This is a genomic window from Longimicrobiaceae bacterium, assembly GCA_036375715.1.
Classification (GTDB): Bacteria; Gemmatimonadota; Gemmatimonadetes; order Longimicrobiales; family Longimicrobiaceae; genus DASVBS01.
In genome coordinates, this window is the sequence record DASVBS010000083.1 from 1 (window position 1) to 57,671 (window position 57,671).

Consider the following 57,671-nt stretch of genomic DNA (forward strand, 5'->3'; position numbering starts at 1 on the left):
CGCTTCGTGAGCCGGGGCGGCAAGGGGTGGATCACGGTGGCGCTGGGGGCCTGGGTGCTGGTGGGGCTGCTGGGGGAGAGCGGCGGCTGGGTGGAGGTGGTGCGCAGGGGCACCGAGCAGGTCGCGGTGCGAGAGGCGGTCCACACCGGGAGCGCCGGGACCTCCGGCAGGGGCGCGAACGCGGGCTCCGGGACTGCTGGAAGCGCCCGGACCACCGGGACCCCGGCCCTGTCCCCTACCGCAGTGGCCGGCACCGACACGGCCCCCTCCACTCCGCCCGCGCTCGCCGCACTGGATTCGTCGCATGCCGGGACAGAGAGCAACACGGACAGCGGATCCCTGGCCAGCACCCAGCCGGAACCCACCGAGCAGGGTGCCGCCGGGCAGGGTTCCGCGGAAGACACAGTCACGGCGCGGGATTCGGCGGCCTCCGAGGCTCCCCCTTCCCCCCCGACGCCGCCGGATGCGCCCTGGATGGCGATCACCCAGGCGCACATCGACGCGCTGGACTTCAGCGATCTACCTCCGGATGAGGGCGTGGTGGCGCCGATCGCCAGCCGCGACGACCTGCTCCCCTACCCGGAGCTGGCAGAGGAGCTGGAGTGCCTTCGCACCGAGCTGCTGCGTTGGGAGCCTGCGGCGGTGCGGGATCCGGTGCAGCGCGCCCGGAACCTCCTGATGGTGGCGGCCGTACCGGACGCGACGCAGATGGAGTGGCTCGAGCCGTGGGTGCCGCTCGAGATCTTCGACTATCTGCGGGCGGACATCCACGAGCCCCACCTGAGCAAGATCCTCTACTGGATCATCACCCACCCGAACGAGGGCGACGATTCGGCCGCCGACCAGCTACGTCCCCTCTGCATCGACGTGCAGGGTCGCGCCGCCGACACGCAGCTCCTGCGCGAGCGGGTCGCCCTCTACGCGATGAAGCTTCTGGGCAGGCTGCAGGGCAAGATCAGAGTCGAGGGGGAGTGAAGCGTCAGGCGACGATTGCGCGCGGCACCGCTTCCTCCTCCTCGAGGCTCCGCCGGCGGGGCAGGCGTAGGCCGCGCGGCGGCCCGATCAGCAGAGGCCGGCGCGAGAGGTGAACCAGCTTGCCGTAAACATCGCCGGTAATCACCTGTCCGGGCACCGGGACGCCGTGGCTCCCCGCCGCGATCAGCTCGGCATCGACCAGCTCGGCCACGTGGAGGATCTCGTCGGCCGGGTCGCCGACGCGCATGTGCGCCTCGACCGCGACCGTTCCCGGAAGCTCGAGCTCGGTGGCCAGCTCGGTGAGCTGGCGCTCCACCGCCAGGTGGTCCGCCCGCGCGGGGGTGTCGCGCCGGGGAGTGACGTGGACCAGGTGTAGCTGCGCTCCAGGCTCGAGGTCCTCCATCGCCTCACGCGCGATCTCCAGGCTGTGGCGGGATAGGTCGACCGCCACCACCACGTTTCGCGGCAGCTCCTCATAACCCGTCGGAACCACCAGAACGGGTACGTTCAGGCGGCGAATGAGGTCGAGGAGCATCTCCCGGACGAGCCAGTGCTGCGCCGTATCGGCGTCGTCGAGACCCACCAGCACACGGCCGGCCTCGCAGTCCAGCGCGTAGCTGGCGATCGTCCGCGCCACACCCCCCACCTGGACGGTGAGCGGCCAATCTTCCACCGCGCCGCCTACCTCCTGGAGCTGCCCGCGAACCCGCTCCCGCAGCGTGCGAACAGCCGCCTCCGCGGGCGGCGGGCGCAGCGAACGCTGTGGATCGTCGCCCCGGACGATCCGCAGCGCGGCGGGATCGTGAACGGCAAGCACCTCCACCCGTGCCCCTTCCCGCTCGGCCAGCGCACGGGCCATTCGGAACACGCTGACGCCCGCGGGCCCCCCGTCGGCTGCCACCAGGATGGTCGGAGTCATTCCCTGTCTTCCGTTACTGGTTTCACGCAGTGTCCCGCTTCGGGTCACCGCATCGTCCGGTCACGTCCCGTCGACCCTCGTCGACAGGATATCGCCAAGTATCGGCCGGACCGGTTGCTCAGGAGAGAAAGTGGTGTCGCCGCCGAGGCGGCGATGTAGGGTGACCCTGGTAGCTCGTGTCATCGAACACCCGCTTCCGTGGTCGGCCAGAGCACCGCGTCCGGCCGCACCACGGGAGCATTCCGCGTACCAGTTGAAAGACGAGCGAGACGGTGGGCGCGTTACTCGTGCGGGGCCGCTTCAGCGCGACGTCTCGGGCTGCTGGGCCACGTCGTCCGTTGCCAGCAGCTCGTCGAGCCCGCGCACCAGTTCGGCCTGCTCCTGCCGATTCTCGGCGAGCGCCACGCTGGCCGCCAGTGACTTCACGGCCTCGTCGCCGCCGATCGCCGCGACCCGGCGAACGGTGAAGGGAAGCATGTCCGGCAGCTCCGCATTCAGCGCCACCTGCAGCGCCCGGTCCATGTCGACCGTGGCCAGCGGCTCCGCGGCGTACCAGACCATCAGGGGGAGGTTGTGGTCCTCGGAATCCTCGACGCGGGCGGCAAGGGCTTCCACCGTCTCCCAGCGATCCTCAGGCGCGACCCGCTGCATCGCGGAGGCGAGGTAGAGCCGCACCACTGGCGAGGAATCCTCCGTGGCCATACGCGCCATGCGCTCCAGCGCGCGAGCCGGGATCTCGTGATCCTCCGCCAGGAACTGGATCGCCCAGGCGCGCACGTACTCTTCAGGATCGGACAGCAGACCGATGAGGTCGCGATCGCTGAGTCCCTGCGTCACGTGTAGCGCCCACAGGGCACGCAGTCGATGCCGTACGTCGGTCTCCTCCCGTAGCATTCGCTTCAGCGCCGCGTGGACCTGCCGATCGGGGCCGCGCTCCTGGAGGATTCGGCGGGCGTGCCGCACGTACCAGTCGTTGCGATGAAGCTGCAACTGCACCAGCTCCAGGCTGGAGAGCGACTGCAGATCAACCGGTTCCCAGTGGTCGTTCACGTGGGAGACCTGGTAGATGCGACCCAGTGTCTTGTTGTGAACGTCGGGGTTGGGGCTGTGGCACTGGTTCTTGTCGTACCAGTCGATGAGCCACACCGACCCGCTCGGGCCGTAGCGCAGATTGATCATCTGCGACCAGGAGTCGTTGGCCACCAGGAAGTCCGGCCCGTGGCGACCCACGTATCCCGATCCCTGGCGCTCCAGGATGTCGGTGTTCGTGCGAGCGCCGTGCACGTTGTTCATGAAGATCCGGTTGCGGTACTCCTCCGGCCACGATCCGCCCAGATAGACCATCGCCCCGGCATGCGCGTGTCCGCCACCGACCGCTGCCGATCGGTTGTTCCCGGCATGCGGCCCGTAGTCACCCACCCAGTGCACGTGGTCGCCGTGCGACTTGATGTCTTCGAAGACGAAGGGGTTGAAGTGCTCGCCATCCTGCCGTTGATAGTGGGCGCCCTGGATGACGTGGAAGAAGTGGGGGATCACGCATCCGATCATGAACGCCTGCCCGTAGTCGTCGAAGTCGAGCCCCCAGGGGTTACTCCCCCCTTCGGCGAAGACCTCGAAGATTTTCTTCTGCGGGTGATAGCGCCAGACGCCCGCATTGATCTTCACCCGCTCCTCTTTGGGCGTCCCCGGCTTGCCCACCTCGGAATTGGTGAACACTCCCTGCGTGCCGTACAGCCACCCATCCGGCCCCCACCGGAGGCTGTTCAACGTCTCGTGCGTGTCCTGGTAGCCCCAACCGTCGAGCACGATCTCCGGCTCACCGGCCGGTTTGTCGGTCGCCGAGTCGATGGGGACGTACAGGAGGTACGGTGCCGCGCCCAGCCACACCCCGCCGAAGCCCACCTCGATACCGCTGACCAGGTTCAGCCCCTCCATGAAGACCTTGCGTTGGTCGAGCGTGCCGTTCCCGTCGGTGTCCTCGAAGATCAGGATACGATCCTTCCCTTGCCCTTCGGGCGCTCGCACGGGATACGTCATCGCCTCCACCACCCATAGCCGCCCCCGGTCGTCCAGGGTGAAGGCGATCGGCCGCACCACATCCGGCTCCGCGGCTCCCAGCGTCACCTTGAACCCCTCCGGGACATCCATCGCCGCAACCGCGTCCTCACCGGAGTAGCCGCCTTCGGGGATGTAGTCGAGCGGCGGCAGGATCCGGATCTCGGAGGGATCGAGCTCGTTGGGGAACTGCGGCCGGGTGGGGTGCAGCCTGAGCGCATCGAATGCGATGTAGGCTAGCTTGTTGTCCTTGATGTAAGGGATCCCCGACATCCCGTGCTCGCGATCGATCAGGCGGACGTACACGTCCTCGCCCACATGCGGGCTCAGATCCACGACCACGGGCCGCAGCGTCGATCCCCCGTAACCCGAGATCTCGAAGAGCACGCTGTCGTCTTCGGCGCGGACGATCTCGACGCGGGTGTCCTTGAGGGCGCCGCCTGCGGTGCGGAAGGAGACGAACGGCTCGGTCACGGTGAAGGGCTCGGAGACAAGGGTACCCCTTGCCAGGTAGGTGATGGTGTCTCCGCTGCTCACCCAACGGCTCCCCTCGAAGCCGGTCACCCCCTGGGCGTTGTCTGCACTCCGCACCGCGTTCCCGGCAAACGCATCGCCTTCGGCGCGCCAGCCTTCGAGCGTGCCGTCCTCGAAATCCACGTTGACGGGCTCGCCGTCATGGGTCGGCACCACGGCCGCGACCTCGGGACCCCCCTCCTCCAGCAGCTCGAACTTGCCCTCCATGCCCGCCGCGCGGTGGCCGGGAATGGTGCAGAAGTAGGTGTCGGGGCCGTCGGCGACGAAGGTGACAGACGCGCGATCGCCCACGTCCAACACCTCGCTGCTCTTGATGTCCATTCGCTCCAGGGCGATATCGTGCGTCAGCGCCTCCACTCCCACGATGGTGATGCGCACCCGCTCGCCTCGCGCGGCACGGAGCACGGGGTTGCGCACGCCGTCGATCTCCCCGCCGACGCCGCGATACCCGAGCATCGACGCCTCCAGGACGAACTCCCGGTCGACGTCCTCGGCCGCCACCTGCTGCGCGCCCGCCGTCGCGGGCGCGAAACCGATGACGAGGAAGGCCGCCCACCAGAACGTCCATCGATAAGAAAGCCGGTGGGAAGCTCGAGCGGATGACGAGGAAGCGAGCCGATGGAGGAACGAGTACATGATCTTCGGTTCCGTGGAGCTGAGCTGTAGAGCTGAAAAGAGAAGAACCGCGCGCTCCTGATGCGGGGCGCGCCCGTCGTCAGCGGGTGGGTTGTGGCTGCGCCGCTTCCCAGGCGGCGCTATCCACGTATTGGACCTCGTGCAGCAGCACGGCAGTCATCCGCTTGTTCGCGATGACAACGTCCGGCAGCTCGTCGGCGTTGACGTCTCCCACCACCACCTGCACACCCACGCCGGAGTCATCGTCGATCAGGTACGGCACGAACTCCACACCGCCATTGCCGTCGCGAACCGTCCGGAACCAGTAGATGACAGGAGGAGCGTCCGCATCCACGTCCCCGGTGGAGCCGTGCGCCCAGTGACGCTTTCCCGTCACGATGTCCAGTAGGCCGTCCCCGTCCATGTCAACGAGCTCCACTGCATGGAGCTGAGCGAAGCGGACGCCGTAGGGGTTGTCCGAGGGCTCATCGCCCATGATTTCGTGGCGGACGAAGCGGGTCCCCCCCGCGTCACCGACCTGCTCGAACCAGGCGAGGCCGTAGCCGTGGGCGTGGAGGCTGGTCACCACGTCGTTGTCCCCGTCGCCGTCCAGGTCGTAGACGTACATCTGCGCCCCGCCCTGTTCGGCAAAGTCGGCCGCGTGGCGGGTCCAGGTCTGACCCTCCTGCAGGGTGGCAGGCTGTTCCCACCAGCCATCCTTGTCCAGCACGTCCAGGCGCCCGTCTCCGTTCACATCACCGACACCCAACCCGTGCGTGAACTTCTGCCATCCGCCGTCCTCGCTGATGGGGCGGAAGGTCCAGGGGCGGGTCGGATCGCTCCAGTCCGGCTCAACGTAGCCGTACCTGCTACCGTGAATGCAGACGATCTCGGGCCGACCATCTCCGGTGAGGTCGAGCCAGGCGGGAGACTCATTGTCGACACCTTGGAAGACAAGATGCCGCTCCCAGTGCCCCTCACCCGCCTCCCCGGGATTGCGGTACCAGGACGCCTCCTCACCCGGGAAGCCGATGATGAAGATGTCGTTCCAGCCGTCGTCGTCGAAGTCGTAGACGTGGGCGAAGAAATTGTCCGAGTACCCTTCCGGATCGAAAGGCTTCGGGGGATAGTACTCGTGCCGCTCGGTGAACTCGGGACCGGCGTACCAGTACGGACCGGCCACGATATCCATCACCCCATCCCGGTTGAGATCCCCGTAGGTCGCCCCTTCCGCGTAGAAGGTCTCCGAGAGCACGATTTTGCGGAAGGAATGCAGCGCCGGTTCCGGGTTGGTAGCGGTGGCGGTGCATCCGGCGAACGCGGGCAAAGCACAGAGCAGCGCAGCGACTGGTCGCATGATCGGCTGATTCCTGGAAGGGGATGGCTGGGGACGTGGTCCGGTCCCAAGAATAGTCCCAACAATGCTCAACTCGCCACCGTCCAAGGTCAGGACACCGGGGCGAAGTCGATGATCTCCTTGATTCCAGTACGGTTCAGAGCCCGCTCCGCAAAGGCTTCCATCGGGTACCGCCCGGTGATCATACGCCGGAGCGCCTGAGGCCAGGCCGCGTCGAAGGCCGCCAGATCCTCGACCGCCGCGGTGAAGTCGTCGTGGCTCGCGTTCACCGTACCGGCGAGAACGAGATTCCCACCGACCATGCGGTTGAGCAGTGCGTCCGCTCCGACCTCGAGCCGCCCGCCGCCTCCCGTGGCCCCGGTGAGGATGAACACCCCGTTGGGACCCATCCGCTCTACCACCGCCAGCGTGAGCGCCGGCGCGCCCGCGGCCTCGTAGACCAGCTCGATTCCCCCGATCCGCTCGGCCAGGGCGTCCACGGGGACATCCCGGGCCGAGATGTAGGTCGCGCCGATCTCGCGGACCAGGGCGCCTCGGTTGCTCCCCTCCTCTTCGCGCGAATAGACGGTCACCTCACACTGCCGCAGCCGCAGGAGCATGGCGGCAAGCAGACCCACCGGTCCCGCCCCCAGGACGAGCGCCCGCCTCCCGTGCAGAATCTCGCGGTCGTCGGCATCTCGTAGCCACGGGAGCCGACGCTGAATGCTGACGTACTGGCGCAATCCCTTCTCGGCGATGGTCAGCGGCTCCACCAGGACGCCCGAGGCACGCAGTTCGACCGGAATACGATAAAGATATCGCTCATTCTCGGCGAAGCGCTCGCTCAGAAATCCATGGGCCCCGAAGATCCCGCGCTCTGTGTACCTGCCGGTCACGCAGTAGTCCTGCGCACCCGAGCGGCAAGCGGGGCAGCGGGCCTCCGGGCACGGCCTACGGACGGAAGGGATCACCAGGTCGCCGGGCGCCAGCCCCTGCACCCCCTCCCCCACCGCCTCCACCACCCCGAGGGCCTCGTGTCCGAGAATCAGGTAGTCCTCCCCAGCAGGGGCGTACCCGAAGTGGAACGCGCACAGCTCTCCGTCCGTGCCGCATACGCCCACCTCCAGCGTGGTCACCAGCACCGAGGTCGGATGGCTGAGGCGAGGTTCCGGGTGGCGCACTACCCTCACCTCGCGGCTCGCGTGAAAGGCAGCGACTGCTTTCATCGCGTCGGCACCAGCCCGTCGGGGACGAGCACGGCCTTGACCAGCTCGCCGCGCCCCATCCCCTCGAAGCAGCTGCGCCAATCTTCCAGCGGAGCTACCCGGGAGACCAGCGGTCGCGGGTCCAGTACTCCCTTACCAAGAAGCTGCACCACCCGCTCCCACACCGGGTAGGTATGGCTGAAGCTTCCGCGGAGGGTGACGGCTTTCTGCACGAGTGGATCGAGAGAGTATCCGAGTGGCTGCGGCCCCCAGCCCACCTTGGTGATCTGCCCCTGCGGGCGGACCCAGCGCAGCGCTCCTTCCAGCGCGGCGGACGAGCCGCTCGCGTCGATCACCAGGTCGGCGCCGAACCCATCACCCAGCTCACAGAGCGCCTGGTCGACATCGTCCTCTCCCACCGTGAGCGTCAGCGTCGCCCAGTGCTCCCGGGCGAGCCGCAGGCGCTCGCCGTCGCGCTCGACGCCGACCACCACGACCTCCCCCGCTCCACGCAGCCGCGCGATGTGGGCGCACAGCAGACCAATCGGTCCGGGACCGATCACCACCACCACATCACCCGGGCGCAGAGGGCTGCTTTCGACCACCGCCTCGTAGGCCACGCAGCAGGGCTCAGCCAACGCGGCAACCGCGAAATCGAGCCCCTCGGGGAGGCGATGGAGGCAGCGGGCCGGCACCCTTACGTAGGCCGCCATCGCGCCGTCCACGCCGTAACCGAAGCCCCGCCGGGATGGATCCAGATTGTACCGGCCTGAGCGACAGAATGGGGAGGTGAGGTCGATCTCAGCCGCGGTCTCGCTGACGACCCGGTCGCCGGGGGCAAAGCCTACGACTCGCTCTCCGACCCGGTCCACCACACCACAGAACTCGTGACCCAGGACCACCGGCACGTTGACCGGCCACGATTGCGTGTTGTGGTACTGGTGCACATCGCTCCCGCAGACCCCCACGGCGGCGACGCGTAGCAGCACGTCCTCGGGGCCGATCTCGGGGACGGGAATCTGCCGCAGCTCGCAGGCGCCTGGCGCGAGCTCGTAGTGCACCAGGGCGGGCATCGTCATGGACATCTGGATCAGGGCAGCTTGTGCGCAGGGCTCCGCTTCACGCGGCTGACGAATTGGGAGATGATCTCGTGCAGAGCTTCGTCGTCGGCTCCGGGCTCGAACGCGCGATCGCTCACTGCCAACGGGGCTCCGATCACGGTAAGTGGTGCTCCGAGCGCCGGCGCGTGGGCCGCCTGCTCCAGCGAGAGGCCACCGACCGCCTGCAGCGGCAGGTCCACCGCCTGGCGAATGGCCGCGAGATCGTCGAGGGGAGACAGCCCCGGCCGGGCGTGGCGCTCGTCGAAGCCCGTGTGTACGACGATTACGTCCGCTCCCAGGTCGCGCATCTGACGGGCCGCGGAGACCTTGTCCTCGCAGAGCATCACGTCGGCCATGAGCAGACCGTCGTAGTCCCGGGCAGCGCGTGCGGCTTCCCGCACGGTGTGCTCATGTGCGACCGCCATGACCACGACGAAGGTCGCCCCGGCGCGGTACATCATCTCCGCCTCCAGGTAACCGGCGTCCATCGTCTTCAGGTCCGCGATCACCGGATGATTGGGGAATCGTTCCGCCAGGGCGCGCACCGCGTGCAGGCCCTCGCCCAGAATCAGTGGTGTCCCCGCCTCCAGCCAGTCGACCCCCGCGCGCACCGCGATCTCCGCGGTGGCGATCGCAGTGGGGAGGTCGGGCAGGTCGAGGGAGATCTGGACGGTGGGGGTGCGCTCGCGCAGGCGACGCCGAAGCTGCTCGAGCCTGGTCACGATGTCAGGGTGGGAAGCCACTGCGCCATCTTCTCTCTCAGGAACGCTACGCTCCGGCGGAGATTCTCCATCCCCATCTCCACCGTCTCCCCCTCCCCGTCCTCGATACTGATCCAGCCGTCGAACCCGTGCTCGCCCAGGATGCGGAAGATCCGGTCATAATCGTTGAGGCCCTCCCCGATGACGCCGTGCCGCAGGATGCGGGCATAGCCATGGACAGGGTCGGCATCGAGCCGCTTCAGGTCCTCCACCGTGCCCCCTTTCAGGTAACGGTCGGAGGCGTGCACCGTCGCCACCCGATCGACGATGCGATCCAGCAGTTCGTAAGGATCGATTCCCGCGACGACGGCATTGGACGGATCGTACTGGGCGCACAGCCATGGACTCGGAAGCGCATCCAGAATCGCCAGGTAGCGCTCCCGACTCTGAGCGTACTCGGGGTAGTGCCAGTTGCCATCCTTGTAGTGGTTTTCCAGGCAGAGCACCACCCCCGCGTCCTCAGCATGCGGCAGCAGAGCTTCCAGACACTCAATCACCCAGCCCAGCCCCTCGTCTCCTATGCCCGGGCGTCTCTGCCCGGAAAGGACACGGCAGTACCGCCCGCCGAGGCGCGCGGCGACACCGATCATCCGCCGGGTCTCATCCACTTCCCTTCTGCGCTCCGTAGCGCTCTCCCGCACGAAATCGGGCGAATGGCAGAGCATCGGCATGCGGAGACCCACCGAACGGAGTCGTCGCGATAGGGCGGAGAGATATTCGGACTCAAAGCTGTGCAGGAAAGCGGGATAGAGCTCGACCCCATCCACCTCCAGGGTGGCCGCGAGCTCCAGCCATTCATCCAGGCTCATCCGGTGCTCGATCAGCGCCGAGAAGAAGCCCTTGGGAAACACGGAGAGAGGCATGAGGGCCCGCCCGGTTCAGGTGCCGATCTCTTCCCACCCACCACTTTCCGCGGACCGGAAGATTGCGTCGATCACCTCCATGTTCCGGATGGCATCCTCGAGCGGCACCGGCGGGTGTGTGCCGGCAATCACGGCGCTCGAGAAGGCGTCGCCCTGCAGCGTGTACTGGTCGACGGGCGGAAACTCGATGATCTCGCCTCCCGCCGCGGGAGCGCTGCTGCCGTCATCGAGCACGATGCGCACCGGCCGGTCCGGCGGAGCGTTGAAGGGAATCTCGATGTCGATACGCCCGCGCGTGCCAAAGATCTGCATCCGCTGGGCGGGCCCGAGTTGCGTCGAACAGGTGAAGGTCGCGTGGCCCGAGGGGAACTCCAGCATCACCGAGGTCAGTCGGTCGATCCCCATCTGCGGATCGCGCTCGATCATCGAGACCGCACGTGTCGGCTCCTCCCCGTAGATGAAGCGCGACAGGTTCACCGGGTAGCAGCCGATGTCCATCAGCGCGCCGCCCCCGTACTCCAGCCGATTGCGAATGTTGTCCGGGTCCAGCTTGAAATAGCTGAAGTAGGCCGAGATCAGCCGCACCTCCCCGATCTGCCCCTCCTGGACCAGGCGGCGAGCCTCGATCCACTGGGGATGGAGGCGGACCATGAAGGCCTCGCCGATCATCACGCCCGTGCGCTCGCGGATCGCGAGCAGCTCGCGCGCCTCAGCGGCATCCATCGCGATCGGCTTCTCGCAGAGGACGTGCTTCCCCGCCTCCGCCGCGCGCGCGGTCCACGGCACGTGAAGGTGGTTGGGAAGCGGGTTGTAGACGACCTGCACCTCCGGATCGGCGAGGAGCGCCTCGTAGGAGCCGTAGGCCCTGGCGATACCCAGCTCGCGCGCGACCTGCTGCGCTCGCGCCTCGTCGCGGGAGGCGATAGCGACGACTTCCGTCCAGGTACCACGCTGCAGGGCGGGGATCACCTTGGTGCGGGCAATGGCGGCAGTGCCCAGGATCCCCCATTTTACCCGCAGCGTCGGCTCCATCTCCCCGGCGATGGCTCCTGCGTCGGACAATCCTTGCGTCATGCCAGCTTCCTCCCCGGCTGCTGGTTGGCCCACGACCGACCCCTGCCGATTGAGATACGCACCGCCGTCGCCGGCTGCAAGTCGAATCGTAGGGGTTACACAAGCATCATTGGCGCGGCAGAACGCACAGTCGTATTCTTGGCGCACTTCCAACCGTCGCGCGAACGGCCGCGTACCGATCATCGATTCTCATCGACGGAGGCTTGCCGAATATGAAGAAGTGGATCTGCCTGGCCGTGACCGCCGCGGCCTTGTCGGCCTATCCGGTCCCCAACGCCGCTGCGCAGCAGGTGGAGTTGATCGCTCACCGCGGGGAATCGGCGGACGCTCCCGAGAACACCCTTGCCTCCGTCAACCTCGCCTGGGAGCGAGGCGTTCCCGCCGTCGAGATCGACATCCACCTGACCAGGGACGGCCGGCTCGTGGTGATGCACGACCCCAACGCCAAACGGACCACGGGGATCGATCTGGTCCTGAAGGAGAGCACGCTGGACCAGCTCGAGGGACTGGATGCCGGCCGCTGGAAGGGCCAGAAGTGGGCGGGCGAGCCGGTGCCGACGCTGGAGCAGGTCCTGGCCACCGTGCCCCAGGGCAGGAAGCTCTTCATCGAGGTGAAGGTGGGGGCGGAAGCGATCCCGGCGCTCGAGCGCGCGATCCAGCTCTACGCGCGTGACCGGGAGGGGCTGGTAATCATCAGCTTCCAGGCAGACGCCATCGCGGAGGCCAAGCGCCGTCTGCCGGACATCCCCGCCTACTATCTGGCCAGCTTCAAGCAGGACTCCACTACTGGAGAGTGGACTCCGACCCTGGACGAATTGATTCGCCTCGCCCGCGAAACCAAGGCGGATGGCCTGGACCTCTCCTACAAGGGGCCCGTCGACGCCGAGTTCGTGCGCCGGGTGAAGGAGGCGGGTCTGGGGATGTACGTCTGGACCGTGGACGATCCGGAGGTTGCGCGCCAGCTGGTCGAGGCCGGCGTGGACGGAATCACCACGAACCGGGCGGCCGCCCTGGCGGAGGAGTTGACAATTGCCACTGCCGGATCACAGAATTGAAATCTGCCGAAAAACCTGATAGATTGAAGGAACGAGGCGGCGCTTCACACTTCGGTGATGTCCGCATCTCGTTTACAGGGAAAGGATTACAGTGGTAGAGATCGAGCTCGCGGAAACCGATCGCCTGGACTGGGCACTGAAGCAGTTTCGTCGGAAGATGATTCGCTCCGGCCTGTTCAAGGATATGCGCCGGAAGCGTTTCTACGAGAAGCCGAGCGAGGCCCGCAAGGCTAAGGCGAAGGCCGCAGAGCGCCGCCGTCACAAGGATCGCAAGCGCGCCGCGCGCGCTCGACGTCTGGACTTCTAACACCCACTAGGGGTCCGTCAACGTCGCAGGGGAGGGACCGGGCACCAAAGCGCCCGGTCCCTCCCCTGTTCGTGCTGCAGGCAACCCAACTTCCAGTCCGCTCACCCAGCATTTTGAAACGGCAGCGGTCGCGGGCGTGAACTGGCGGGCGCATCGGGATCCCCGTCGCACCCGCCGCTCAATCGCCGCTGGCGAGCGATCTATCCCGTGGTTCGCCTCTCAGCGAACCGCAACCACTCAGCCGGCCTTGGCCGCTTCGGCCGCCTGATCCGGGATGGCGCTCGGGTCCATGTAGAAGACCTCCCAGAGGTGACCATCCAGGTCCTGGAAGGCATGCTGGTACATGAAGCCGTAGTCCTGCGGCTCCCGAGGAACCCGGGCTCCCGCCTCCCGCGCCAACCGAACGTGCTCGTCCACCTCTTCCCGACTGTCGAGGGCCACCGCAATGGTGACCTCGATCCCCTTGTGGGCGTCGATGATCTCCTTGTCGGTGAAGGTGCGGAAGTAGTCCTCCACCAAGAGCATCGCGTAGTTGTTCTCGCCGATGATCATGCAGGTGGCGTTCTCGTCGGTGAACTGGGGATTGAAGGTGTACCCCAGCTTGGTGAAGAACTCCACCGAGCGATCCAGATCCTTCACCGGCAGGTTGACGAAAAGCTGGCGTGCCATTGCAGTCTCCTCTGGCAAAAGTGGCGTGTCGGAGGACCTCCATCCCTCCGTGCTACCCTGCGTCGGGCGACGCCCAGCGATTTCGACAACGGCCCGCCCCGGGAGGAATGACGGGCGGCTCGCACCGCCCGTTCACAAGTGATCAGAGCTTGGTGGGCGCCTGGTTCACGATCTCGGGATCGCCCACGATATCCTCGGTGTGCCCGTTCAGGCGGACGCCGACCATGTACTTGTAGTCCTTGCCTCGAGTGGTGCAGCGGGCACGTACCTGGACCCGCTCATCGTGGATCTCGGGCTCGTCGAAATCCTCTTCACCCTTGTGGATCTTGAAGTCGGTGAAGACGAACGAGCAGGTCGGAGCCGGCACGAACTCCAGGACGCTGCCGTAGGCGAGATTCACGGTCGAGGGGTCGAAGGTCCAGTCGAACTGGGCGTTTCCTTTCCTCTTTCCCTTTCCATTCTCCCGGGGGCGAACGCTGACCCGAACCGGCACCCGCTCCGAGGCATAGAAGGCGGGTTGCTCCTCGCGAGTCCAGCCTTCCACTTCCGGGTCCACGCTCAGCGCGTAATTCTCGCGAGAGGTGTCCTGCTTGTAGCGGTACACCGGCGGAGCGCCGTCTTCGACATCCTCCGCGTGAGCCCAGAAAGCCACGTAAGGCCGCTTCTTCCAGCCAGGGCCGTCCGGCCGATCCTTGTCGAGCGAGTAATAGTACTGGTGACGGTTGCGCGTGCAGCGGTGGAATTCGTAGACCGGCTGCAGCTCTTCACGCACGACCCCGTTCTCCATCTGGTCGCTCCAGGCGTAGAAGGCCACCCCTTCGCAGATCCACTTCGTTTCCGGATCCTCGTTGTCTTCGCCCGGATGCGGATTCGGGCATGGCGTGGGTTCGCGCGAGAATCGATAGCGCCGCACGGTCGCTCTGCTGCCCTTCAACTCCGCCCGCAGTCGATAGATGGGTACGATCGCCATGATCTGGAGATGATGGGTGGATGTGAACAGGATCGCTCCGCGTTGCCGCGAAGCGAGGGTAGAGACGCCCGGTTATTCCGCCCGGGCATCCGTGAGAGCAATCGGAAGGCGAAGCCCTCGGGGTTCAGCGAGGGGAATCGGGGAGCAGACCGCTGCGCCTGGCGAGGGCGACGAATTCAGGCTGCCGATAGCCGCGGGCCAACAGGTCATCGACCAGTGGACGTGCCTCCTGCATGCGGCCCAGGTACATCAAGGCCCGTGCTCTCGTGGCGAGCCGGTCCACCCCTCCCTCCTCCCCTTCGTCACCTTCTACCGCCAGGATCGCCTGCGTCCACGCCTCGCGCGCTTCAGTGTCGCGCCCGAGGGCCGACAGGGCGCGGCCGAGGTCCAGGTAGGCGTGTCCCTCCACGCCCTGCGTCACCGCGTCCCGCTGCTCCAGCAGCGGGCGCAGGACGGAGAGCGTCCTCTCTACCGCTTCCACCGCCGCCTCCGGCCGGGACTGCGCATACACGCTGGCGAAAGCCGCTTCCGTCTTGGCGAGCTCCTGTCGATAGACAACGCCGGACGGCTCGCGCTCCACCAGGCGGAGCAGAATGTCGCGACTTTCCTGCATTGCCGCCAGTCCTTCCTCCTCGCGCCCGCTTGCTACGAGACCGAGGCCGCCCAGCCGGGCGCTCACTGCCAGGCCCCGTTGCCATCCGGCGTTCTCGGGGTCCCAGTTCGCCAGTTCCCGCTGGATGGACCAGGCTTCCAGCCGATGGTCGAGCGCCTCGTCCTCCTGCCCCACAGCCGCGAGCACTTCGCCGAGATAGCTGTGTGCCAGCGACAGCAGCCGCTGTGCGTGGCGGTCCTCAGCGTTCTGCTTCGCAATCTCCTCGCGAACCGCAAGCTCGGCGCGGAAGTGCTCCAGCGCCGCAGCGAGGTCGCCCCAGCGCTGTTCGGCCACAGCGAGCTTGTTATAAGCGGTCGCGAGCGCCGACCGGTACTCGACGTTCTCGGGATCCAGGCGGGCGAGGCTTTCCTTCAGCTGCAGGCTCCGATTGTACTCGTCGATGGCCCGTCGGTCGCCGAGCTTCTCCAGCGCGCTTCCGATGTTGCCGTGCGCGTAGCTCAGCTCCATCCGGTACACGCGGTTGTCGGGGTCGGAGTCGAATAGCCGCCGGACGTGCCTGCGATATTCGTCGAAGTGACCGAGTGCGGCGGTGAAGTCGCCGCGCTCGAAGCTGATGTAGCCTAGCCAGAAAAAGTCCGTCGCCAGCGCGAGTCGCCACTCGGCATTGGTCGAATCCCGGCGCACGAGATCCGTGCTCACGGCATGCGCATCCTGGAAAGTGCTGAGGGCCGCCGCGAGGTTCCCCCGTTGCAGCTGCACGTCGCCCAGGAGACGGAGTTGCTCGGCGCGGCGGAGCAGCTCGCGCTCACTGAGCTGCTCCGCCGGCACCGCGGCGAAGTATTCCCGGGCTTTGGAGGCGACGTCGTCGAGAAGGTCGAGACGCCCGATGGGAACCAGCTTCTCCCGCAGGTCCCCCAGCATGTAGCCGATCAGGTCTTCCGCCTGTCCCTGGCGGAGCTGGGCCGCCCCCCGTGCTTCCCGCAGGAGACGGTTCTGCATGAAGGTGGTACCGACGAAGCCGCCGAGCAGAAGGGTCAGGGCGGCGGACATGGAGACGACCAGTCGATGGCGGCGGACGAACTTCGTCGTGCGATAGGCGATCGACTCCCCACGAGCCAGCACCGGTAGCCCCCGACGATAGCGCCGGATGTCTTCGAGGAGCTGCTCGGCCGACTGGTACCGACGCTCGGGCTCCTCGGCGAGGGCCTTGAGGGTGATGGTGTCGAGGTCGCCGCGCAGCTGCGCACGCAGGCGCTCGGGGGTGGTGCCGCGCCGAGCGGCGATCTCGACGGCGGAGATCACCGGCTCGCGCTCGTCCCCGGTGCGGACCGGACGAACCACTGTGGAGCTGGGTCGCCCCATGCCGGTGTCGAGGCCGAAACGATCCTGCGTGCGCCGACCGTGACGATCGACCGGCCGCCTTCCCGTGAGCAGCTCGAAGAGAATGACCCCGAGCGAGTAGACGTCCGTCGCAGTGGTGACGGCGTTCCCGTCGATCTGTTCGGGAGAGGCGTACTCGGGGGTCAGCAAGCGCATCTCCGTGCGCGTGCGCGGCGCGAGCTCCGGGCGCGAGGGGTCCAGCAGCTTGGCGATGCCGAAATCCAGCAGCTTCACCACCCCGTCAGCGGTCACCAGGATGTTCGAGGGCTTCAGATCCCGGTGAATGACCAGATTGCGGTGGGCGAACTGGACCGCCGTGCAGATCGTCTCGAACAGCCGCAGGCGGGCGTCGACGGAGAGGCGTCGCGCATCGCAGTACTCCGTGACCGGCTCCCCCGCGATGTACTCCATCACGAGGTAGGGGCGGCCATCCTCAGCGGCCCCTCCGTCGTACAGCCGTCCGATGTTGGGATGCTCGAGCGCGGCGAGGATCTGGCGCTCGTAGCGGAAGCGCTGGAGCACCTCGTCGGTGTCCATCCCGCGCTTGACGAGCTTCAGCGCGACCTTCTTCTCGAACTCATCGTCCGCCCGCTCGGCGAGGTAGACGGCGCCCATCCCGCCACGGCCGAGCACACGGATCAGTCGGTACGGCCCGATCCGCCCTCCACCCGGCAGCGCCTCCATCTCCTCCCGCTCGAGCGTGACCCGCAGGTCCTCCACGAGAGGCTCCGCGAACTGCGATACGGATTCACCCAGCGCGTGCTCCGCCTCGTCGGCGCTCTGCAGGAGCGCCTGCACCTCCTGGAGCAGTTCGGGATCGTCGCGACAGCGCTCTCGCAGAAAGGCCGAGCGCTCCTCGGGCTGGCATTCGAGAGCCGCCTCGAAGAGCGCGTCGATCTGCCGCCAGCGTTCGGGGGTCAGCGATCGCATCGAGGAACTGCGAGAGGAGCAGGTCGCCCGTCAGCGGGCGGGGCGCGGGGTCGGGTCGGGGCCGCTCTCGGGCCGCATGGCGCGGAAGAGCCAGGCGCGTGCGCGTGCCCAGTCGCGCTTGACCGTCGGAACAGAGAGATCCGTAACGCTCGCGATCTCTTCGTAGGTGAGACCGCCGAAGAAGCGATACTCCACCAGCTGCGCCAGACGGCTACTGTAGGCCGACAGCTGCTCGAGCGCCTCATTCAAGGCGAGGAGATCCGCCGCCTGCTCGTCCACCGCCAGCTGCACCGACTCGATCGGCACGGCCTCCTCCGCCCCGCCGCGCTTCTGGGCGGTGCGTGAGCGAACGTGGTCGATGAGGATGAAGCGCATCGCCCGCGAGGCGAGCGCGAGGAAGTGGGCGCGATCCTGCCACTCCATCCGGCTCTGGTCTACCAGGCGGAGATACGCCTCGTGTACCAGCGCCGTCGTGTTCAGCGTCTGACCCGAACGGTAGCGAGCAAGCCGCTGGTGCGCCGCCTGACGGAGGTCCTCGTAGACGTGCGCGTACAGGTGGTCGAATGCGGCTCGACTTCCTCCGCGGACATCACGAAGGAGCTGCGTCGTGTCTGGCTGGCTGGCCATAGGGGTGGGGGATCGAGAGCCGACTAACCGCCGACGGAGATACATCACCGCCGAGCCATCTCAATTTATCCTCAACCCCTCGAAGTTCAAGTCATTCCGGGACACTGGCGTCGATGATCCTTTCCGCGGCCCGCTCCCGATAAAAAGGAAGAAGGCTCAAAGGCACCGCGCCGCCCGTCTCCGCCCTCCTACCCCAAGAAACGGTTTCCCGCTCGTCATCCTACCACATCCCCCAGATCGAACCTACCGAACATCCTCCTTGGCGGAGACGGGGGCCGCGGCGCGGCCCCGGTCGGTCAGGAGGAACCCAGAGGCCAGAACCAGCGACGGCGGCGCTGCGTCTGCCAATCGGTGAGGGCGGTTACGATCATCGTCACGCCGGTGAGAGCCAGGAAGAAGTTGCGCGCTCTGTGCTCACGAGCGAAGCCCATCACCCAGGGGAGGAGCGGCAGCGCGAACCCGAGGGCAACATCCGTGGCGCCGTGGACCCTCAGTGGGACCGCGCGCTTGAGGGCGGGTGGATAGTCCGTCAGGGCCGAGAGGGCGAGATAGCTCGCCGCTAGAGAGTAGGTAGCCAACGCCGCGCTCTTCGGGAAATCGAGCACCCGCGGCGCGGCAAGCGCAGCCGCCATGGTCGAGTAATCCAGCGCCCCGTGCACGGTCGGCGAGATGGGTCTGTTCATGATCGCTCCAGGGTAGACGTTCGGCCTCACGAATCTTTCCGTGAGGCAGAACGCATGCCCTGAAGACCCCCTGGCTTCAGACCGGAAGAGTCCCGGATCGTACTTCCAGGAGACCCCACCCCCTTCCGATGGGGCCTCGCCGGATCAGCCCGGCGCCACCGTGTCGGAGGGCGCGGCCGAATCGGCGGGAGCCGCCTCGGGAGCATTCGTGCTGTCCTCCGCGGCGGCTGGCGCACGCGCCCGACCGAGACCCCCGAAAAGGCCGCGAATCTGGCCCTGCACCCGTTCCCGCACGGCGGCGCCGATCTGCTCGGGGGCGACGGGTACTGAATCTCCCAACACCCGTTCGGCGACCTCGGCGGCGGCGCGCTTCGCCGCACTCTGCGCTTCCTCCGTCGCCCGCTGGCGCGCCACCGCGAGGGCCTGGTCTCTCGCCGCGGTGAGATCCAGCGCAATGGCCGGCTCGGTTACGTTGCCCGTGATGCGCAAGCCGATAGGCACCCGTCCCTGCTGTCCGGCCAGGGCGGCCGCCGCGCTTCTCACTTGCTCGCTTGCCGCCGACGCTAGCTCCGGGGAGAGGTTGGCCACCAGGCCAAGGTCGAGCTTGCCCCCGAAGTCGAACGAGCCGGCCAGTTCCGTATTCACTCCCGGAGAAACCTGAACCGCCCGCTCGAGCGTGACCAGCGGCCCCGCAATGAGGTACTCTCCCGCCCACTCGCGGAAGGCGAGGGTGTCGAAGCTCTGCAATCCGAGCCTTTCGCCGACTCGCGCCAGCAGCGGCCAGTTGGTCAGGGCCCCCGAGGTGAGCGCCAGCTGCCCCGACGAGCGCACCGTGGGCCGCACGGGCAGCATGTGCTCGTCGAGCTGCAGCGAAGCGTCACCATCCACCGTCAAGAGGCCAGACAGGTGCCCCTGGAACGGAGTAAACCGCGAAAAGAAGTCTCCGGCGCCGACGTTTTCCAGGTGATAAACCGCCACGAGGGTCGCGTCCTGTTCACCCCTCTCGAGGGCGAGCCCCAGCTCCACCGTTCCCCCCATGAAGCCGAAGCGGAGCCGCGGTGCGCTGATCGCCGAGGGGGAGCTCTCCAGGTTCGCCTCGAGGTTTTCGTAGACCAGGCCGTTGCGCACGAGCCGATCGGCGGTCACCGATCCCCGGGCGCGCAGACGGGGTAGCTCGGGTAGCGAGATTCCCAGCTCCTCGGCAACCTCGGCGGCGGATTTTCCGTTGATCGAGCGATCCGCCAGCCGCGCGAAGAGCAGGGGAGTGTACTCGGACTCGGATGGACCGAGCAGCGCATCCAGGTCCAGCACGCCGGCACGGGCGTCGAAATCCACCATTGCGATCGCGCTGGTGTCTCCCAGCGCCACCGGCAGCCACTCGCGAACCGTCGCCGCCAGGTTCACCCGGCTCTCGCCGAACGCGAGCGCCGCCTGTTCGATCCGCACTTCCTCGCCGGCAAATCGCACGGTGCCGCTGGAAACCTGGATCGGCTGCTGGATTGAGGGCAGCGCGGCACGCACACCGCCAATCGAGATCGTCCCCTCGAGTGTCGACTGCGCCGGATCGGAGGGGCGGAGTCGACCGCGCAGGTCGAAGGGCAGGGCACCCGAGGCCTGGATCGGCTCCTCGCTCTCCGCCATTGCGAGCAGGTCCTCGACGGGAGCCGTGCCCCGCGCCGCGAAGTCGACCACGGGCGCGGCGAGATCGTTCACCCGCAGGGCCAGCGAGAACGGCTCACCGAAGAGGCTGCCCGTCACCCCCTCCGCCGCGACCGCCTCGTTCGAGAATTCCACCTGCCCACCGGTCCTCGCCAGCAGCGCCACTCCGTCGCGAGAGACGGAGACGTCACGCAACTCCACCACCCCCTCCACCCTCGGCAGGGTGTCCGGGGTGAGGGGGCCACTGACCCGCGCGGCGATGCTCGCCCGCCCGCCGTAACCGAACTCGACCGGCGAAGGCCGGGCGCCGGAGACGCTGTCCGTTTCCGTGCCCGCTTCCGCGGTCCGATTTGCAAGCAGTTGCGCGAGGAAGCCTTCCGGCAGCGAACGGGCGAGGTCCTCGAAGCTGAATTCCTCGGCGCCAAGCTCGAGCTCGGCGCGGCGAGCGAGGGAATCCGACACAGAGAGGATACGCCCGCTGCCGCTCAGCACGAGGCGCTGCAGCTCGAGCCGCAGCTTGGCCAACTCAAGGCGATCCGCCTGCCGATCCAGCTCCGCATCGTGGTCGATGGCGAAGCGCACCCCCCGCAGGGGCGCGGCGAGACGCCCGGGCAACTCCGCGTCGACGCTGTCACTGGACAGCGAGCCGCTGAGCCCGATGCGGGCCAGAGACCCCTCGGCCACGCGTCCCTCGAGGTGGAGGGTCTGCTCGAGACCGTGGATCGACACGTCCGTGCCGTCCCGCTGGTCCGTGTAGCGGAGCCGGCCGTCGTGGATCCGGAACTCGTCGATGGAGAACTCGATGTCCGTGGTGGACGGCGCCGATTCTTTCTCGTCCCCGCTACCAAAGGGCAGGTTGAGCGCACCGGTGGAGTCCACCACCAGGTGGATGTCGGGCCGCTCGATGGCGATCTCCCGCACGATCACGTTGCCGGAGAAGAGCGGAAGGATCCGGGGACGCAGAAGGATCCGATCGACCGCCGCGACCGGCGCGCCGTCAGGGCCTACGCGGGCGCTTTGCAGCGCTACGGCCGGGCTCGGCCAGAAGTCGAGATCGAGGTCCCCGATTGCGACGGGGACGCCGAGGGCCTTCTCTGCCCGCTCCGCCGCGACGCGAGCGATCAGCTCCCTGGGCAGCAGCAGTGCTGCGGCGCCGAGTAGAGTCAGCGGGACCAGCAGCACGACCGCAATGCCGATTGCCGTCCAGCGCAACCAGCGGCCTTTCAACGGGGAGGCGGAGGCGCTCTCTCCGCCCGCTTCGGAGGAAGGTTTCAATGGGTCGGTCACGGTTCCTCTAGGTTCTGGGCGAGGACTAATACCGGGGTAGGCGCACCCCCGGTTCCTCCCTTACCCCCTAGAACGCGGAAGAGGTCGGCTTCCTGGCGGAAGCCGACCTCATCTCACAACCGACTTGACCCGCGAAGGATCAGCCGAGCCGGACGACGTTCTCGGCAGCGGGGCCCTTCTGGCCCTGAACCACGTCGAATTCGACCTGCTCGCCCTCGGTCAGCGTCTTGAAGCCGCTGCCCTGAATGGCGGTGTGATGGACGAAGCAGTCCTTCGAACCGTCCTCGGGCGTGATGAACCCGAAGCCCTTGCTGTCGTTGAACCACTTCACCGTTCCGGTGGTACGCATCCCAACTCCTTAGTGTGTGACCGACTCTCGAGGTGCGGGTGCTCCGTACCACCGATCGCCTGTACTGTTCGCGGGCAGCGACGTCCCCCGCTCCTGGACGACGAGCGATCAACAAAAAACCCGGGACGCGTGCGGCCCAGGTATCTTCAGCGCTAGGCTCTCGACCGAAGCCGAGGTTGTGCTCGTGGGTTCAAAGATAGCGACAACCTACGTGGTGTCAAGTGCGCCATGCCCGGAAATCGCGTGATGACGGTAGGCGTATGGCGGGCCACCATCTTGCGTGAGAGGGACCGACCGGGACGGATGCTTCATCCCTCCAACGAGGAAGGTCCCTATGCAGCACCACGCAGCCGAAGGAGACACGGTCCGGGTGCACTATACCGGCATGCTCCCGGACGGGACCATTCTGGAGACGTCGCACGGCGGAGAGCCCCTGGAATTCACGCTGGGGCGCGGGGAGGTGATCCCCGGCCTGGAGCACGCGGTGACCGGAATGGCTCCGGGGGAGCGCAAGTCCGTGTGGATCACCCCGGACCAAGCCTACGGGCCGCACCAGGACGACCTGCTGTTGATGGTGGACCGCAGCCGCTTCCCGGACCACATCCAGCCCGCGCCGGGGCAACGCCTGCGGATGCGGCGCGAGGGGGTCCCGCCCGTGATGGTGACAGTCGTCGAGGTGGACGACGACGAGGTGATCCTGGACGCCAACCATCCGCTTGCCGGGCGAGACCTCACCTTCGACGTGCAGCTGCTGGAGGTGATCTAGAGCGAGGCCAGGACCTGACGCATGTACGCGAAGGACTCCTTCATCCCCGGGAGCGGGTTCCGAGCATCGATCTCGTACTCGAGGTTCACCGAGTACGCGTAGTTCATCTCCACAAGCTGCCGGAAGATGTCGGGAATCGGGATCTTGCCGCGCCCCACGATCACCTGGCTGTCGCGGTCGGTGAGGTCGGCGAGATCCTTCATGTGCATGTCGAGCACGCGTGGGCCCGCATCGCGCAGCACCTGCACGACATCCGTCCCCGTGCGGACGGTGTGTCCCACATCCACACACAGCCCCATCCGGGCGTCCATCCCCTCGATATGTCGTAGAGCGTCGTAGGGCGACGGATAGTGGCGATCCTCTGGACCGTGGTTGTGAATCGCCACCAGAATGTCGTATTCCCGCGCGAATCTCTCGATGCGCGGCAGGATGGCCGGATCTGCCGTGATGACGATCAGCGGCATTCCCGCGCCTCGAGCGTAATCGAAGTACTTCCGCACCTCCTCGTCGGTGTCCTCCTCGAAGGTGATGGTGCCCCCGCCGACAATCTGGAGTCCCGCCGCCTCGAACTCCGCCCGACCGGCGGCGAGCTCTTCCAGGCTCAGATCGTACGGGAGATGGAAGGACTTGATGTTCACGTAGGGGGTGCCCAGCTCCTTGATCATCTTGATCGCTTCCGCGCGCGGAAACTCGCGCAGCGAGTAGCTCGCCACGCCCAGCTTCAATGCTTCCGCACGACGAGGTTCGAGCGCGGGGAGCGACCCCGGGTTCACGGCAAGACCGAGCGCGGCTCCCGCCGCACCGACAGCCGCCCGCTTGACGAAATCGCGACGCGAGGTTCCTTGCTGCGACATGCTCCGACTCCTGAGGATCTGGAGGGACAGCGGAGGGTTACCAGAAAGTAGCATTCTACGCTCGCGGCTAGCACCTCGACAATGCGGGTCGAGAAGCTTGCGCTGTCCCGCTCCGGGCTCGAGCTTCCACGTGCAAGGGGCCATCCTGGTAACGATATGTCTCTCACGCGCTTCCTGTCCTTGAGCCTGCTTGGCGCCGCCGTCCTGGCAAGTGCCTCGCCGGTGTTCGATGGTGCCGCGGCCGTGATGGCGCAGCCGGCGCCTTCCACCGCCGAGAGGCAGGTCTATCGAATTCCGGTGACCGGCGTGGTGGAGATGGGCCTGGCGCCGTTTGTTGAGCGCTCGCTGGATGAGGCCGAGGAGGCCGGTGTGGCGGCCGCGATCCTGGATATCGACACCCCGGGAGGCCGGGTGGACGCGGCGGAACAGATCGCGGACGCGATCAGCGACGCCAGGATCCCGGTCTACGCCTACGTGAACCGTCGCGCCCTCTCCGCCGGGGCGCTGATCGCCCTGGCGACGGACGGCATCTTCATGCGGCCCGGATCTACGCTCGGCGCGGCCACGCCCGTCACCGGTGACGGTCAGAAGGCGAGCGAGAAGGTGGTCAGCGCGATGCGGTCCGAGTTTCGGGCGCTGGCGGAGGCGGCGGGGCTCGACCCGCGGGTGGCCGAGGCCATGGTCGACGAGGACGTGGAGATCCCCGGCGTGGTGGAAGCGGGCAAGCTGCTCACGCTCAGCACTGCCGAAGCGGTGGCGGTGGGCTACGCGCGCGAGGTAGCGGACTGGGATGCCCTTCTCGACGTCCTGCAGGTGCCGGGCGCGGCGGTGGTAGAGACCTCTCCCAACTGGGCGGAGCGTGTCGTGCGCTTCCTCACGCATCCGCTGGTATCCCCGTTCCTGCTTTCACTGGGCTTCCTCGGGATTCTCATCGAGATCAAGACTCCCGCCTTCGGCCTGGCGGGGCTGGTGGGACTCGGGTCGCTCGCGCTCTTCTTCGGTAGCCACCTGATCGTGGGGCTTGCCGGCTGGGAGGTGCTGATCCTCCTTGGCGCGGGCGCGATCCTCCTGCTTGTAGAAGCGCTGGTGCTGCCAGGCTTCGGCGTGGCGGGCATCCTCGGGATTGTGGCTGTGTGCGGCGCCATCCTGCTCAGCCTGGTGGGGCAGATGCCAACCTTCACCGATCTCCTGGTGGCGCTCCAGGTGATGGGAACCGCCGTGCTGATCGTCGGCTTCGTGGGCTGGCAGCTCGTGAAGCGCTTGCCGAATGATCGTCGAGCGCATCGCCTCTTCCACCAGGACTCGCTCCGGCGCGAGCTGGGCTACGTCTCCAGCGCGAGCCGCGAGGATCTGGTCGGGACCGAGGGCGTGGCGCTTACCGACCTGCGCCCCTCCGGCACCGCGCGTTTCGGAGAGGAGACTCTGGACGTGGTATCAAGCGGGACCTTTGTACGGGCGGGCACGCCTGTCCGCATCGTGCGGGCGGAAGGCTACCGCCACGTGGTGGAACCGCTCTGATCCTCCGACCGTCGCCGAGCGCCGCCGGCCGGATTTGCCTCCGGCCGCGCTCGGCCGTTCGATCCCGTTCCCAACTCGGAAACCATGGACATGCAAGAGTTCGCCTTCGTCAGCACGCTGCTGGTCATCGGGCTGGCGGTACTCGTCGTCGTGATCATCGCCCGGTTCATCCCGATCGGCTTGTGGATCACGGCCTTCGCGTCAGGAGTCCGGCTCTCCTTCCTCAACCTCTTCGGGATGCGCTTTCGCCGGGTCGATCCGCGCCAGATCGTGCTGCCGCTGATCGCCGCGACGAAGGCGGGGCTCGAGCTGAACGTGAACGAGCTCGAAGGCCATTACCTCGCGGGTGGCAACGTCAGCCGCGTGGTCGCGGCGCTGATCTCCGCGGACAAGGCAAACATCGCGCTCTCCTTCCAGCAGGCCGCGGCCATCGACCTCGCGGGCCGAGACGTGAAGGAGGCGGTGGAGACGTCGGTCAACCCGAAGGTGATCAACACGCCGCGGGTGGCGGCGATGGCGAAGGACGGGATCCAGCTGATCGCGCTGGCGCGCGTGACGGTGCGGGCGAACATCAATCGCCTGGTCGGCGGCGCGGGAGAGGAGACGATCCTTGCCCGGGTGGGCGAGGGGATCGTCTCTACCATCGGCTCGAGCGAGACGCACAAGGCGGTACTCGAAAATCCGGACGCCATCTCCAAGACGGTGCTCGCCAAGGGACTGGACGCCGGCACCGCCTTCGAGATCCTCTCCATCGACATCGCCGACGTTGATGTCGGAAAGAACATCGGCGCGGAGCTGCAGACCGACCAGGCAGAGGCCGACAAGCGCATCGCCCAGGCTCGGGCGGAGGAACGACGGGCCATGGCAGTCGCGCTCGAACAGGAGAACAGAGCGCGGGTCGAGGAAGCGCGGGCGAAGGTCGTGGAGGCGGAGGCGGAGGTCCCACGGGCGATTGCGGAGGCGTTCCGCAGCGGGAACCTGGGCATCATGGACTACGCGCGCTACCGCAACCTGCTGAGCGATACCGCCATGCGAGAGGCCATCGCCAGGCCTGAGACAAGCAGCTCCGACGGATCGACGAGTTGAGCCATGGACATCGTTGAGCTTCTCGTACTGCTGGCATTCATCCTGTTTCCGCTCCTGCAGTCGGTCCTGGAGAAGCTGGGTGGGGCCGGCCGACGCGGACTTCCACCGGACGTAGATCTCCCGCCACAGGACCGAGCTGACACGGGAGGACCGCTTTCCACGCCCGACGCCGGGATGAGCAGCGACACCTCGGCCGGCCACGAGGCGGAAGAAGGTTGGTCGGCGGGATGGGGCAGATGGCCCTCCGATACGCTGGAGGATCTCTCCGCGGAGGAGGTTGTGACCGAGGAGGTGGCGGAAGAGATCGTCGCCCGCCAGCGCCGGCTGGGGGAGTCCGTTACGGTGACCGAGGCAGCCCGGGTGACGGTGCCGGTGGTGTCGCTCGAATCAGTGCAAGCGGAACCCGCGGAACGCCTGGCAGGCGTGAAGCCGATTCAACGACTGCCACCGCCCACGATTCGTCGACGGCCGCTGCACCCCACCATCCGCGGCGTCGGCTCGCGCTCCGAGCTGCGGCGCGCAATCGTCCTGGCAGAGATCCTGGGCCCGCCGCGGGGACTCGAAGATATGGGGGTTCCGGGGTTGAGGCCCTGACGGCCCCAACGGCGGCTACCCCGAACATGCCTGGAAAACGAGAGGGCCCCGAAGCGACTCCGATTCGCTCCGGGGCCTGTTCGTTCGCGGGCTGGCGGCCCGCTCCACCTTCAACTCATCACCACCGCGTCAGGGGAGGCCTCCAGAAAGCGCCGCACCTCCGCGACAACGCTGCGGGGCGACACCGGCTTGGCCAGGTACCCATCGAACCCTGCCTCTTCGGCTCGCTCCCGGTCTTCCGGCTGGGAGTAGGCAGTCAGCGCGACGATGGGGATACGCGCCGTGCTTTCCGACGACTTCAACTGGCGGGCGACCTCCAGACCGTCCACCACGGGGATGTCGATGTCGAGAAGAATCAGGTCCGGCTTTGTTTGCTGAGCCATGCGCACCCCGGTCTCGCCGTCGCTTGCCACAAGGACATTGAAACCGAAGTGCTCCAGGATCGTGCGGTAAATATTGCGATTGTCCTCATGATCCTCCACCAGGAGGATGGTTCCGTTGGTCACACGATCTCCCCTTTGGATAAATAGTCGCACGTCGGCAATGCCTCGTGCGACTCACTTGGGATCCTGAATCTCAGTAGCCCCTTCTGCTACACGTGGGCGGGCCACGCGGTTCCGGATCGAGCCCCCGACGGGGGCAGGGTAGGGTATCGAGTTTGCAACATGGAGCCTGGTGGGAAGGCGAGATCGAAGGTGGAACCGGGCACGAAAATCCGCTTGCAAGGGAAGGTTGCATGGACCTCACAGAGGAGGCGCCCTCGGTCGCAGGCGCCTCCGCCCGATCGGAGGTGCGGCGATGGAGCTGATGATCGGCTTTGCCGGTGTGGGGCTACTCCTCCTCATCGGTGCCCCCGCCCTGGCGCGGCTCGTGGTGGGCCGTGAGGGCGATCCCGGGGGCCTCACTCGCATCTTTCAGGGCATCGCCGTCATCCTGCTGCTGGTGGCGCTCCTCGTTCGCCCCCACCAAGAAGAGACGGCGGCGTTTCCGCCGCCGCCTGACATGACCGGAGAACGCTGATCCTCCGCGGCTCAGCTCAGCGAGATCGGGAGCAGAGCCTGGAAGGCGTTTCGTGCCCGGAAGAGCCGGCTCTTCACCGTCCCCACCGGCACGCCGATCGCCTCGGAGATCTCCTCGTACGTCCGGTCCTCGACCTCCCGCATCACGAAGGGGATGCGGTGGTGATCCTCCAGCTGATCGATGGCCTCCTCGATCGCTTCACGCAGCTCACCCCGGTAGGCAAAGCGCTCCGGGTCCACGCTGTCACTCTCGAACTCGACCGGTCGGGGCGCCGTGCCCTCGGCTCGCAGGTCGCTGAACGCCGTCTCGCGCCTGCGGGAGCGATTACGGTACTCGTTCTTGAGCAGATTGCTCGCGATCGTGTAGATCCAGGTCGAGAACTTCCGCCCGGAGTCATAGCGCTCGCGCGCGCGATGCACGCGCAGGAAGGTGTCCTGGGCCAGATCCTGCACGCGCTCTTCGTCCTTTAGCCGCTTGAACAGGAACCCTTTGATGAGCGGCTCGTATCGGTTTACCAGGTTTGTGAATGCCTCATGGTCTCCCTCCTGGTAGAGCTCGAAGAGCTCCTCGTCCGGGAGACCGCTGTAATCGACGGGATCCGCCTCGGCCGGGACGGGCGCTACGGTCCCTGCCCCCGAGCTATGCTCGAGCACGGGCGCGACCGCCGTCGTCGAATAGCGCCGGAGTGTAGTAGTCATGGATACAATCTAAGCAAAAGTGCCCCGGAAAGCCACCTCCGCGGGCACTCTTAATGACATCTTAACCAATTTACTTACATACGTTTACCCCGAAACATCCCAAAGTTCCGACCCCCCGGCCGATCTCTGGCCTCGGTGCGGCGATTGCTCCTTGACGGTTCGAGGAGGCCCCGTTAGACTAGCCGGTGCGCCTTGCGCCGCGGCGATTTGTAGCGATTGCTCCGCGTAATAAATGTGCTAAACCGCGGGGGGGTCCCGCGCGGTCGCTGCGCGGGACCCCTTTCCTGCTTAGCCGTCGAGCCCGAAAGGGCGCCCGCGCACCCGCTGGACACGTCGGTCCGCGCCTCACCGCCCGGTCCAAGGCGATCCTTCCGCAGGAGAGCTGGTGGCGTGCGCGTCGATCCGCACGACGGTCGCTGCGACCCGATCGCCCGGCCTCTCCGCTCCGAGCAGGTCGGGCATTTCCTTTACCTAGAATCCAGGAGTTGCCGGGATGAGCAACGGATCAGAAGGCCGCCAGTTGGGGCTGGGGACGCGCGCGGTACAGGCAGCTCAGGAGACCGCCGATCCCGCCACCAAGGCGCGCGCGGTTCCCATCTATGCGACGACATCGTACGTCTTCGATGATCCCGACCATGCCGCCAACCTGTTTGGCCTGCGTGAGTTCGGGAACATCTACACGCGCATCATGAACCCCACCACGGACGTCTTCGAGCGGCGTATGGCCAACCTCGAAGGCGGCGTGGCGGCGGTGGCTTTCGCGAGCGGCCAGTCGGCCGAGACTCTGACCGTTCTCAACCTGGCGCGGGCCGGGCAGAACATCGTCTCGGTGTCGTCGCTCTACGGCGGCACGTTCGCGCTGTTCCGCCATACGCTCCCGCGGATGGGCATCAACACTCACTTCGTGGACAACGATCCGGAAGCCGTGCGTCGAGCGATCGACGAGAACACACGCGCGGTGTTCGTCGAGACGATCGGCAACCCCCGTCTCGACGTGCCGGACCTTCGCGCTCTAGCCGACGTGGCGCACGAGGCCGGGGTGCCGCTCGTCGTCGACAACACCTTCGCCACCCCGATTCTCTGCCGCCCGATCGAACACGGCGCTGACATCGTGCTCCACGCCGCCACCAAGTGGATCGGTGGCCACGGGACCTCGATCGGCGGCATCGTGATCGACGGCGGCACCTTCGACTGGGCCGCGAGCGAGCGCTTCCGCGAGTTCTACGTGGAGCCGGAAGCCGCATATCACGGGCTGAAGTTCGCGGAGACGTTCGGCGACATGGGGGGCGCCAACATCGCCTTCGCCATTCGACTGCGCGTTCTGCTGCTGCGTGACATCGGGCCAGCGCTGTCCCCCTTCAACTCGTTCCTCTTCCTGCAGGGCCTCGAGACACTGCACCTGAGGATGGAGCGGCACAGCGAGAACGCGCTGAAGGTCGCCCGCTTCCTCGAGTCGCACCCGGCGGTGAGTTGGGTGACCTATCCGGGTCTCGAATCGCACCCGAACCACGCGCAGGCCAAGCGGTACCTGAGCGGCGGGTTCGGCGGCACGCTGACCTTCGGGGTGAAGGGCGGCGAGGAGGAGGCTCGCACGGTGATCAAGGAGTTGAAGCTCTTTTCGCTGCTCGCCAACGTGGGTGACACCAAGAGCCTGGTGATCCACCCGTGGACCACCACGCACGAGCAGCTCTCACTGGAGGAGCGTGAGGCGGCAGGGGTCACCGCCGACCTCATCCGGCTGTCCATCGGAATCGAGGACGTGGAGGATCTGATCGACGACCTCGATCGGGCGCTGCGGACCGCCGTGCCCCTCTGAGCGGGCGCCGGAGATGGACGGCGCGGTGAGTCACCGCGTCGTCCATCGAATTCTCTTCAGAAGATCGGAGGCCGTAGGATGAGCGGGAGAACACTCCGGACCCACCATCTGCCCGAGTTCCGCCTGGAATCGGGCGAGGTGCTCACGGAGGTCGTGCAGGCATACCACCTGGACGGCGAGATCAACGCGTCGCGCGACAACCTCGTCATCGTCTTCCATGCCCTCACGGGCTCGGCCGATGCCGTGGGTGACTGGTGGAGCGACGTGTTCGGGCCCGGCCGGGCGATCGACACCCACCGGTATGCCGTGCTGTGCACGAATCTTCTCGGCTCCTGCTACGGTACGACCTTCCGTCGGCCCGAGCCGGGACGCCGACCCCTGATCACCCCGCGCGACCAGGCGCGGCTGATCCACGCGCTCGTCGAGGAGTTGGGCATTCGCTCCGTGGCGCTCACGGCGGGGGGGTCGCTGGGAGGGATGGTGGGGCTCGAGTTTGCCGCTTCCTATCCCGAGCTCACCCGGACCTCAGTGATCTTCGCCGCTCCGGCGGCGCACACCGCCGCGGCGATCGGCTGGAATCACATCCAGCGGCAGGCAATCGCCCTCGGAAGCGAGCAGGGGCTGGCCGTGGCCCGGATGGTCGGGATGATGACCTACCGAACGGCGGTGGAGTTCCAGGAGCGGTTCGGTCGGGAACGCGGGCCGAACGGCTTCCAGGTCGAGTCGTATCTCAACCACCAGGGGGAGAAGCTCGTGAAGCGCTTCGACCCGGAGAGCTACCTGATGCTGATGGACGCCATGGACGCGCACGACGTGGGGCGCGGACGCGGCGGCTTCGTCGAAGCCCTGCGCGCGGTTCGCGGCAGGTTGATCGGGGTCGGCATCCCCGGAGACATCCTCTACTCGGATGAGGACGTACGAGCCTGGACCGATCCCGTCGGCGCGGAGTACCGGCAAATCGACTCGATTCACGGACACGACGCCTTCCTCATCGAGGTGGACCAGGTGGCAGCGATCCTGGCAGACGCCCTCGAGGAAGCGACCCCTTCGGCCCGTCTGGCGACCGGTGCCTGACCTGGGGCTGTGGCTCGGCCGCCGCTTCCAGAGGCGAGCGCTTCGCGCCGATGGCGGACGGGAGGCGCCCCGCGACCCGCCACGAAGAGCCGTCCCTCCCTGGAAGCGCTGGCTGCTGGCGATCGCCGCGCTCCTGGTCGCCGGACTCCTGCTGACACTCGCCGAACACGAATTCCTATCCCCGCTCACCCGCTGGTTCGCCAGCCTGGGGGCAGCCGCTCCGATCACCTTCATCCTCCTCTACATCGGCCTCACCGTCGCACTCGTCCCCAATTCGTTCCTCACCGTAGCCTCCGGCGCGCTCTTCGGGTTCGTCTGGGGGACAGTGTACTCCTTCGTCGCGTCGGTGCTGGGCGCCGCTGCGGCTTTCCTCGTCTCGCGCTACCTCCTCCGGGATCGGCTCGCCCGCAGGATGCTCGCAGAGCCTCGCTTCCAGCGCGTCGACCGCGCTATCTGCCGCCGCGGCCTCCGGGTGGTGCTGCTGATCCGCCTCTCCCCGGTTCTCCCCTTCTCGCTCCTCAACTATGTTCTCGGCCTCAGCCACGTGCGCTTGCGCGACTACCTGTTGGGATCGATTTCGATGCTCCCGGGCACCGCGCTGTACGTGTATCCCGGGATGGTCGCGGGGGAGTTGATCGCGGTCGGCACGGGGCGGGCGGAGCTGCGGGAGACCGCGCACTACGTCTCCCTCGCCGCGGGCCTGGCCCTGACCGCCATCGCCGTCGTCCTGCTGACCAGGACGACGCAGCGTGCCCTGCGCGAAGAGACCGCGGCCGCGGAGGCGGCGACCGGACCGGGTTGAACCGGTACGTTGGGTGAGCCGGTGCGCTTACCGCCGTGCACCTGCGGGCTTGTCCTGATGTGGACTGAATCCTGCCATCAGGCTCGCGCCATGCGCCCGGTGATCCGACACCCGAGGGGCGCCGTCGATCTGAACACTCTTCGAACAATCGTGATGCGGAGCACCGTTACGATTCTTCTGCTGCTGACGTCGCTGGTGGTCGGCGGCTGCAGCGACTCGACAGGACCCCAGACCTTCTCGATTTCGGGTACCTGGACGAGCGTCGGCTTCGCCGGGGCGGACTTCAGCATGACGGTCGTGGAGACAGCGCGGGCAGTGGAGGGGGCGGGCTACCGCATCACCGGAGGCCAGGCCACGGCATACCGGGTGTTCGGCGCGAACGCGGGCCAGCGCGCTTCCCTGCTCCTCGATTTCGACGACCAGGAGGACATCAACTTCGAAGGCACCTTCGAACGACAGGAGAATGCGACAGTCCTGGAGGGGCTGCTCTTCGGGGGAGGATACAGCGGCGCGCCGATCACCTTTCAGCGCGAGGAGAACTGAGGCAAGCGGTCAGATCGGCAGCGGAAGGGTGAAGTAGAAGGTGCTCCCGGCGCCGGCGACGCTGTGCACCCAGCACTCGCCTCCATGAGCCTGCACCAGCCCGCGCACGATGGTCAGGCCCAGCCCTGAGCCGGCGGAGCGCCGCTCACTCGACGCTCCGCGCCAGTGGCGATCGAACACGTGTGGAAGGTCCTCTGCCGGAATTCCCTCGCCATCGTCCTGCACACAGAACCTCACCACTCCAACGTCCTCCACGGCGGTGACGGCAATCCGCCCACCCCGCTGAGTGAAATCCAGTGAGTTGGTCACCAGGTTCGAGAGCACCTGGACGATACGGATATGGTCGGCCAGGGGCGGCACCTCGAGCTCGGGAAGATCGACGGACCAGCGAATCCCCCGCTCCTGTGCCAGCGGGGCGAACATCTCGTGGATCTCGAAGGCGAGGGCGGTCATGTCGAGCGGAGCCAGGTGCAGGGAGAGCCTGCCCTTTTCGATGTTCTCCGCGTCCAGGAGGTCCTGCACCAGCCGTTGCATGTGCTCCAGCGAACGACGGATGCCGATGATCTGCTTGCGAGCCTGCTCCCCTGCCAGCTCATCCGGCCCCAGACCGAGCAGCAGATCCGAGTGCATCATGGCCGAGTGGAGCGCGTTTCTCAGGTCATGCGAAACCACGCCCAGGGTCCGGTCGCGTGCCAGCGCCTCCCTGCGAGCCTCGCGGTACAGGCGAGCGTTGTCCACCGGGAGCGCGGCGCGACGAGCAAGCTCCTCCACCGTGGCGAGGTCTTCCTCGGTGTAGGGCGGAGCGTCGCCGCTGCGTGCGAGGCTGATGGTGCCGAGGGTCTTTCCGCGGGCGATGAGCGGCACGATCAGCACGGAGGTGAGGCCAAGCTCCCGCAGGCGCACGCCGTGAGGGCTGGCCCCGGTGAGACTGGCGAGATCGTCATCTCCCACATGCGCCATCAGACGTGGCTGGCCGGTGCGCAGGACCTCGACCACCGGGTTGCGGCTCGAGGGGCCAATCGGCAGGAGGCGGAGAATCTCCAGAAGACTGGGCTCCCGGCGAATGTCGCTGTGGGCGATTCCCAGGGCGCGAATCTCGCCGGCATCCTCGACATGGACGACGCAGTACTCCGCCAGAAAGCCGGTGCAGAGGCGCGCCACGCTCTGGATGGTCTCCCGATAGTCCAGGGAGGAGCCGAGAACCTCGCTCACGCGGGAGAGGAACTGCTCCCGATCTGTCGGCTGCGGGAGGGAAGCAACAACGCCCGCAGGAGCCGACGGCTCTATGAGAGAGCCAGCAGCTCCGATAGAAGGCGGATGGACGGCCTCCGCGGCGAGGTCGCGGTGATTCGACATCTCGGTCGGAGGAGTGCGGAGGGGACAGGATCGGAGCTCGCCACGCGGTACCGCCACAGTAATGGCGAGCCGCGGCGGCGGGAGTGACTTAGGGACGGTACCCGCGTGAAAGATGTCTCGCGCGGGGCTTTCCGTCAACGTGGTAGAAGGTGAGCTCGTTCGCTTGCGGCGGCTTCCCGTGGAAGTTCGATTCACGGGTGTCCCGTTTCAGGACTTCAGCCCCGGAAGAACCGATGCACGCATCCGGGCGCCCGCAGCGGAAGGTCACAACAAGCAGACATGTCGCATACCTGGCTCTGGATCGTCTTCAACATCTTCGTCCTCGGCATGCTCGCGGTGGACCTGGGCGTACTCAACCGAAAGGCCCACGTCATCGGAGTCAGGGAGGCGGCTCGCTGGACAGCCGCGGTCGTGACCGCGGCGGCGATTTTCAACTTCGGCATCTTCTACTTCGAGGGGACTCACCGCGGGCTCGAGTTCCTCACCGGCTATCTGATCGAGCTGGCCCTCTCCGTCGATAACATCTTCGTCTTCATCCTGATTTTCTCCTATTTCCAGGTGCCGCGGCAGTACCAGCACCGGGTGCTGTTCTGGGGGATTTTCGGGGCGCTGGTCATGCGCGGGGCGATGATCGGAGCGGGGGCACTGCTCATCCAGCAGTTTCACTGGATCATCTACGTCTTCGGCGCGTTCCTGGTCTTCACGGGCATGCGCATGCTCACGCAGGACGAGGAAGCGATCGAGCCCGAAGCTAATCCGTTTCTGAAGCTGATGCGGCGGTTCATGCCGATCAGCCGGTCGTACGATGGGCAGAAGTTCTTCACGCACATCCACCGGGGAGAGGTCCTCCGGCGGGCGGCGACTCCCCTGCTGGTCGTGCTGGTGTTGGTGGAGACCACCGACCTGATCTTCGCGGTCGATTCGATTCCCGCCATCTTCGCGGTTACCCAGGACGCGTTCCTCATCTACACCTCGAACGTGTTCGCCATTCTGGGGTTGCGCTCTATGTACTTCCTGCTGGCGGGGGTCATCGAGAAGTTCCACCTCCTGAAGTTCGGTCTGGCGATCGTATTGATGTTCGTGGGGGTGAAGATGCTGCTGACGTACTTCGACCTCCACATCCCCATCCTGATCTCGCTGGCAGTCGTGGCCGGCGTGCTGACCTCCTCGGTCGTGCTGTCGCTTCTGATTCCCAGCCGTGAGAAGGGGCCGGAGCTGCCCGGCGACAACCCTCCGCCGCCACCCATCCCCGACGAGGCCAGCGCAGGAGGGGGCTGAACCACCAAAGAAACGCAGAGGTCGCGGAGGGTTACACGGAGGGCAGGGGCTCGTCTGTACCCTCCGTGTAACCCTCTGCACCCCTGTGGTTCTCTTGTTCCGTAGCTCAGAGAAGCTGCGAGATCGTGTGCAGGATCAGCCCGACCAGCCCGCCGACCAGCGTACCGTTGATGCGGATGAACTGCAGGTCCCTTCCCACCTGAAGCTCGATCTTGCGCGAGGTGTCATCCGGATCCCATTGCGCGACCGTGTTGGCGATCAGGTGGCCCACCTCGTGGCGGTATTCCTCCGCGGCCGAGATAACCGCCCGTTCCGCCCATCCGTTGACCTTCGACATCAGCTCCGCATCCTCCTGCAGTGTCTCACCGAAGCGGATGATGGCCCGCTCGATCGGCGGTGTGAGGTCGGAGTCCCGACCCGGCTCGGGGGGTAGTAGTGCCTTCTTGAGGTCCCCCCACAGCCGCCGCGAGAAGCTGTCCATCGCGGCGCTGCGCAGCAGCTCGTCCTTGAGGCTCTCGCCGCGGGCGATCAGCTCCGGTGAGGTCTTCAGCTTTTCGACGGTGACGTCGACCAGCTCGCTGAATCGCTGCCGGATTGGATGTTCGTGATCGAGCCGCACCTCGTGGATGGCGTTTTCGGTGCCGTTGAGGACTTTGCGATAGATTTTCTCGTCGATGGGGGCGGGTACCCACCATGGGATTTCACGCTCGATCCGCTCGCGCAGGTGGTCCTTGTTGTCCTCCAGCAGGCGCTCGAGCAGAGCCAGGGTGCCGTCGAGCAACTCCTGTCGGCGCGGCCCGCTGAGCAGCATCGCCAGGGCATCCGCCACCAGCGGCGTTGCCTCGGTGGCCGAGAGCCGGTTGCCCACCTGCTTCTCGATCAGCGCCTCTACCTCGCTGTCGGGAAGCGCCTGGATCATCACCCCCAGGGCGCTGGTGGCGTGACTGGCCACGCGGTGGGCGTTCTCCGGCTGCTGCAGCCACTCCGATAACTTCTCCCCGACGCGCATCGAGCGGACCCGGGCCTCGAGGACTTCCGTGGAGAGGAAGTTCCGCTCCACGAAGCGCCCCAGGCTGCCGCCAATGCGGTCCTTGCGGGTGGGTACGATCGCCGTATGCGGGATGCGAATGCCGAGCGGATAGCGGAACAGCGCCGTCACCGCGAACCAGTCGGCGATTGCGCCGACCATGGCGGCCTCGGCGGTCGCCCGGATGAAACCAACCCAGAGAAAGCGGTCCTCGAAGAAGCGGGAGACGAGGAAGACGAGTGCGGCGGCGCACAGGAGGCCTGTCGCGATCCGCCGCATCCGGTTGAGTTGAATCTGTTTCTGTGTTTCCTCCGGCAGCTGCATGCGTGATTCCGCCGTGTCAGAAGCTGAACGAGATCTCGGTCACGGCGGTCACGGCGTTGCCCGAGGGATCCCGAGCGGGCTCGAAGCGCCAGTCCATCGCGGTGCGACGCAACTGCGACTCGAACGAGCCCGCGTCCGTGGGCGTGGCCACATCCAAGGAGCGGACGCGGCCCTCACGATCCACGGTGAGCTGCAGCGTCACCGTCTTCCCCCGGAGAGAGGGGGGCGCGGGAGGAGGCAGGAAGACTGCCCGCGGAACCGGGGGCCGGATCCCGCCCGTCCCCCTACCGCCACCCGTGCCCGGTCCCACACCGGAGCCGATTCCGCCACCCGAACCACCGCCACTCCCCCCGCCAGAACCCGGACCTCGACCCGACCCCAGCCCTCCCAGGGCGGGCAGCCCCATGTCGTCTACTCGCAGGAGGCTCCGGCCTCGCTCACGTGGGAAGCGCCGGCGCTGGAGGCTGGACCGGTGCCACCGGAGCCTCCACATCGGCCGTCCGAATCCGCATTCCGTAGAAGGAGCGCCAGATGAAGTAGAGCCCCGCCACGAAGAACAGGGCAGCCAGCGTAGCGCTCAGGCCCCGCGTGAGCTCTACGGCCAACTCCACGGCCAGCAGGCCGAAGAGGGTGGTGAACTTGATGATGGGGTTCATCGCGACGGACGAGGTGTCCTTGAAGGGGTCACCCACGGTATCGCCCACCACGGTCGCCGCGTGTAGTTCGGTACCCTTCTCCTGCAGGTTCACCTCCACGAGCTTCTTTGCGTTGTCCCACGCTCCGCCGGCGTTCGCCATGAAGATCGCCTGGTACAGGCCGAACACCGCGATCGATATCAGATACCCGACAAAGAAGAAGGGTTCCAGACAGGCGAACGCGAGCGTGGTGAAGAAGACCGCCAGGAAGATGTTGAACATCCCCTTCTGCGCATAGGTCGTACAGATCCCCACGACCCGCTTCGAATCCTCCAGGGAGGCGCGGTCTGTGGCGGTCAGATCGATGGTGCGCCGGATGAACTCCACCGCTCGGTAGGCGCCTGTGCTCACCGCCTGGGTGGACGCGCCGGTGAACCAGTAGATCACCGCGCCGCCGCAGATCAGACCTAGCAGGAAGGGGGGATACAGCACCGACAGCCTCTCCAGGTTCTCGGTCAGGCCACCGGTGAGGAGGACAATGATCGAAAAGATCATCGTGGTGGCGCCGACCACCGCAGTCCCGATCAGGACCGGCTTCGCCGTCGCCTTGAAGGTGTTCCCCGCCCCGTCGTTCTCCTCCAGGAAATGCTTCGCACGGGCAAAGTCGGGCCGGAAGCCGTGCTCACGCTGGAGCTCCTCTTCGACTCCCGGGAGCGCCTCGATCATCGAGAGCTCGTAGATGGACTGCGCATTGTCGGTGACCGGGCCGTACGAGTCCACCGCGATCGTAACCGGCCCCATTCCCAGGAAGCCGAAGGCGACCAGCCCGAAGGCGAACACCGGCGCGGCCACCATCAGCTCCGCGAGCCCCACGGTGCTCACCAGGTACGCGATGGTCATCAGCGCGGCGATGGTGATGCCGAGCCAGAATGCGCTGAAGTTTCCAGCCGTCATCCCGGAAAGGATGTTCAGCGAAGCTCCCCCTTCGCGGGAGGCGGTCACGATCTCCCGCACGTGAGCCGCGCTCGTCGAGGTGAAGATCTTCACGACCTCGGGAATGACTGCCCCGGCAAGGGTACCGCAGCTGATGATGGTCGCCAGCTTCCACCAGATCGAGCCGTCTCCCATCTCGGGAATCAGCAGATAGGAGACTACGTACGTGCTCAGGATGGAGATCAGCGAGGTGAGCCAGACGAGGCTGGTGAGCGGTGCCTCGAAATCCATCGTGTCGGCGGTGCCGTACCGGGCGCGAGCCATCGCTCCGTTGACCGCGTAGGAGAGCACGCTGGTCACGACCATCATCACGCGGAGCGCGAAGATCCACACCAGCAGCTGCACCTGGACGGCGGGATCCGGCACCGCCAGCAGGATGAAGGTGATGAGGGCGACGCCGGTAACGCCGTAGGTCTCGAATCCATCGGCGCTCGGGCCCACCGAGTCGCCGGCGTTGTCGCCGGTGCAGTCTGCGATCACCCCCGGGTTGCGGGCATCGTCCTCCTTGATGTTGAAGACGATCTTCATCAGGTCGCTGCCGATGTCAGCGATCTTGGTGAAGATCCCGCCCGCGATGCGCAGGGCCGCGGCACCAAGCGATTCTCCGATCGCGAACCCGATGAAGCACGGTCCCGCGTAGTCCGCCGGAACGAAGAGCAGGATCGCGAGCATGATCAGCAGCTCCACGCTGATCAGCATGGTACCAATGCTCATTCCCGCCTGAAGGGGGATCGCGTAGGTCGGGAACGGTCGGCCGCGAAGGCTGGCGAAGGCGCTGCGGGAGTTCGCGAAGGTGTTCACGCGGATCCCGAACCAGGCCACCCCCGCGCTCCCGGCGATGCCGATCAGGCTGAAGAGCAGGATCACCAGCACCCGGGAGAGCGGGAAATCCCGCAGCACCCCGAAGTAGACCACCATGATGGCGCCGATGAAGAGCTCCAGCAGGAGGATGAAGCGGGCCTGCGTGTAGAGGTAGGTCTTGCAGGTCGCGTAGATGAGCTCCGAGACCTCCTTCATCGAGCGATGGACGGGCAGCCGCGATAGTCGCGCGTAGATGTAGAGGCCGAAGAGCAGTCCGCCCACGCAGACCAGGATGCCGGCCATGAGCAGCTGTCGGCCGGTCAGGCCGAGGAAGCTCTGGCTTGCGAGATCGGGGAGGACGAGGGAGGCCTCTCCCCCTGGGGAGGGGGATGCCTGGAGGATGAGCGCGGCCGCGAGCGTCGATAGCGCCATAGGTGACCCGCCTGGTGAGAGGATTGGCACGGTCCACCCTGGACCGTGCCTGGTGGATTTATCCGATGCGCATCTCTAGTCGCCAGAGGATGCTGCCGGGGCCGCCTGCCCGACCGGGGAACGCTGCATCAGACTGTGGTGGCGGCTGTAGGTGAAGTAGACTTGCGGACGAAGAGGCTCAAGAGCCACCTCAATTCGGGTCGAGAGGACCTTCTAACCGCTCAGCCCCCGCGATCGGGACTCGGCGGAACCGCTGCCAGACATAGAACACCGGAACTCCCAGCAGGATCAAGCCGAAGCCGGCCAGCGTGGACCGCGGCTGCTCCACCACTGCGTTGAGCAGCATGGCCAGCGAAGCGACCAGGAAGATCAGCGGCACCCAGGGATAGCCCACCACCCGGTACGGACGCGGCAGGTCGGGTCGGCTGCGCCGCAGGAGGAACACCGCCCCGACCGCCAGGGCGTAGAAGGGCCAGATGCCGAGGATGAAGGCATCGGCGAGCTGCTCGAAGGTGCGTACTGAGACATAGCCGATCCCCAGCGCGGCCGCGAGGGCGATGGCGGCCCAGGGGGTTCGATAGGTCCGATGAACCCGGGCGATCGGACGGAAGAACAGCCCGTCGTCCGCCATGGCGAAGAAGATCCGGGGCCCGGTCATGGTAGCCCCGTTGAGGGCCCCGAACGCGGACAGCATCACCATCGCCGCGACCACGGCCGCACCGGCTTCCCCGAAAATCCGCCGTGCGGCGTCCGCCGCAACCAGAGGTCGCCCCGACATGTCATCTACCGAGAGCACGAACAGGTAGGCGGCGTTCACCACAAGGTAGATGACGATGATCGCCAGCGTTCCACCGAGGAGGGCTCGTGGCAGCGTCCGCGACGGATCCCGCACTTCTCCACCCATGAAGGTGAGGTCGGCCCACCCGTCGTAGGCCCACAGCACGGCGATCAGCGCCACCCCGAAGCCGCCCCACGTGCGTGGGCTGAGCTCGGTGGGGCCGCTAAACGCGCCGAGCGAGGGATCTCCCAGCAGGAACGCAAGGCCCGCGAGCCCCACCAGTGCCCCCACCTTCGCCACGGTGGAGAGGTTCTGCACCATCGAGCCCCAGTCCACCGAGCGGATGTTGGCGGTCGCCAGCGCCAGGATCGCCGCCGCGGCCACGATTCGCACCCCGGTCCCGCTCATGGGCACGAACTCCTCGACGTACTCCGCGAAGAGCATGGCGATCGCCCCGAGGGCGGAGGGACGGATCACCACCAACTCGGTCCAGCCGAAAAGGAAGGCCGGCAGCGGCCCGTACGCTTCCCGCAGGAAGACGTAGATGCCCCCGGAGCGCGGGAACATCACCGCCAGCTCCGCGATGGTCAACGCCCCGACCAGAGCGACCAGGCCCCCGATCACCCAGAGCAGCGCGATCGCCCCCACCGTGCCCACGTCCTCCGCCACCACGCTCGGAACCCGGAAGATCCCGCTCCCGATGGTGGATCCCACCAGTACGGCCGCCGCGCTCCAGACGCCCAGGCGCCGCGGAAGGCGATCCTCCTGCATCAGTGCCCCGGTCCCACCCCTATATCCGCCGGAGCGGGTTCTTCACCCCGCCCCAGACGGCTGCGGCGGTAGCCGTAGAACACGTAGATGACCAGTCCCGCCAGCAGCCAGACGATGAAGCGCTCCCAGGTGATGCGCGGGAGCTGAACCATCAGGAAGCCGCACGAGACGATGGCTGCGGGGGCCACCAGCCACACAGCCGGAGTGCGGAACGGCCGATGTCGGTCCGGCTCACGGATGCGCAGCACCATCACTCCGAGCGCCACCAGCACGAAGGCGAAGAGCGTCCCGATGTTGGTCAGCTCGATCACCTCGTTGATGTTGGCGAAGGCGGCAAAGAACGCCACGAACACCCCCGTGAGCACCGTGGTCACCATCGGCGTGCGGAAGCGGGGATGCACCCTCGCCGCCCAGGGCGGGAGCAGCCCGTCGCGGGCCATCGAGTAGAAGATGCGCGGCTGTCCGAGCTGGAACACGAGAAGCACCGAGGCCATCGCCACTACCGCACCGAAGGAGATCACCCCGGCGGCCCAGTGGTACCCGCGCTCGGTGAACGCCTGCGCCAGCGGATCGGCGGTGCCGTGCTGCGTCCACGGCACCAGGCCGGTCATCACGAGGGTGACCACGACGTAGATCGCGGAGGTGATCCCGAGCGACCACATCATCGCGCGCGGCATATCGCGCTGCGGGTTAGTCGCCTCCTCGGCGGCCGTGGAGACCGCGTCGAAGCCGATGTAGGCGAAGAAGATCAGCGCGGCACCGGCGGTGATTCCCTGCCAACCGTTGGGTGCGAAGGGCACCCAGTTCTCCGGCCTTACCCAGAAAGCCCCGATGGCCACGAAGAACACCAGGATGCCCAGCTTGAGCGCCACCATCGCCGTGTTCGCCCAGGCGCTCTCGCGAATTCCGACCACGAGGACCCAGGTGATCAGGGCCACGATGAGGACCGCGGGGAGGTTGAAGATGATGGGGATGCCCAGCAGCTCCGGGGCGTTGGTCCACGCGCTCGCCGCCTCCAGGGTAGAGGCCGCAGTGATGGATGGATCGGCCTGCACCGCCTGATAGGCCTGGAAGGCGGTGCGGGGATCGGTGGCGAGCCATTCGGGGAAGCCGAGGCCGAAGCCCCGCAGCAGGGTCTGAAAATAGGCGGCCCAGGACACGGCGACCGCGATGTTCCCCACCGCGTACTCGATGATCAGGTCCCAGCCGATGATCCACGCCACCAGCTCGCCCAGCGTGGCGTAGGCGTAGGTGTACGCGCTGCCGGCCTGCGGGATCAGTGAGGCGAACTCAGCGTAGCAGAGAGCCGCGAAGCCGCAGGCGATGGCGACCAGAAGGTAGGAGACCACCAGCGCCGGTCCGGCCCCGGGGTGGTGCGGCCCACCCGCTACCGCGGTCCCTGCTCCGGAGAAGATACCGGCGCCGACGATCGCGCCCACACCCAGCGCGGTGAGCTGCCAGACCCCCAGGCTACGCCGCAGGTCGGAGGGCACGACGCCGCTCGCCTCGACCTCCGCAGTGATCTGCTTGCGCCGGAAGAGTCGCGCGAAAACCGACTGCGCTACCATCAGGCCTGCCCCGCGCTCGCCCGGGCCTTCATTCGGCGCTGGTTGACATACTCGATGATGGGCGGTACGACCGAGACCACGATGATCGCGATCACCACCAGCCCGAAGTTTTCCTGGACCACGGGGATGTTTCCGAAGAAGAAGCCACCGAAGAGGAAGAGCGTGATCCAGAGGAGTGCACCGGCCACGTTGAAGAACACGAACCGGGAGTACTCCATTCCGCCCGCGCCGGCCACGAAAGGAGCGTACGTGCGCACGATCGGGATGAAGCGGGCGATCACGATCGTCTTGCCACCATAACGCCTGAAGAAGTGCTGCGTCCGCTCGAGGTGCTCCTGCTTCAGAAAGCGGAAGCGCCCGTCGAAGGCGTGCACGCCGACCTTCGAACCGATCCAGTAATTGAGCTGGTCGCCGCTGATGGCGGCCCCGAGGAGCAGCAGGTAGAGCGGTGCGATGGCGAGAGCCCCCTGCGCGGTGATTGCGCCCGCCGCGAAGATGAGCGAGTCACCCGGCAAAAAAGGGGTGACCACCAACCCCGTCTCGCAGAAGATGATCAGGAAGAGGATGGCGTAGGTCCACCCCCCGTACTGGCTCACGATGGTTGTGAGATGTTCGTCGACGTGCAGGACGAAGTCGATGAGGGTCTGCAGGAATTCCACGGGTCTTCGGCCTCGTTTCCCGCAGGTGCGGGGTTGGGGTCGAGCCCCGCAGGCGCGGGGCGAGTTGCCGCTGAGTATACTCGCGGACCACTGGGAAACGCCAGCCATTGCATCAGATAGGCGCTTCTACCATCAACACGACGAGGCCGCCGGCGGCAATGCGGGCGGCCTCGTCGCGGAACCGATCCGTCGGGTTGAAGCGACCGTCTATTCCTGCGCGAGTCGGGCCTGGGCCTCGATCACTTGCGCCACTTCGGCCAGCTCGAAGGGTTTGAGCAACACCGGGATGCCCGCACGTTCGATCTCTTCGGGGACCCTGGAGCCGTGCGGCTCGCCGGTCATCAGGATGATTCTCTCCTCCAGCCGCCCGCCGCGGTCACGCAGACAGCGGATCAGCTGCTCGCCGTCGAAGCCCGGCATCCGTAGATCGGCAATCACGATGTCGTAGCTGTCCTCGAACGCGCACCCGTTCATCAGTCGTAGAGCGGCCGCGCCGTCCGTCGCCTGATCGACGCGGTGCCCGCGACGCTCGAGGTAGCGTGCCAGCGAGAAGCGAATCGGCGCCTCGTCGTCGACTACGAGCACACGAAGGCCGTGGCTGGCCACAGGCTCGTCGGCCGCCAGCACACCCGCGACGTCCTCCTCCTGGATGGGGAGCTCGATCGTCACGATGGATCCCAGACCCACCCTTCCGCTCGCTTCCATTCGGCCCCCGTGGTGGGCCACGATGCTCTCGATCAGACCGAGGCTGAGGTTGAAGGTGTCACCCGCGGCCTGAGGGACGTCGAAATCGCCGACAGATCCGAAATGCTCCGGAACTATCCCTCTGCCGGAATCCCGTACGGAGAAGCGGACCGCGGTTGCGCTGGCGGAGGTGGTCAGGATGATCTCGCGGCGGCCCTCCCACCCCTCTAGCGATTTCACTGCGTGGGTGAGCAGGTGCGACGCAACGTGCTCCAGGTGCGACCGGACGGCGTGCACCGGCGGGAGTTGCCGCGCGAGCTCCTCGCGCAGGGCGATGCGCTCGACTCGCAGCTCCTGCCTGCGGCCATCCAGAACCTGCCGTACCACCTCGTTGAGGTTCACCAGCTCCTTGGCCATCGCGGCCTCGGAGCTCTGCCGCGCGACCATTCGCAGGTCTCCGACGATCCGTGCAGCGCGATGCGCCTCGCGCTGCACGATCTCGAGCGCCTCGCGATCCTCGTCCGAACGGGGATCCAGGAGCAGGAGCTCCGCGAAGCTCTTGATGGAGGTGAGCGGGTTGTTCAGCTCGTGGCAGAGGCTGCGCAGGAGAGGAGCGATCGACGCGAGGCGATCGCCTCCACGGCTCGGGGTTGCCTCGGCAGCGTCCTGCGTCGGGGCCGACCCCGCCGTCTGAAGCTGACAATGGAGCCGGTCGACCTCACGCGAGAACACCAGGGCAAGGTCTCGCATAAGGGCGCGCTCTTCCTCATCCCACGGTCCTTCCTCCCGTAGCGCCGCAAAACGACCTCCGGATGCACCGGGGAGAGGAAGACAGGCGAAGGCGAGCGGGCCGGCCTCGCGGACCGCCGGAAGGAGCGAAGACGCAGTCAGCTTCTGGACCGAATCCAGCCATCGCTCCTCCTCGTCGGGCGAGTGCTCGAGCAACAGTTGGGCGAGCCGCTCGATCGGGACCCGTCGTCCCTCCACACCCCGGGGCCAAACCTGGGGGCGGGCCGCTCCCGGTTCTTCCAGAACGATAATCCCGGGGAACAGGCGCTCGGCCAGGCGTACCTGAAGCGAATACGGCTCTGCATCGGAGTGAGCGCGCGACTCCGCGTGATGTCCGTCCCGCGCGAGGTGGCGCGCGCGACGCGGGGCGATCGAGTACTGTTCGAGCGCGGACACGTCCGATGGTTCCGGGAAGTAGGCTTACGGTGAATGCGACAGACCCGTGGGGTCAGTATCGGCACACTGAGCGGGTTCCGTTAGCAATGAGGAGTGGGAGGGCGCCCCAAAGGTCTGGAGGGACAGTCGGAGGGACTTGGATCTGGCTGTCGGTGTAGCTCCGCGAGTCACGCTGTCCCGGGAGGGCACAGCGACAGGCGACCGCGCCAGGCGTGCGTAACGGATGGCGGAGTTCGGCTACATCTACTGAAGAGTACCGAAGAGGGCGCTATCAGGCCGCGCGGAAAGTGATCGGGACGTGCACGAGGATTCGCACCGGTCGCCCGGCCATCATGGCCGGTCGGAAACGAAGCACGCGAGACAGCCTCAGCGCCAGCCGGTCGAGTGACCGGACGCCGCTGGATTTCAGGATCTCGGCCTTTTCAACCATGCCGGACTCGTCGATCCAGAAAGCGACCTGCACCACGCCCGTCGCGCCGCTGTACTCGAAGATTCGCTGGTACTGGGTTTCCAGGAAACGCTTGAGCTCTTCGCGATTGCGGATCTCCGGGCGCACGATGTAGGGCGCAAAGGCCTTGTAGTCGAGCCACTCGTCCTGCTCGGTGCGGATAGGGGGGGTGACTTCGACTTCGAGGTCCTCGAAGGTGGAGAAATCCGGCACTTCGATCGGCGCGTCCAACTTGATGTCGAGGTCCCGCAGATCGACGGTCGGCAGCGCCGGCACCGGGATGTTGGGAACCGACGCAATGCCACCGCCATCCACCAGCGCGCCGATGCGGATGAGCTGCAGAAGCTCGCCAGAGGAGGGGCCAGTCGGAGGTGCCTGGAACTCCACCCGCATTTCGGGACCGGCGAGCAGAGCCGCCCCGTGCACCCCGGCGCCGAGGACGGTGGCTACCCAGACAAGCGAGCCCCAGCGGCCCTTGAGGCGGTCGTTCGCCGTGGCCCGCGCGCGGACCATCGTTCCCCGGTGAGTCGGTTTCCCTGCCATGGCCGAGAGCCTCGTCTGCCATCGAAGGGCGGGGAGCACCCGGCAATGGCTGGATGGGGTCACGATCGGCCGCGCACCTCGTTTGCGCCCCCAATGCGCGGCGCGACAAGGCTTTACGGAGGCGGGGCTGTAGCAGGGGATGTGCCCCATGGAGGAGCGACCCCCCGTGTGTGTCGAACAGTTGGACGCATGCGTGCGTGACTGCGCGAAACGAAACTCTGTCCCACCTCGCCGGTACAATCGCAGAGGAGTCACAGCCAACGCGGGAGCAATCGCATGATTCTGCCGAATGTGAGAGCGACCTTCGGGCGGCGGGAAGCTGAGATCCTGCTGTCTCTGGCCGGTCCGGACGGCGAGCGACGGCTGAACGAGGAGGGGATCGACTCCCTGCTCGATGATCCGGCGCTCGTACGTGCGCTGCTCCGTCGGCAGGGGATCGACACGACCTCCGCTCCGCTCGTCTTCTACCTGCTGGTGCGGCACGCCCTGCTCGAGCGGGAGATCCACGATCGCCGGCTGGCGGATTACACCGCGGCGGTGCTGCTGGAATTCGGCCGGGTAGGCCGCGGCATTCACAAGGATGACGATGAGGCGATGCCGATGAGCCTCTACCTCGTGGACATTCTGGCGGAGATCGAGCGAGCGCGGGGCGAGCGCGAGTTCAAGCTGCGCACGCACCTGGGGAACCTCGCCCTGTGGCTGGCCGGAATCTTCCCGGATTACATCACCCATCGGGTGCAGCGCCGTGGCGCCCCGCCGCTCAGCTACTACGACGAGCTTGGAGCGGCCAGCTTCCGTAGCGCCGCGGGGATGGATCTCGCTCTGCGCTACGGCGTCGGCGACGTGCTGGTGCGCGCGGCGGACGAGTTCACCCGCATCCGTTCGGCGCTCAACGGCCTCTCCGACGCCCTCTTCTTCCCCACCCCGAAAGACGCCGTCGAGCGGGTCCTGCGCGAGGTGGCGGATCGCTTTCATCGCAACCTGGAAGGCTGAGAACGACGGGTTCTCCGCCACTCACCGGAGCCTCCACAGTGACAACCGACAGGCAGGGCCCCGGCGATTCGCTGGACCCGCACCTTGCCCGCAGACTGCTCGAGCAGGCGCGGGCCGCGCGGGCCCATGCGTATGCCCCTTACAGCGACTTCCCGGTCGGCGCCGCCCTGCTTTCGAGAGACGGGCGCATCTTCACGGGGGTCAACGTCGAGAATGCCTCCTACGGCCTCTCCACCTGCGCCGAGCGCGCGGCCGTGGTAAGTGCCGTCGCGGCCGGGACGAGAGGCTTCACCGCCATCGCCGTGGTCGGCCCGGAGGACGGCAGGGCCTGCCCCCCTTGCGGCGCCTGCCGGCAGATCCTCCACGAGGCGGACCCCGAGATGCTGGTCATCACCGAGGGCACGTCAGGGCCGGTGATCACCCCGCTGCGGGCGTTGCTTCCCTCTGCGTTCGAGCGGTCGGACGTGCGGCGTCGATCGGTGCAGCCATGACTGGCGAGAGCAGCCACGCGCCGCGCATGCGCGCGATCATCGAGCGAAAGAAGGCGGGGCTCCGTCTGAGCGCGGACGAGCTGGCCACTATCTGCAATGGGGCCGTTGCCGGCTCCATCCCGGACTACCAGCTCGCTGCCTGGCTCATGGCGGTCTGGTTTCGCGGGCTGGACGCGACCGAGACGCTCGAGCTCACGCGGGCGATGGTAGCCACGGGACGCACGTTGGACTGGACCGGGATCGACCGGCCGGTGGTGGACAAGCACAGCACTGGCGGCGTCGGAGACAAGACCTCGCTGGTGCTGGTGCCCCTCGTGGCGGCCGCCGGCCTTGCCTTCGTGAAGATGTCGGGACGCGGCCTCGGTCTCACCGGCGGGACGATCGACAAGCTGGAGGCGATCCCGGGCTTCCGGGTGGAGCTGGCGCCGGATGAGCTGAGGCGTCAGGTCGAGCGCATCGGGTGCGCACTGGTCAGCCAGAGCCCCGACCTGGTTCCTGCCGACGGGGTGCTGTACGCGCTCCGCGACGTGACCGCGACCGTGGACTCCGTGCCCCTGATTGCCAGCAGCGTAATGTCCAAGAAGCTCGCGGCTGGCGCGGGCGCCATCGTCCTCGACGTGAAGTACGGAGCCGGGGCTTTCATGGGAACCATCGACGAGGCCCGGGAGCTGGCGCGGACGATGGTGCGGATCGGGACAGAGGCGGGGCGTCGGGTCCGGGCGGTGATCAGCCCGATGCACCGACCGTTGGGCCGCGCCGTCGGTAACGCCCTGGAGGTGGAGGAAGCCATCGAGACGCTGCGTGGGGAGGGACCCGCAGATCTGTGGGAGCTCGCGCTGCAGCTCGGGGCGCAGCTCATGACGATGTCCGGGGTGAGCGACCCGGAAGAGGCCGCGGTCAGGCTGCGCCGCATCCGGGATTCGGGCGAGGCGCTTCAGCGCTTGCGGGAGCTGGTCGAGGCGCAGGGAGGCGATCCCTCCGTCGTAGACGATCCGGATCTCCTTCCTTCGGCGCCCATCGTGACAATGGCGACCGCGCCGAGGGCGGGATGGGTCGCCGGTGTAGATGCGGGCGCCGTCGCAGAGGCGGTGCTGAGGCTGGGTGGTGGCAGGGAGGTAAAGGGAGCCGCAATCGATCCCGCGGTGGGAGTGGTGGTGCTGCGGAGCGTCGGCGAGCGAGTCGAGGCGGGAGAGCCGCTCGCGGAGGTGCACGCCCGCTCCGAGGCAGATGTTCACGCGGTCCTCTCGCGGCTGGCGAGTGCGTTCAGCCTCGTCGATCGGGAGGATGCGTGCCCGCCGGAGCCCGAGCTCGAGTGGATCGACGATTCCTGATCGCGCAGGAGAGGCTCAGCCCTGCGAGGCGGCGTTCTCCCGAATGCGAATCGTACGCGCCAGCTCGTCCCGCGCCTGCAGCAGCTTCAGGCGGATATCGTCCGGTAGGTCGCTGGTCTCGGCCAGGAATCGATCGACCAGGGCGAGCGCTTGCGGGCCGGTCCGGGAGGCGACGAAGCTGTCGACCCACTGTGGGAGGAAGAAGATCCGCCGGTTTTCCCGAATCCAGGTGAGCTTCGAAAGGGCCTCTTCCAGGAACGATAGGGTGAGGCCCTCCTGCTCCGGGTGGTTGAAGGCCGACAGGCTGGCCGTCGCCCATTCCTCGTTCAGGCTCGCATCCTCCAGGTAGCGACGGAAGTACTCCGCCTTCGCGTCGCGGTCCGGGCGGGCAGCACCGGCGATGAAAGCCTGTCTCGCCCCCTCCTGCGTTGCATCGCGCCGCGCCTCCGCCCGGAGGATCGAATCGGCGCTCTCGTGCCCCATCGCTACCAGCGTGCGAACCGCGGCCCACCGACTGGGCTGGGCCAGCGGCGCGCCATCGAATAGCCGTCGCTCCGCAAGCAGGTCCTCCAGCACCCGCAGCGCCCCCTCGCCGCGCGCCCCCGCCAGCAGCGCATCTAGCCGGCCCTTTCTCAGGTCATAGCTGTCGCCGGCCGCATCCATGCCTTGCACCAGCAGCTCCTCGAATTCGCGTCGCCACGGATCGGTACTCTCGTCGAGGTAGCGGTCCAGCGCGACCCTGGTTCGGCTCAGCAGGAACTCGGCGATCTGTTCGTCCTCTTCGGCGAGGAGCTCGCGCAGCACCGCGGCGACGAAGCGGTCCGGTGCGACCCGGCCCGCGCGCACACCCTCCCACAGCGATCCCCAGACTAGCGTGCGCAGGAGATCGTCCTCCAGGGAGCCCACGTTCTCGATCAGGTGCTCCGTGCTGCGCTCGTCGAGGAGGAAGATGCCGTAGCCGAAGTCGCCGTCGTTGGCGAACACGTAGTCCGGTGCGGGCAGCCCCACGGCCTCGCCCACGAGGGTTGTGTCTCCAGTGAGCTCAATGGGAAGGAGCCTGTCCTGTCCGTTCGCGTAGCCGAGTCGTACCCGGACCCGCCCCGGCCACGAGGTCGCGTCGCTGTCCGGCAGCGGGCCGGCTGGCCGCTGCACCAGGCTTAGCGCCGACACCACTCCATCGCGGATCTCCAGCTCGGCTTCCACCTCGGGCACACCACGCGACAGGATGTATCGTTCGCCGAATTCCGTAAGGGATCGGCCGGACGCATGCTCCATCTCCTCCAGCAGATCCCGCCAGGTGAAGGAGTCGAACTCAAACCGCCGCAGCAGCCTCTGCACACCGGCGCGGAAGGCTTCCTCACCGACGAGAAAGTTCAACTGCTTCAGGATGGAGGGCGCCTTGTTGTAGACGATCGGTCCGTAGTTGCTCTTCGCCAGATCGAGGTTGGACAGCGCCTGCCAGACGGGGGTGGTCCCACTCGTCGCGTCCACACGATACGCCGGCGGCTTGTTCTGGAGGTAGAACGTCTTCCAGGCACCCGTGCCGGGGTTGAGGGCGTCCTGCATCCGCGCGGCCATGTAGGTGGCGAACCCCTCCTTGAGCCAGAGATCGTCGAACCACTGCATCGTGGCCAGGTCGCCGAACCACTGGTGTGCGATCTCGTGGTAGATGGTCGCGTCACGAGCGAGTCGCTCCGGCAGCGTAGGGGGCTCGCGGAAGATGAAGCGTGATTCGTTGTAGAAGATGGCCCCCGGGTGCTCCATCCCGCCGAAAGGAAACGCCGGCGCGAGGAGCAGATCGAGCTTCTCGAAGGGATACGGATGGTCGAAGTATTCCTCCAACCATTGCAGCGCCCTGCGGTTGCGGGCGAGGAGAGTGTCCGCGTCGACCTCGGCGGCGCGGGAGCGGCGGGCGTACAGCGTCATCGGCACCGCGCCGGCGCTGTCGGTCCAGGTCGCCCACGGGCCTACCGCGAACGCGGCCAGGTAAGTACTGATCGGAAGGGTGGGACGGAACCGGACCCAGCGGGCGTCGGCGAGGCTGACGCTGTCTTCGAGCGGGGCGTTGGAAACGGCAATGGTACCTTCGGGCATCGTCAGCTCGAGCTGGACCATCGCCTTGAGATCGGGCTGATCGAACGACGGGAACAGCTGGCTCGCGTCGGAGGGAACGAGCAGGGTGTAATGATAGGTGTCTCCACCTGAAGCCGAAGAGGCGGAATCGGCGGCTTCGACGAACCTGACGACGCTCGCCCCGGCGGCCGCCACGGGCGACATGAAGCGTATGTCGACCATGTTCGGCCCATCTAAAAGGTGTTCCTCGGGGACGATGATGTGCCCGTTGACCCACGCCGCGTTCTTCACCTCTGTCTGGTTGGCGAAGAGATCGGTCACGGAGAGGCCGCGGAAATCCAGCACAAGGTGCCCTGCCCCGGGTGCGCGCTCGAAGAAGATGGTGACGTCGCCGCGCACCCAGGTGCTGTCGGTGAGATCGAGGGCGAGATGGTAGGCGACGTTGCTGATCGTCTGCGAACGAAGGCGGGCCAGGTCCTGAGGCACGCCGGGGCGGACCAGCGGTCCGACCTGCACCGGCTCAACAACCTGAGGTCGGGGAGGGGCGCATGCGGTGAAGGTCAGCACGATGAGCGCGACACGACCGACTACGGCCGATCTCCACATCGATCAGTCTGTTCTGGCGGGGTTGGGTGATCGATCCGGCGAAGCCATCCCGGTGCCGGGTCGCAAAGACCCTGTCGGGCAGAGCTCGAAGGCAAGGGGGGCGGTATTCACCGGCAGACGAGCACCGGGTCGAAGCGAACGTAGAAGCGGCTTGCGACGGAGGCAAGCGGTCGACTGTCTCGGCGAACCCGTCCGACCCATAGCTCACCTTGCCTCGCGCTGGAGTGGTATCTAGCTTTGCTCAGTAGTCTCCCTCATCCATCTCCCGCCTTTCCTCGATCCGCCCGGCGCTATGAAAGCTCTGCTGGTCGAGACGGACGGCTCCAACTCTGTCCTCCTTGGCGAGCTCCTGGGCAGTTCCGGGTGGGAGATCCATGCCGTTTCCGCTGCCCACGCAACTGCCCGTTTCCGCGAGTGCCCCTGCGGCCTGGTGATCCTCGCAGGTCCTATCGAGGCCTGCGCGGGACTGGCGCCGTGTCTCCGTGCACTCCCGGGTGGGGAGGAAGCGTGGATCGTGGCCCTGCACGACGGCGGCGACGGCTTCGAGGCGCTGCTGGAAGCGGGAATCGACGATATTCTCGATCCGCAGGGCTCACCCCGACTCCTGGCTGCCCAGATCGCCCTGGTCGAGCAGCGAGTCAAGCGACACTCGGCTTCGAACCGCGACGATCTGATCCGCGTTTTCGAGCGGGCTCTGCGGGAGAGCGAAGTCCGGTACCGTGCGCTCTTCGACCAGTCGCCGGTGGGCGTCTTTCTCTGCGATCGTTCGCTCCGCATTACCGACATCAACGAGCGGCTGCGACAGATCACCGGTCTGCCGCGCGGCACCATGGTGGGGATGAGCCTGCGGGACGAGGAGTATCCTCCCGTCCCCGGACTGCAGGACGCCGTCGTGGGTGAAACAGCCTTCTACGACGGCCCGTACCTGCATCCCGATGGATCGCAGCTGTGGGTCACGGTGCGATACGCTCCGCTGCGCGATCCCGATGGTGTAGTAGTCGGAGGAATGGGCGTCGTCGAGGACGTCTCCGAGCAGCACAGGGCGGAGCAGCGCCTGCACCTGCAAACCGCGGAGCTGGAGCGGGTGAACGAGATCCTGCGCGAGCGAACGCTGGCGCTGGAAGACGCGATGCAGGCGCGAACGCGGCTGTACACGTCGATGAATCACGAGCTCCGCACGCCCATCAGTGCCATCATGCTCTATCAGGAGCTGTTGATGAGCGGCGCGCTCGGCAGCCTGACGTCGGAGCAGCACCAGGCAATCGAGAGGTCGCACAACGCCACTCGCCACCTGCTCGAGCTCGTCTGCGACATCCTCGACCTCTCGAAGCTGGAAGCGGGACGCCTGGTGCTGAATCCATGCGAGACCCGGCTGGACGAGTTGCTGAACGATCTGATGGGAACCATGCTGCCAGTCACCGAGCGGTACGGGTCCAGGCTCGTCCTGGAGGTGGAACCGGACCTGCCGGCGGTGCGTACCGATGCGCAGCGAGTGCGACAGATCCTGCTCAATCTCATCTCCAACGCCGCGAAGTTCGGTGGCGGTCGGCCGATCGCGGTACGCTGCAGCTCAGGGGAGGACAACACGGTCGTCATCGAGGTGATCGACGAGGGAATCGGCATCGCCAAAGAGGACATCGAGCGAATCTTCGACGACTTCGTGCAGGTGGGCAGCCCGCCGGAGACGGGGACGGGGCTGGGCCTCTCCATCTCACGCCGTCTAGCCACCCTGCTGCAGGGGACGCTGGGGGTGGACTCCACCCCCGGAGTGGGGAGCACCTTCCGCCTCACGCTCCCCGTGACCTTCGGCGCCACCGGCCCCGTCGTGCTCGATGTCGCGAACTGAGATGGCGGAGTCTTCCTCTCTCCCTCCGACACCGGCGGCGCTCCGAATTCGCCGCGAGTACACCATCGCCCGCCTCTGCGAGCACTTCGCGCGGGATCACCTGGAGGCCGAGGAGCTGGAAGACCTGATCGACCGGGCGCACAAGGCGGAGACGCTTGCCGCGCTGGACAACCTGCTCGTCGGGCTGCCGGAGCTCACCCCCACCCCACCGGTTCACGCCGCGAAGACCTCGCTGGCGACTCGCGATGCCAACCAGGTGGTGGTCGCGATCATGGGGGGCGCGGAACGGAAAGGTTCGTGGGCACCGCCCGAGAACCTTTACGTGGTGGCGGTGATGGGCGGCACTCTGCTCGACTTCCGTGAAGCGCAGCTCGGTCCGGGAGTTACGACCGTCAACGTGCTCGCTCTCATGGGCGGGGTGGAGATCATCGTGCCCCCCGGGCTGCGGGTGGAGAGCCACGGAATCGGGATCATGGGAGGGTTCGGCCACGCCACGCAGCGCGCCGAGGCAGCGGAGGACGGCCCGGTGCTACGCATCACCGGCGCGGCGATCATGGGCGGAGTCGAGATCAAGGAGAGGCCGACTCGACGGGAGCTTCCGCGCAACGGGCAACCTCGCTGAGGCGAGGCCGGCCTTCCCGCTAGCCCCGATTTGCAACACTGTTGCTGGAGCGTCGTTGCTGGAGCCCGGGGAGGCACCCGCCGTCCCGGGCGCGTATGTTTCGCGCGTACGAAGCTGGGCGGCGCCTGTTCCGGAGTGTGCACGCGTGTGCATATGGCGCACGTCCGCACGATCCTGTACCTTTGGGCGTTTGAATGCCCGACGATGCGGGGGGAGGTGCGCCAGCCTCTTCCCGCATTGCTTCTGATGCCCCGGCATCCCCCGAAAGTGAGCCCGACTCACCCACCGCTCCAGCCCGCCGGACGGAGCGGCTGACGGGTTGCGTACGGCCGCCATACAGGCGGCATCTGATGAGGAGGAACCATGGTGAAGATCGCGGTGCCGAAGGAGACGCTGCCCGGAGAGACCCGAGTCGCTCTCGTGCCGGAGAGCGTCGCCAGGCTGGCCAAGGCCGGCGTCGAGGTCGCGGTGCAGAGCAACGCCGGCCAGGCTGCGAGCATGCCCGACGAAGCCTATGAAAAGGCCGGGGCAACAGTCGTGAGCGATCTGGCATCGCTCTACTCCGGCGCCACCGTGATCGCCAAGGTACAGCGTCCGAGCCGCGAGGAGATCGGCCAGATTCCTTCGGGTAGCACGCTGATCTCGCTGCTTCAGCCCGGCTTCGACGATTCCCTCTTCGAGCAGCTCGACCGTGCCGGGATCACGGCCCTCGCCCTGGAGAAGGTACCGCGAATTACCCGCGCTCAGTCGATGGACGTCCTCTCGTCGCAGGCGACCGTTGCGGGTTACAAGGCCGCGCTGATCGGCGCGATGCACCTGGACAAGTTTCTCCCCATGCTGACGACCGCGGCGGGGAGCATCCCTCCGGCCAAGGCATTCATCATCGGCGCCGGCGTCGCGGGACTGCAGGCGATCGCCACGACCCGGCGGCTGGGCGCGATGGTATCCGCCTTCGACATCCGCCCCGCGGCTGCCGAGCAGGTGCAGAGCCTGGGCGCGACCTTCGTGGCGTCGGAGCTGGTGTCGGCGGAGGCGGAGACCGAGGGCGGCTATGCGAAGGAACAGTCGAGCACCGAGCAGGAGCGCACGCTGGCCGCCATCGGGGCGCACATCCCCGCCATGGACCTGGTCATCACCACCGCTCAGATCCCGGGGCGGCCGGCACCGCGACTGATCACCGCCGAAATGGTTCGCTCGATGCGCCCGGGATCGGTGATCGTCGACCTGGCTTCGGAGACCGGCGGCAACTGCGAGCTGACACGCGCCGGGGAGACGGTCGTGGAGAACGGGGTGAAGATCATCGGCCCCGTCAACCTCGCGGCCACGCTGCCGCTGCACGCCAGCCAGATGTTCAGCCGCAACGTGCTCACTCTGCTGCAGCACCTGATCCGCGAGGGATCTCTGACCATCGACCTGGAAGACGAGATCGTCGGGCCGATGTGCGTTGCGCGCGGAAGCCTCGAACTGGCTTCCACGGGACAGGGTGCTTCACCCGAGCAGAGTTGAGCCGGCGCTTCATCGATCGACCACTGGAGCTGAGATGACCGAGAGTCTGATAACGGGGATCGTGGTCTTCGCCCTGGCCACCTTCCTCGGATACGAGCTGATCCAACGGGTTCCTCCGACCCTCCACACCCCGCTGATGTCGGGTGCCAACGCGGTGAGCGGCATCACTATCGTGGGCGCCCTGGTGATCGCGGGTAGCGGGCACGGCTGGATCTCGAGCGCGCTAGGCTTCGTCGCGATCGTCTTCGCCATGATGAACGTGGTGGGCGGCTACGCCGTGACCGATCGGATGCTGCAGATGTTCCGCAAGGAGCGCTGACATGAACAATCCGGCATTGGTTACGCTGGCCTATCTGGTTGCAGCGTTCCTGTTCATCATCGGCCTGAAGCGGTTGCAGAGCCCGGCCACGGCTCGACGTGGTAATATGATCTCGGGCGCGGGGATGCTGATCGCGATCGTGGTGACTCTCTTCGATCGCGCCATCGTCTCCTACGGGACCATCATCGCGGGCCTGGTGGTGGGATCGCTGATCGGGCTGATCATGGCTCGTTCGGTCAAGATGACGGCGATGCCGCAGATGGTCGCCCTGCTGAACGGCTTCGGGGGCGGTGCGTCGCTCCTCGTGGGGTCAGCCGAGCTCCTGCGGGAGCAGCTTCTCGGCCAGCAACTCCCGTTCGCCACAGCGCTCACCATTCAGCTCGCAATCCTGATCGGAGCGGTCACGTTTACCGGGAGCATCATCGCCTTCGCGAAGTTGCAGGAACTGATGACGGGGCGGCCGATCGTGTTCGGCGGACAGAAGGTGGTGAATGCCCTCATCTTCGTGGCGATAGTCGCCTTGGCCGTCTACCAACTGGTTACTCCGGATACCGTGCTGGCGGCTTTCTACGCCGTGGTCGGTCTGTCGCTGCTGCTGGGGGTGCTGCTGGTGATCCCGATCGGTGGCGCCGACATGCCGGTGGTGATTTCGCTGCTGAACTCGTATTCGGGAATCGCCGCGGCGATGACCGGGTTCGTGATCGAGAACACCGTATTGATCATCTCCGGTGCGCTGGTCGGCTCGTCCGGCATTATCCTGAGCCAGATCATGTGCCGGGCGATGAACCGTTCGCTGACCAACGTGCTGTTCGGGGCGTTCGGTGCGGTACAGGCGGGCTCCAAGCGCAGTGCCGAGGGTCTCACGGTCCGCACCATCACCCCGGAGGATGCCGCAATCCAGCTCGCCTATGCGCAGCAGCTGGTGGTCATCCCCGGCTACGGGATGGCCGTTGCGCAGGCACAGCACCAGGTGCGGGAGCTGGCGGAGCTGGTGCAGAAGAGTGGCGGGGACGTGAAGTACGCGATCCACCCGGTGGCCGGGCGGATGCCGGGGCACATGAACGTGCTCCTCGCCGAAGCGAATGTGCCCTACGACCAGCTCATCACGGATGTGGACGAGGCCAACGCGGTGTTGGAGCGGGCGGACATCGTCCTGGTGATCGGCGCCAACGACATCGTGAATCCGGCGGCGCTGGAGGACCCGGGTTCGCCGATCTACGGCATGCCGATCATCCGCGCCGACCTTGCGCGCCACGTGATCGTGATGAAGCGAAGCATGGGAAGCGGTTTCGCCGGCATCGAGAACGACCTGTTCTACCGCGAGAACACCTCGATGCTGTTTGGCGATGCCAAGGCTTCCCTGACGGCGCTGATCAGCGAGATCAAGCAGGAGATTGGAGCGGCGGCGTGAAGCTCGGGGTCCGCGGCCGCTCGGCCGCGGGGTCGTCTCGGGTGTAGAGAACGAGATCCTGGAGCTGGCGCGCGGACAGATGGGGCTCGAGGCAGCGGAAACCCTCGCGGTCGATGCGTGCCCCACGTAGCTCCGTCCTCCACATCTCGACGCCGTCGAGGCGCGCTCCGACCAGGTCGGCGTCGGTCAGATCGGCCTCCCGCAGCCGGGCCCATCGGAGGTCCGCCAGCGCGAGGCTGGCGTGCGTGAGCTGG

At 66.8% G+C, this 57,671-nt stretch carries 50 protein-coding genes (1 of these 50 running past the window's edge); 21 read left to right on the forward strand and 29 right to left on the reverse strand.

Annotation, left to right across the window (positions count from 1 at the left end):
• On the forward strand, nt 1-975 hold a 975-nt coding region (locus VF167_18350), incomplete at its 5' end, for a hypothetical protein (GenBank protein ID HEX6927393.1).
• Nucleotides 976-979: 4 nt separating this feature from the next.
• Here the strand turns inward: VF167_18350 and VF167_18355 are convergent.
• The 8 genes from VF167_18355 to VF167_18390 all read right to left on the reverse strand — a co-directional run bounded on the left by VF167_18355 (nt 980) and on the right by VF167_18390 (nt 11,437).
• The gene (locus tag VF167_18355; GenBank protein ID HEX6927394.1) at nt 980-1,894 is read right to left on the reverse strand and encodes a universal stress protein; all 915 of its coding nucleotides are present in this window, start codon (nt 1,892-1,894) and stop codon (nt 980-982) included.
• A 300-nt stretch (nt 1,895-2,194) separates the two neighbouring features.
• The gene (locus VF167_18360; protein ID HEX6927395.1) at nt 2,195-5,119 is read right to left on the reverse strand and encodes a PVC-type heme-binding CxxCH protein; all 2,925 of its coding nucleotides are present in this window, start codon (nt 5,117-5,119) and stop codon (nt 2,195-2,197) included.
• Nucleotides 5,120-5,198: 79 nt separating this feature from the next.
• Nucleotides 5,199-6,455, reverse strand: coding sequence for an FG-GAP-like repeat-containing protein (locus VF167_18365; GenBank protein ID HEX6927396.1), 1,257 nt, complete (start codon nt 6,453-6,455; stop codon nt 5,199-5,201).
• An 89-nt stretch (nt 6,456-6,544) separates the two neighbouring features.
• Nucleotides 6,545-7,660: a glucose 1-dehydrogenase gene (locus tag VF167_18370; protein HEX6927397.1), complete on the reverse strand. Its 1,116-nt coding sequence runs from the start codon at nt 7,658-7,660 to the stop codon at nt 6,545-6,547.
• Entirely contained in the window at nt 7,657-8,724 is a 1,068-nt protein-coding gene (locus VF167_18375) for a zinc-binding dehydrogenase (GenBank protein ID HEX6927398.1), read from the reverse strand. The genes VF167_18370 and VF167_18375 overlap by 4 nt, the downstream gene beginning before the upstream one ends.
• A gap of 5 nt (nt 8,725-8,729) precedes the next feature.
• Complete coding sequence (locus VF167_18380; GenBank protein ID HEX6927399.1) at nt 8,730-9,461, reverse strand: orotidine 5'-phosphate decarboxylase / HUMPS family protein; 732 nt, start codon at nt 9,459-9,461, stop codon at nt 8,730-8,732.
• On the reverse strand, nt 9,458-10,363 hold the full coding sequence (locus VF167_18385) for a sugar phosphate isomerase/epimerase family protein (GenBank protein ID HEX6927400.1): 906 nt from the start codon (nt 10,361-10,363) through the stop codon (nt 9,458-9,460). The genes VF167_18380 and VF167_18385 overlap by 4 nt, the downstream gene beginning before the upstream one ends.
• A 15-nt stretch (nt 10,364-10,378) precedes the next feature.
• Nucleotides 10,379-11,437, reverse strand: coding sequence for a Gfo/Idh/MocA family oxidoreductase (locus tag VF167_18390; protein HEX6927401.1), 1,059 nt, complete (start codon nt 11,435-11,437; stop codon nt 10,379-10,381).
• Between the two features lie 212 nt (nt 11,438-11,649).
• Between VF167_18390 and VF167_18395 the strand changes: the two genes are divergently transcribed.
• Nucleotides 11,650-12,492: a glycerophosphodiester phosphodiesterase gene (locus VF167_18395; GenBank protein HEX6927402.1), complete on the forward strand. Its 843-nt coding sequence runs from the start codon at nt 11,650-11,652 to the stop codon at nt 12,490-12,492.
• A gap of 91 nt (nt 12,493-12,583) precedes the next feature.
• Nucleotides 12,584-12,799: a 30S ribosomal protein S21 gene (gene rpsU, locus VF167_18400; GenBank protein HEX6927403.1), complete on the forward strand. Its 216-nt coding sequence runs from the start codon at nt 12,584-12,586 to the stop codon at nt 12,797-12,799.
• A 237-nt stretch (nt 12,800-13,036) separates the two neighbouring features.
• Here rpsU and VF167_18405 read toward each other — a convergent pair whose 3' ends face one another.
• From VF167_18405 to VF167_18435, 7 genes are all read right to left on the reverse strand, one after another.
• Complete coding sequence (locus VF167_18405) at nt 13,037-13,468, reverse strand: VOC family protein (protein ID HEX6927404.1); 432 nt, start codon at nt 13,466-13,468, stop codon at nt 13,037-13,039.
• Nucleotides 13,469-13,610: 142 nt separating this feature from the next.
• Complete coding sequence (locus VF167_18410) at nt 13,611-14,438, reverse strand: hypothetical protein (protein ID HEX6927405.1); 828 nt, start codon at nt 14,436-14,438, stop codon at nt 13,611-13,613.
• 124 nt (nt 14,439-14,562) lie between these two features.
• A complete protein-coding gene (locus VF167_18415; GenBank protein ID HEX6927406.1) occupies nt 14,563-17,361 on the reverse strand; it encodes a protein kinase in 2,799 nt (932 codons plus the stop codon).
• Between the two features lie 30 nt (nt 17,362-17,391).
• On the reverse strand, nt 17,392-17,988 hold the full coding sequence (locus VF167_18420; protein ID HEX6927407.1) for a sigma-70 family RNA polymerase sigma factor: 597 nt from the start codon (nt 17,986-17,988) through the stop codon (nt 17,392-17,394).
• 296 nt (nt 17,989-18,284) lie between these two features.
• On the reverse strand, nt 18,285-18,671 hold the full coding sequence (locus VF167_18425) for a hypothetical protein (GenBank protein HEX6927408.1): 387 nt from the start codon (nt 18,669-18,671) through the stop codon (nt 18,285-18,287).
• Between the two features lie 144 nt (nt 18,672-18,815).
• On the reverse strand, nt 18,816-21,617 hold the full coding sequence (locus tag VF167_18430; protein ID HEX6927409.1) for an AsmA family protein: 2,802 nt from the start codon (nt 21,615-21,617) through the stop codon (nt 18,816-18,818).
• Between the two features lie 139 nt (nt 21,618-21,756).
• The gene (locus VF167_18435) at nt 21,757-21,966 is read right to left on the reverse strand and encodes a cold-shock protein (GenBank protein ID HEX6927410.1); all 210 of its coding nucleotides are present in this window, start codon (nt 21,964-21,966) and stop codon (nt 21,757-21,759) included.
• A gap of 334 nt (nt 21,967-22,300) precedes the next feature.
• On the opposite strand from VF167_18435, the gene VF167_18440 reads away from it, so the two are divergent.
• Nucleotides 22,301-22,732: a peptidylprolyl isomerase gene (locus VF167_18440; GenBank protein ID HEX6927411.1), complete on the forward strand. Its 432-nt coding sequence runs from the start codon at nt 22,301-22,303 to the stop codon at nt 22,730-22,732.
• Here VF167_18440 and VF167_18445 read toward each other — a convergent pair.
• The gene (locus VF167_18445; GenBank protein HEX6927412.1) at nt 22,729-23,586 is read right to left on the reverse strand and encodes a sugar phosphate isomerase/epimerase; all 858 of its coding nucleotides are present in this window, start codon (nt 23,584-23,586) and stop codon (nt 22,729-22,731) included. The genes VF167_18440 and VF167_18445 overlap by 4 nt on opposite strands.
• 156 nt (nt 23,587-23,742) lie before the next feature.
• Between VF167_18445 and VF167_18450 the strand changes: the two genes are divergently transcribed.
• The 3 genes from VF167_18450 to VF167_18460 all read left to right on the forward strand — a co-directional run bounded on the left by VF167_18450 (nt 23,743) and on the right by VF167_18460 (nt 26,784).
• Nucleotides 23,743-25,104 carry an NfeD family protein gene (locus VF167_18450; GenBank protein HEX6927413.1) on the forward strand — a complete coding sequence of 454 codons (1,362 nt, stop codon included), beginning with the start codon at nt 23,743-23,745 and terminating at the stop codon, nt 25,102-25,104.
• A 90-nt stretch (nt 25,105-25,194) separates the two neighbouring features.
• On the forward strand, nt 25,195-26,190 hold the full coding sequence (floA, locus tag VF167_18455; protein HEX6927414.1) for a flotillin-like protein FloA: 996 nt from the start codon (nt 25,195-25,197) through the stop codon (nt 26,188-26,190).
• A gap of 3 nt (nt 26,191-26,193) precedes the next feature.
• The gene (locus VF167_18460; GenBank protein HEX6927415.1) at nt 26,194-26,784 is read left to right on the forward strand and encodes a hypothetical protein; all 591 of its coding nucleotides are present in this window, start codon (nt 26,194-26,196) and stop codon (nt 26,782-26,784) included.
• Between the two features lie 110 nt (nt 26,785-26,894).
• On the opposite strand, the gene VF167_18465 is transcribed toward VF167_18460, so the two are convergent.
• Entirely contained in the window at nt 26,895-27,290 is a 396-nt protein-coding gene (locus tag VF167_18465; protein ID HEX6927416.1) for a response regulator, read from the reverse strand.
• A 292-nt stretch (nt 27,291-27,582) separates the two neighbouring features.
• On the opposite strand from VF167_18465, the gene VF167_18470 reads away from it, so the two are divergent.
• A complete protein-coding gene (locus VF167_18470; protein HEX6927417.1) occupies nt 27,583-27,804 on the forward strand; it encodes a hypothetical protein in 222 nt (73 codons plus the stop codon).
• Nucleotides 27,805-27,815: 11 nt separating this feature from the next.
• Here the strand turns inward: VF167_18470 and VF167_18475 are convergent, their stop codons facing one another.
• Complete coding sequence (locus VF167_18475) at nt 27,816-28,502, reverse strand: sigma-70 family RNA polymerase sigma factor (GenBank protein HEX6927418.1); 687 nt, start codon at nt 28,500-28,502, stop codon at nt 27,816-27,818.
• A 493-nt stretch (nt 28,503-28,995) separates the two neighbouring features.
• On the opposite strand from VF167_18475, the gene VF167_18480 reads away from it, so the two are divergent.
• The 4 genes from VF167_18480 to VF167_18495 all read left to right on the forward strand — a co-directional run bounded on the left by VF167_18480 (nt 28,996) and on the right by VF167_18495 (nt 32,737).
• A complete protein-coding gene (locus VF167_18480) occupies nt 28,996-30,318 on the forward strand; it encodes an O-acetylhomoserine aminocarboxypropyltransferase/cysteine synthase family protein (protein ID HEX6927419.1) in 1,323 nt (440 codons plus the stop codon).
• 78 nt (nt 30,319-30,396) lie between these two features.
• On the forward strand, nt 30,397-31,392 hold the full coding sequence (gene metX, locus VF167_18485; protein HEX6927420.1) for a homoserine O-acetyltransferase: 996 nt from the start codon (nt 30,397-30,399) through the stop codon (nt 31,390-31,392).
• Nucleotides 31,385-32,194: a TVP38/TMEM64 family protein gene (locus VF167_18490; protein ID HEX6927421.1), complete on the forward strand. Its 810-nt coding sequence runs from the start codon at nt 31,385-31,387 to the stop codon at nt 32,192-32,194. The genes metX and VF167_18490 overlap by 8 nt, the downstream gene beginning before the upstream one ends.
• A gap of 153 nt (nt 32,195-32,347) precedes the next feature.
• A complete protein-coding gene (locus VF167_18495; protein HEX6927422.1) occupies nt 32,348-32,737 on the forward strand; it encodes a hypothetical protein in 390 nt (129 codons plus the stop codon).
• A 9-nt stretch (nt 32,738-32,746) separates the two neighbouring features.
• Here the strand turns inward: VF167_18495 and VF167_18500 are convergent, their stop codons facing one another.
• Nucleotides 32,747-34,093: a GAF domain-containing sensor histidine kinase gene (locus VF167_18500; protein ID HEX6927423.1), complete on the reverse strand. Its 1,347-nt coding sequence runs from the start codon at nt 34,091-34,093 to the stop codon at nt 32,747-32,749.
• A 279-nt stretch (nt 34,094-34,372) separates the two neighbouring features.
• Between VF167_18500 and VF167_18505 the strand changes: the two genes are divergently transcribed.
• On the forward strand, nt 34,373-35,371 hold the full coding sequence (locus VF167_18505) for a TerC family protein (protein HEX6927424.1): 999 nt from the start codon (nt 34,373-34,375) through the stop codon (nt 35,369-35,371).
• A 106-nt stretch (nt 35,372-35,477) separates the two neighbouring features.
• Here VF167_18505 and VF167_18510 read toward each other — a convergent pair whose 3' ends face one another.
• The 8 genes from VF167_18510 to VF167_18545 form a co-directional block, all read right to left on the reverse strand.
• Nucleotides 35,478-36,722 carry a DUF445 domain-containing protein gene (locus tag VF167_18510; protein ID HEX6927425.1) on the reverse strand — a complete coding sequence of 415 codons (1,245 nt, stop codon included), beginning with the start codon at nt 36,720-36,722 and terminating at the stop codon, nt 35,478-35,480.
• 16 nt (nt 36,723-36,738) lie between these two features.
• Nucleotides 36,739-37,128: a TonB family protein gene (locus VF167_18515; GenBank protein HEX6927426.1), complete on the reverse strand. Its 390-nt coding sequence runs from the start codon at nt 37,126-37,128 to the stop codon at nt 36,739-36,741.
• A gap of 31 nt (nt 37,129-37,159) precedes the next feature.
• Nucleotides 37,160-39,583 carry a sodium-translocating pyrophosphatase gene (locus tag VF167_18520; GenBank protein HEX6927427.1) on the reverse strand — a complete coding sequence of 808 codons (2,424 nt, stop codon included), beginning with the start codon at nt 39,581-39,583 and terminating at the stop codon, nt 37,160-37,162.
• 190 nt (nt 39,584-39,773) lie between these two features.
• Nucleotides 39,774-41,132 (reverse strand): amino acid permease, encoded by a 1,359-nt coding sequence (locus VF167_18525; protein HEX6927428.1) that lies wholly within the window; start codon nt 41,130-41,132, stop codon nt 39,774-39,776.
• Nucleotides 41,132-42,700: an amino acid permease gene (locus VF167_18530; GenBank protein ID HEX6927429.1), complete on the reverse strand. Its 1,569-nt coding sequence runs from the start codon at nt 42,698-42,700 to the stop codon at nt 41,132-41,134. The genes VF167_18525 and VF167_18530 overlap by 1 nt, the downstream gene beginning before the upstream one ends.
• Complete coding sequence (locus VF167_18535) at nt 42,700-43,359, reverse strand: DedA family protein (GenBank protein HEX6927430.1); 660 nt, start codon at nt 43,357-43,359, stop codon at nt 42,700-42,702. The genes VF167_18530 and VF167_18535 overlap by 1 nt, the downstream gene beginning before the upstream one ends.
• Nucleotides 43,360-43,566: 207 nt before the next feature.
• Nucleotides 43,567-45,228: a hybrid sensor histidine kinase/response regulator gene (locus VF167_18540; GenBank protein HEX6927431.1), complete on the reverse strand. Its 1,662-nt coding sequence runs from the start codon at nt 45,226-45,228 to the stop codon at nt 43,567-43,569.
• Nucleotides 45,229-45,499: 271 nt separating this feature from the next.
• Nucleotides 45,500-46,219, reverse strand: a complete 720-nt coding sequence (locus tag VF167_18545) for an energy transducer TonB (GenBank protein HEX6927432.1) — start codon at nt 46,217-46,219, stop codon at nt 45,500-45,502.
• Between the two features lie 276 nt (nt 46,220-46,495).
• Here VF167_18545 and VF167_18550 point away from each other — a divergent pair, with 276 nt between their 5' ends.
• From VF167_18550 to VF167_18560, 3 genes are read left to right on the forward strand one after another with little or no spacing between them, the layout of a single operon-like run.
• Nucleotides 46,496-47,212, forward strand: coding sequence for a hypothetical protein (locus tag VF167_18550; GenBank protein HEX6927433.1), 717 nt, complete (start codon nt 46,496-46,498; stop codon nt 47,210-47,212).
• 38 nt (nt 47,213-47,250) lie between these two features.
• The gene (locus VF167_18555) at nt 47,251-47,703 is read left to right on the forward strand and encodes a cytidine deaminase (protein ID HEX6927434.1); all 453 of its coding nucleotides are present in this window, start codon (nt 47,251-47,253) and stop codon (nt 47,701-47,703) included.
• The gene (locus VF167_18560) at nt 47,700-49,034 is read left to right on the forward strand and encodes a thymidine phosphorylase (protein HEX6927435.1); all 1,335 of its coding nucleotides are present in this window, start codon (nt 47,700-47,702) and stop codon (nt 49,032-49,034) included. The genes VF167_18555 and VF167_18560 overlap by 4 nt, the downstream gene beginning before the upstream one ends.
• 15 nt (nt 49,035-49,049) lie before the next feature.
• Here VF167_18560 and VF167_18565 read toward each other — a convergent pair whose 3' ends face one another.
• The gene (locus tag VF167_18565) at nt 49,050-51,713 is read right to left on the reverse strand and encodes a M1 family aminopeptidase (GenBank protein ID HEX6927436.1); all 2,664 of its coding nucleotides are present in this window, start codon (nt 51,711-51,713) and stop codon (nt 49,050-49,052) included.
• Between the two features lie 292 nt (nt 51,714-52,005).
• Between VF167_18565 and VF167_18570 the strand changes: the two genes are divergently transcribed.
• From VF167_18570 to VF167_18590, 5 genes are all read left to right on the forward strand, one after another.
• Nucleotides 52,006-53,559 (forward strand): PAS domain-containing sensor histidine kinase, encoded by a 1,554-nt coding sequence (locus VF167_18570; protein ID HEX6927437.1) that lies wholly within the window; start codon nt 52,006-52,008, stop codon nt 53,557-53,559.
• Nucleotides 53,546-54,181 (forward strand): hypothetical protein, encoded by a 636-nt coding sequence (locus tag VF167_18575; GenBank protein ID HEX6927438.1) that lies wholly within the window; start codon nt 53,546-53,548, stop codon nt 54,179-54,181. The genes VF167_18570 and VF167_18575 overlap by 14 nt, the downstream gene beginning before the upstream one ends.
• 363 nt (nt 54,182-54,544) lie before the next feature.
• Nucleotides 54,545-55,687, forward strand: a complete 1,143-nt coding sequence (locus tag VF167_18580; protein ID HEX6927439.1) for a Re/Si-specific NAD(P)(+) transhydrogenase subunit alpha — start codon at nt 54,545-54,547, stop codon at nt 55,685-55,687.
• Between the two features lie 34 nt (nt 55,688-55,721).
• Nucleotides 55,722-56,006 (forward strand): NAD(P) transhydrogenase subunit alpha, encoded by a 285-nt coding sequence (locus VF167_18585; GenBank protein HEX6927440.1) that lies wholly within the window; start codon nt 55,722-55,724, stop codon nt 56,004-56,006.
• Nucleotide 56,007: 1 nt separating this feature from the next.
• Nucleotides 56,008-57,417, forward strand: a complete 1,410-nt coding sequence (locus VF167_18590) for an NAD(P)(+) transhydrogenase (Re/Si-specific) subunit beta (protein ID HEX6927441.1) — start codon at nt 56,008-56,010, stop codon at nt 57,415-57,417.
• Here the strand turns inward: VF167_18590 and VF167_18595 are convergent.
• A protein-coding gene (locus VF167_18595; GenBank protein HEX6927442.1) for a pentapeptide repeat-containing protein crosses the window boundary here: on the reverse strand, nt 57,389-57,671 show its 3' portion. It continues 281 nt past the right edge of the window; 283 of the gene's 564 nt are visible here — the last part of the coding sequence; the start codon falls outside the window, past its right edge — the gene reads right to left on this strand; it ends in the stop codon at nt 57,389-57,391. The genes VF167_18590 and VF167_18595 overlap by 29 nt on opposite strands.

Coding starts and splice junctions, on each gene's coding strand:
- VF167_18355 (HEX6927394.1), bottom strand. CDS start 1,894: ATGACTCCGACCATCCTGGTGGCAGCCGACGGGGGGCCCGCGGGCGTC.
- VF167_18360 (HEX6927395.1), bottom strand. CDS start 5,119: ATGTACTCGTTCCTCCATCGGCTCGCTTCCTCGTCATCCGCTCGAGCT.
- VF167_18365 (HEX6927396.1), bottom strand. CDS start 6,455: ATGCGACCAGTCGCTGCGCTGCTCTGTGCTTTGCCCGCGTTCGCCGGA.
- VF167_18370 (HEX6927397.1), bottom strand. CDS start 7,660: ATGAAAGCAGTCGCTGCCTTTCACGCGAGCCGCGAGGTGAGGGTAGTG.
- VF167_18375 (HEX6927398.1), bottom strand. CDS start 8,724: ATGTCCATGACGATGCCCGCCCTGGTGCACTACGAGCTCGCGCCAGGC.
- VF167_18385 (HEX6927400.1), bottom strand. CDS start 10,363: ATGCCTCTCTCCGTGTTTCCCAAGGGCTTCTTCTCGGCGCTGATCGAG.
- VF167_18390 (HEX6927401.1), bottom strand. CDS start 11,437: ATGACGCAAGGATTGTCCGACGCAGGAGCCATCGCCGGGGAGATGGAG.
- VF167_18395 (HEX6927402.1), top strand. CDS start 11,650: ATGAAGAAGTGGATCTGCCTGGCCGTGACCGCCGCGGCCTTGTCGGCC.
- VF167_18405 (HEX6927404.1), bottom strand. CDS start 13,468: ATGGCACGCCAGCTTTTCGTCAACCTGCCGGTGAAGGATCTGGATCGC.
- VF167_18410 (HEX6927405.1), bottom strand. CDS start 14,438: ATGGCGATCGTACCCATCTATCGACTGCGGGCGGAGTTGAAGGGCAGC.
- VF167_18415 (HEX6927406.1), bottom strand. CDS start 17,361: ATGCGATCGCTGACCCCCGAACGCTGGCGGCAGATCGACGCGCTCTTC.
- VF167_18420 (HEX6927407.1), bottom strand. CDS start 17,988: ATGGCCAGCCAGCCAGACACGACGCAGCTCCTTCGTGATGTCCGCGGA.
- VF167_18425 (HEX6927408.1), bottom strand. CDS start 18,671: ATGAACAGACCCATCTCGCCGACCGTGCACGGGGCGCTGGATTACTCG.
- VF167_18435 (HEX6927410.1), bottom strand. CDS start 21,966: ATGCGTACCACCGGAACGGTGAAGTGGTTCAACGACAGCAAGGGCTTC.
- VF167_18440 (HEX6927411.1), top strand. CDS start 22,301: ATGCAGCACCACGCAGCCGAAGGAGACACGGTCCGGGTGCACTATACC.
- VF167_18445 (HEX6927412.1), bottom strand. CDS start 23,586: ATGTCGCAGCAAGGAACCTCGCGTCGCGATTTCGTCAAGCGGGCGGCT.
- VF167_18450 (HEX6927413.1), top strand. CDS start 23,743: ATGTCTCTCACGCGCTTCCTGTCCTTGAGCCTGCTTGGCGCCGCCGTC.
- floA (HEX6927414.1), top strand. CDS start 25,195: ATGCAAGAGTTCGCCTTCGTCAGCACGCTGCTGGTCATCGGGCTGGCG.
- VF167_18460 (HEX6927415.1), top strand. CDS start 26,194: ATGGACATCGTTGAGCTTCTCGTACTGCTGGCATTCATCCTGTTTCCG.
- VF167_18470 (HEX6927417.1), top strand. CDS start 27,583: ATGGAGCTGATGATCGGCTTTGCCGGTGTGGGGCTACTCCTCCTCATC.
- VF167_18475 (HEX6927418.1), bottom strand. CDS start 28,502: ATGACTACTACACTCCGGCGCTATTCGACGACGGCGGTCGCGCCCGTG.
- VF167_18480 (HEX6927419.1), top strand. CDS start 28,996: ATGAGCAACGGATCAGAAGGCCGCCAGTTGGGGCTGGGGACGCGCGCG.
- metX (HEX6927420.1), top strand. CDS start 30,397: ATGAGCGGGAGAACACTCCGGACCCACCATCTGCCCGAGTTCCGCCTG.
- VF167_18495 (HEX6927422.1), top strand. CDS start 32,348: ATGCGGAGCACCGTTACGATTCTTCTGCTGCTGACGTCGCTGGTGGTC.
- VF167_18500 (HEX6927423.1), bottom strand. CDS start 34,093: ATGTCGAATCACCGCGACCTCGCCGCGGAGGCCGTCCATCCGCCTTCT.
- VF167_18505 (HEX6927424.1), top strand. CDS start 34,373: ATGTCGCATACCTGGCTCTGGATCGTCTTCAACATCTTCGTCCTCGGC.
- VF167_18510 (HEX6927425.1), bottom strand. CDS start 36,722: ATGCAGCTGCCGGAGGAAACACAGAAACAGATTCAACTCAACCGGATG.
- VF167_18515 (HEX6927426.1), bottom strand. CDS start 37,128: ATGGGGCTGCCCGCCCTGGGAGGGCTGGGGTCGGGTCGAGGTCCGGGT.
- VF167_18520 (HEX6927427.1), bottom strand. CDS start 39,583: ATGGCGCTATCGACGCTCGCGGCCGCGCTCATCCTCCAGGCATCCCCC.
- VF167_18525 (HEX6927428.1), bottom strand. CDS start 41,132: ATGCAGGAGGATCGCCTTCCGCGGCGCCTGGGCGTCTGGAGCGCGGCG.
- VF167_18530 (HEX6927429.1), bottom strand. CDS start 42,700: ATGGTAGCGCAGTCGGTTTTCGCGCGACTCTTCCGGCGCAAGCAGATC.
- VF167_18545 (HEX6927432.1), bottom strand. CDS start 46,219: ATGGCAGGGAAACCGACTCACCGGGGAACGATGGTCCGCGCGCGGGCC.
- VF167_18550 (HEX6927433.1), top strand. CDS start 46,496: ATGATTCTGCCGAATGTGAGAGCGACCTTCGGGCGGCGGGAAGCTGAG.
- VF167_18560 (HEX6927435.1), top strand. CDS start 47,700: ATGACTGGCGAGAGCAGCCACGCGCCGCGCATGCGCGCGATCATCGAG.
- VF167_18565 (HEX6927436.1), bottom strand. CDS start 51,713: ATGTGGAGATCGGCCGTAGTCGGTCGTGTCGCGCTCATCGTGCTGACC.
- VF167_18570 (HEX6927437.1), top strand. CDS start 52,006: ATGAAAGCTCTGCTGGTCGAGACGGACGGCTCCAACTCTGTCCTCCTT.
- VF167_18575 (HEX6927438.1), top strand. CDS start 53,546: ATGTCGCGAACTGAGATGGCGGAGTCTTCCTCTCTCCCTCCGACACCG.
- VF167_18580 (HEX6927439.1), top strand. CDS start 54,545: ATGGTGAAGATCGCGGTGCCGAAGGAGACGCTGCCCGGAGAGACCCGA.
- VF167_18585 (HEX6927440.1), top strand. CDS start 55,722: ATGACCGAGAGTCTGATAACGGGGATCGTGGTCTTCGCCCTGGCCACC.
- VF167_18590 (HEX6927441.1), top strand. CDS start 56,008: ATGAACAATCCGGCATTGGTTACGCTGGCCTATCTGGTTGCAGCGTTC.